The following is a 54,723-nucleotide window of genomic DNA, read 5'->3' on the forward strand; positions in this document are numbered from 1 at the left end:
AAAAGGTCGATCGCTGTGTGAGTCAGGATGCGGGAAGGTCTTCACTGCATCAGTAATCACACCAATCTGGTTAAACGGCAAACTAAGTGGTGGTAAAGACTGACATCGGCATTATTACTATCGCTATGTACGATAACCTCGCCGTCCGGTTTTCGACGCCAAACGGCCATCATCAGAGCGTCCAACGCAAGTTCGCGAGAAAGAGTGGGCTTCATCGACCAGCCAACCACGTTACGGGCGAAGAGATCGATAACCACCGCCAGATACAGCCAGCCCTGCCAGGTGCGGAGTAGAGTAAGAGGCAGGGCGTAGTCGGACTATTTCCCTGCCTCTCCTCCCCGAACCGGACGTGCACCTTTCAGCGCATCCGGCTCTCCATTTAAATGCTGGCGAACGCCATTGCCACTTCTGTAAAGCGCGATGTATACGTGTTTCTGGTCTCCGTCCTCAGATAGGGATTACCTTCGGGTAGCCGCCAGCGGAACAGCTTCTTGCCTTGCCCCACCAACCGGTACAGTATTTCGCCGCTGAGCTTGCCGTGATTGGTTTTACCAAATAAAACCCACGTTTTGCTCTGACCCGGTTTCGGTGATTTACACCACCACCTCATCAGGGAAGCGATACCTGTACGGTATTTGCGGGCCAGCCAGTGAGCCAGCTTCCAGAACACGACACGGTCGATATAACTGAAGACTTTGGCCTTAAAATCAACGAACTGATAGAACATGGCCCAGCCTTTCAGTTTTCGGTTGAGTTGTTCAGCCATATCGACTTTGCTTTCACTGTAGTTGCCTGATAACAGTGCTGTCAGCGATGCGGCGAAGTTTCTGGCTTTCTCCTGCGGGATCGTTGAGACCACTCGCATCTCGCCATAACGACTGCGTTTGCGAATGATCCTGTGCCCCAGAAAGATAAAGCCGTCATTAACATGGGTGATTTTAGTCTTATCCATGTTCAGCCTGAGTTTCAGACTGCCTTCGAGCACACCCCGACACTCCTCCCTGATGGCTTCCGCCTGTGCTTTGGTGCCTTTGACGATGAGGACAAAATCATCGGCATAGCGGCAGTACGCCACCGCGGGTTTCCACTGCCAGTTTTCTCTGACCGCCGTACTTCGGCCCCGTTGGATACTGTTATTCCAGTACCACCGATCTTTTCTGGCTTTCCCGCTCAGGTAGCGCTCATGCAGGTATTGATCGAACTCATTCAGCATGATGTTCGATAATAGCGGCGATATAACACCGCCCTGTGGTACACCTTCACTGGCCGCCCGAAAGAGACCGACATCGATATGTCCCGCCTTGATGGTTTTCCACAGCAGAGTCATGAAACGTGCGTCACTGATCCTGCGGCGTACAGCCTTCATCAGCAGTCGATGATGTACGGTGTCGAAGTAACTGGACAGGTCGCCTTCAATCACCCAGCGTCCCCGGGTTTCACCACAGTCTGTGAGCTGTAATTTCACCGTGCGGATCGCGTGGTGGACACTGCGCTCAGGCCGGAAGCCATATGAGAGCGTATGAAAATCACTCTCCCATATCGGCTCCATCGCCATCAGCATGGCCCGCTGAACAATACGATCCCGCAACGCGGGGATACCCAGTGGTCGCAGTTTGCCGTTGCTTTTAGGGATGTAAACCCGTCTGGCGGGCAAGGGCTGGTAGTGGCCTGAGAGTAATTCATCCCTGAGGATTTGCAGCTCAACAGCCAGTCTGGCCTGTAGCATTGTTTTGTTCACGCCATCAACGCCGGGGGTATGGGCCCCCTTTGATGAAAGCGTGATCCGCGCCGCTTCAGCCAGCCATTCTGGTTGTGTTATCAGACGCAGCAGCCGTTGAATCCGTAGGGACGGATCGGTGGCTGCCCATGTGGCAAGCTTGCGTTGCATTTCGCTGATTATCAAAGGTCTTCACCTCGTTAGGTCAGTTAATTCACGTCGCAAACACATTCAAACTGCTTCCCTTCGCCATGTAATGGGCTTTCCCCATCGCGGACTACTACGGAAGCTCCGCCAGCCAGCGCGTCATCGGAGCCATGCCCCCTTAACATCCGTCGCTGACCTTCCCCGGTTTACCTGCCTGGACTCAGGCATACTGAGGAGGCTGCCCGTCGCACTCTTTATCCTTGCTTGCCGCAAGTTGGCAGAAGTCAGCAACGCAAGCGTGATAGACGCTGCTGCCCCGGTGTTTCGCATACATGTCAAAACACCTTCGACCGGCAGTGCTTACGTATCACTGCCAGTTCCTCCTGCACGGCCTGTCAGATCACGTAGGCCGTGGTGACGTTTTCAACCCACAGAGGCGGATTAACGGGTTCATGTTCTTCAGCCTTTCAGTACTTAACCTTGAGGATCATCTCGGCTTAGTGATCTCGCCTCAATCCCCGTTGTCAGCGGGTTACATCACCCTGCGGGCATGCCGCAGGTCACTGCCGCTCAGGTTCTCCACCGTCACACCCGGTGGGATTGTTGGGTTTCTCATCGTGAGTTACCGGTTCAATATTCCAGACAGACTCGCGGTTCATTTAAGCATCCATGCCCGCCCTGAACTCCGGGCACACTATAAGTAATATCGGTGACCCAGACCTGATTGGCCCGGACAACGGTAAACTGCCGCTGCACACGATTAGGCGCAACCACTGAAGGTCTGCCAGCGATACGACGCGGAGCTTTATAGCCACGCACGGCTTTAATCCGGTTCAGTTGCATAATACGGCCCACCCGGTTTTTACCGCAGGTTTCCCCGATTTCGTTCAGGTCGCCATGAACCCGGCGGTAACCGTATACGCCTCCGCTCAGTGAATAGGAGTCACGGATGAGCGTCAGCAGACGCTGGTTATCTTTATCACGCGCGGAGACCGGGTTATGCAGCCACGCATAAAACCCGGCCCGGGCAATGCACAGCACCCGACACATCGTCATGACACCCCATACAGTGCGGTGCTCATTGATAAAGCGGTACTTCAGTCGGGCTCCCTTGCAAAGTACCGCGCGGCCTTTTTCAGAATGTCCCGTTCTTCCTCAGTGCGCTTCAGTTGGGCCCTGAGTTTCAGGATCTCGCTTTTCGCTTCCAGTAAATCACGGGCATGCTGCTCGCTGTTATCGGGTTTAATAGCCCGCAACCACTTATAGAGACTGTGTGCTGAAACGCCCAGCCGGTCAGAAACTTCGGCGACGGAATAACCGCGTTACGTTATCTGACGGACGGCTTCTTCCTTAAATTCAGGTGTAAATCGTAGTGTGCCCATACGCTCCTCCTATGCTCAAACTATAGGGCAGGATCGTCTACCGGGGCGAGGTCAGTCCACATTCGCTATGTCATATCATGATGAATGGCGGAAATATACTTGTTCTTAAAGAAATTTTAGGTCATGCTGATATCAAAATGACTATGATTTACTCGCATTTTTATCCTAAACACTTAGAAGATGCTGTTACAACAAACCCCTTAAAATTTATTTAAAAGAAATCTAAAAATGGAAAAAGATAGTAAATTCTATAAAGAAAAAAGAATTGAGGAAGTATTGAACAATCTTCTTGAGAAAATAATTAAAAACCCCGACATTAACCCCCCAATTAAATCCAAAAAGGATTTCATTAGTGATTTCAATGAAAGATGCTCCAAACTAAATGAATGCATACAAAAATTTTCCGATGATGCAAAAAATAAAGCAATTGGATTCGAGAAGCTTATTGAAAAATCCAAGGAAATACAAACATGTATAAACCAAACATTAAATAATTACTTAGCTGGGGATATCAAAAGTGCCTATGACACCTTTGACAACACCTTCTCAAACCAATCAATAATTAGCCACCTACACAGAATTTGCGTCCCATTAAACCAATTGAGTGACAAAAAAACCCCTTTATTCCGAGTGAGAAAATCTGATCAACCATTAAAAGAAAGAGATGATATTTTTCATATTCCATTTTCTAAAAGGCACTTAGTTAATGCTCAACGTTACTCGGTTGCAGGTCTACCATGCCTATATCTAGGAACATCTTTGTATGTTTGTTGGTTGGAGATGAACAAACCAGATTTTGACAAACTTTATATATCATCATTCAAAGCAAAGGACGTCAGTTCTAAAATACTAAATTTAGCTTCTAAGTACATGATTTTGCCAAAAAAGGAAAATAATGATGAGAATACAATAGTAGATACAAACAGAACCATAGCCTCTTATCTTATTTTTTGGCCATTGATTATTGCTTGTAATTATATTCGTCAAAACCCTGACTCATCTTTCATTCAGGAATACATAATACCCAACATTTTAATGCAGTGGATCGGTAGAAAAACCAGTTCTTCAATTATAGGGGTGGCATATTTTTCGACGAAGATGCCCAATACACGCTCTAGTTTAAGATCAGTCAACATTGTACTACCGCCTAAAGTCACTTATGACCAAACAATAAAATTTAAATACTGCCCTAAGTTATCAAATCTATTCAATTTTACAAACCCTCTTTCTTGGCAAGTACTTAAAACTTTAGAATATCCGGACCCAGCAATAAAAAATGTTGAACAAGCTAGTGCTAAAACCTTCTTAAGTAGTATAACTAAAAACAATAAAATTAAAGAGATAGATGATGATCTTGTTGTTCTTTATCCATTGACAGATTTCTACAAATTAGAAATTTGTATAAACGATCTTTTTGACCATCAGACTATTAATAACGACACTACGGATGGCGACAAACTGGCGGCAGAGCCTTAAAAAGGTGTAAAACAAGTAAATAAAAGATAATATCAACCTACTGATTTGGAATACAACTGCATGATTTTGTTATAATATAAATGGTATGTAGTAATTTCGGACGGGGGTTCAAATCCCCCCAGCTCCACCAAATACGTCGCCAGTGAACCAGATAGACCCGGCGATAATAGCGAAAAAGCCCACAACTTCGGTTGCGGGCTTTTTTGTTTTTGTCGTATTCAGGAGGAACCCCCTTGGCCCGTGCTCCCCCGGGCCAATGCAGGCTAGTGATCCAGATAAAGATAATGCAGCCAACTGGTCATGCGCAGCAGCACTTTGCGCATCACGGAAACGTGCTCGAAGTGCCCGGTATAGACCGCCGCCTGAGCGCTCACGCCGTCGGGCAAGTGAACCAGATCCGGGTTGGCCGCCAGGTCAATCATCACGTACACCCCTTCCCGGCCCGGCGTGGCGCTCAGGCCCTGCAGTGCGCCGCTGGCCTGGTAGCTGCCGTCCGGTATCGCCGGCAACACTCGGCTTACGGTGCCGCCGTAAACCTGCCCCGGCAAGCCGTTGAACACCACCTCGGCCTGGTCCCCCTGCGCCAAACGCAGGATGGCGTTCTGGCGGAACACCGCCACCACCTGGCGCTTTTGCTGCGGGATAAAGATCATCACCGGTTTGAACGGCAGGCGAACCGCCGCCGTGCCCGGCCGCGCCAGCACCTGCGTGACATACCCGTCGCTCGGCGCACGCACCACCGTTTGTTCCAGGTTGTAGCGCGCTTCGGCAATCTGCGATTTCAGGCTGGCTATCGTGGCGTCTTCGCCGTCATAGCGCCCGGACAACCGCGCCTGTTCCTGTTGGAACTGAGCTTTCGCCGCCTGCAGCGCCGCGGATTGCGCCTGGTACTGCTGCTGCGCATGGCTGACGTCCTGCTCCGAGAACGGGTTGACCGGCATCGCCGCCCCTTTCGCATAGCGCTGGTAGTCCTTACGGGCACGCTCATACTCTGCGTTCGCCCGTTGCACGTTGGCGGCGGACTCGCTGAGCGCCGCCCGGCGCGTTCTGATCTCCGCCTCGGCCCCGGCCAGTTCTGCCTCCAGCCTGGTGAGCCGCGCACGGTAGCGGCTGTCGTCAAGACGGAACAGCACCTCGCCTTTGCGCAGCAACACGTTGGTTTTCTCCGTTACCTCAACGATCATGCCCGAGACCTGCGGCACCATCGGCACCGACACGGCGATCTTCTGCGCCCGATCGCTGTACGGATGGTTGTAGTTCATCGTCAGAATCAACGCGCCGACGATAACGATCCCGCCAAGCACGGCGGTCGGCACGGTCCATTTGTTGACCGGAATGCGAAACAGTTTAAATACGCCGTAGCTCAGCGCCACGTAGCTGAGAATAATGAGCAAATCCATAGGCTACGCTCAACTTGCCGTGGGGCCGGGAACCGACGTCGGCTTTTCCTGCAGGCGTTGCAATTCGGCTTCGAGCAGCGCGATGCGCGCCTGCAGGTCCGTTGAAGGTTCTGCCTTCTCACTCATGCCCCAGCCGCGTTCCGGCCGATAGAGCGTTGCCCAGATCCACAGCAGCGGCCAAATGGCGTGCAGCGTAAACAGGCTGACCCAACCGGCAACGTGAATCGCATCTTGATGGGGGTGCCGGCGTTTTTTGGCCAGCAAATAGGGAATGTCATGAATAATAATGACGCCGTAGAATAAAATCAGAAATACCGCAATCAGTACGCCTAAAGCGAAATAGTTAAGAAACATGTAAATTCCTGGCTGAGAATAACGGAAATAAACGAGGTTTATAGCGTGTTATATTGTCTGATATCGTTGGCGATGGTATCGATGGCATTCTTCACGTCGGTGACTTTAAGCTGCGCTTTCTCGTTATTGAGATTTTCCCCCGAAGCCTTGCGCACCACTTTAATGACCGGCTGATTAGTCGCCGCATCGATAAACTCGCCTTCCATATAGACCGCACTCTCCATGGTGCGGTGCCCGGTCACGCTTTGCGTCGCGGCAATCAGCAGGGTGATCGGCAAGACTTCATAGATTTGCAGCCCCTTCTTCTGCGTGTCTATCGCCGTGATGGCGCCGCGGAAAATCAGGGTATGCTCGCGCGGCATGTCCACCAGCGTAAAGTGGGTGCCCATCGCCTGCTTAAACTGCTGGTTGGTATAGTTCAGAATATTGTCGAGTGCGCGCTGGCTCACCATCTCGCTCGGTTTCGGCCGCGGGAAATAGATCATCGGTTGATAAACCAAATATTGATAACGGGAAAAATCGACGTTCTTATCTTTCCAATATAAAACGTCTTTGCCGGACGCGGATTGACCTTTATTGATATCGTTATAATTGGTCAGAAAGGTCGAGTATTTTTCTTTTTCGGTCACGGCGGAAGAACACGCGGCCAGTAATAACAGCGCAGGCAAAATAACCGCTCTTGTCACTTTCATTGACGGATTTCTCTTTATTTTGGTGGATAGCAAATAATCAAATCGAATGATACCCACCCGTCCGCGATAAGTCATATGACAATGCCGCCAAAGGTGTATATCATTTTTGATATACAAACTCACAAGAGCCGGCCAGTGAAAGAGAAAGACTTCCGCATTGAAGAACTCAGGATTGTCCGCATCATTGCCGAAACGGCTAGCGTCAGCAAAGCGGCGCAGCGGTTGGATATGCCGCAGTCTAACGTGTCGCGCGCCCTCACCGCGCTGGAACGGCGGCTTGGCTTGGAACTGTTCCTGCGCGGCCCGCGTACCCTGGCGCTGACTGAATTCGGCGAGCAATTCTTGCGGCGCGCCTCGCAGTTGCTGGACGAACACAGCGATCTGCTTGATATGTCCGGCACCTATAAACGCAGCCTGAACGGCATGGTCACGCTCGGCGCGCCGATCGGCATCCACGCTTTCCTGGCCCGTTATTTACTGCCGCCGCTGCTGCACGCTGCACCGGCGCTGACTGTCGATCTGGTGACCCGCAATCCCGATGAACGCGAGAAAAAGTACGGCGCAGTGTTCGACAGCGACTGCGATTTGCTGATCAGCTTTTTCCAGCCGCAAAACGAAAGCCTGATCGCCAGGCCCTTCACCCGTTTTCGCGTCGGGCTGTTCGCCGCACCGGATTACATCGCCCGCTCGCCGCTGACAGCGCTGGATGAACTGCCGCAGCATCGCTGCATTACCTTGCGCATGCTGGGCGGCATTCGCAATACCTGGAGCGGCTACAGTGCGCAGGGGGAGTTGGTGCAGGTCGAGATCGGCGGCGCCAGCGTTTGCGATAACATTCTGCCGGCGATCGAGCTGGCCAAACAGGGCCTGGGCATCGTCTACGCCCCGTACTATTCCGTCACCGCCGAGCTGGATGCCGGCACACTGCTACCCTGCCTGGCGCGCGAGCGCGGCATCGATATGCAGGCCTACCTGATCTACCGCCGGCGCGGCGTGTTGCCGCACCGCGTGCAGGTGACGATGGACAGCATCATGGAGAGCGTTAAGCTGCACGCGCACCGCCTGATGTAACAAGAAAAACCCCGCCGCAGCGGGGTTGAATGCTTTGCGTCGGCGAAAAATGCCTCAACGCCCCTCTTTCTCCCCCAGGAAGAAATACCAAAGCGGAATGGAAAGCAGCAGGGTGAACACCAGCGTATACAGCAGTACCATCAGGCTCTGCATGATCACCATCTGGGCGCTCCAGGCGCCGATCGGCAGTTGGAATTGCTCAACGGTGCCGCCGAGGATCGCTCGCCCCATCACGCAGCCGACCGCCACCGCCACCGTCGCCACCGCCGCGCGGAACTTGCGCACCTCGGCGCGGCGGGCGGCCGCTTCCGGCGTTTCGTCCCGGTGGCTTTGCCGTTGGCCGCGCCAGCGCCACACGTCCACCAGCAGCAACGCCGCGAGGCTCACGCCCATCACCGGCAGGCAATAACCCAGTACGGCTGCCACCAGCAGCGTGCCGGCGCGCGCCGGCAGGGAAAGCGCCAGCCAGGCGGCAACCAGCGTATGCACCGGATGCTGCGCTCCCGCCGCCGGGCGGCGGATCCACCACATGCGGTAACCCAGCGCGATCATCAAGCACAGCCCAAGGCCGAACGCCGCCAGCAGCAGCTGATTCGGCACACCGAACAGAATGCCCATGTGGGCGTCGATGCCCCAGCGGGTCAGCTTGGCGATCAGCGGGAAGGTGTCGAACCGCACCTGGTCGACGACGGCGAAGCTTTGCGGCGCGATGGCAACCGCGTCCACCTGCGTTGGCCAGCTGCGATCCACTTCGGTTACCGTCCAGGCTTTGCCCTCGCCTTTCGGCTGGCGCAGCTCGACCTTGGCGGCGTCTATTCCAGCGGCGCGCGCAGCGTGCAGCGCCCGATCCCAGTCGCCGTTCAGCGCATTGCTCTGCGCGGCAGGGCCCATCTTCATGCCCGGCATCATCCCGCGGTGCTCGGCGTGCGGATCGGCCGGCGTCTGCGGCGTATCGGCCTGCAGGCTGGTGTTGACCTGCGGCGTCAGCCAGCCCAGGTTGGCCCGCAGCGCGTCGATGTTGCCGCCGGCCCACTGCGACCAGGTCAGCCCGGTAGCCGAGAAGAACAGCAGCCCGGCCAGCAGCGCTACACCCAGCGTGATATGCCAATGGCGGCTGGCGGCGAAGCCCCCTTTCGCCCTTTTCAGCTTGCGTTTCGGCCGCGTCGCCAGCCACAGCGCCACGCCGCCCAGCGCGGCCACCCACAGCCAGGAGGCCGCCAGTTCGCTGTAGTTGCGCCCCAGATCGCCGAGCAGCAGGCTGCTGTGCAACTTATCCAGCCAGGTGCGCAGCGGCAGCACGCCGGAGGTGCCGTACACCGTCATATCACCCTTGATCGCCAGAGTGTAAGGGTCGACAAACAGCGCGCGCGACTCGGAAGCGCCCAGATCGGCGCCCGCGAACTGTACGCGCGTGGTGTCCATTGCGCCGGGCGCCGGGCGCACGGCGTAAATGCGCGCCTCGTCACCCGCCGCGCGGCGGGCGGCGGCGATCTGGTCAGCCAGCGATCTCGCCTGCCCGTGCGGTTCGGTGAAAAGCGCATCGCGATACAGCGCCTCTTCAAGCTGCGGGGTCAACACATACAGCGTGCCGGTCAATGCAGCGACCAGAATAAAAGGAGCGACCAGCAGGCCGATATAAAAATGCAGCCGTCTGATCAGGTTCAGCATCGCGCCACGCGGCGATGCGGCAGGTGGAGTTTTGGTTATTGAAGACATGGCCTTTCTCGTTTTTCAAACTGTGCGCGCAGGCAAACCGTCCGCAGCGATACGGACGGCGTTACCCATGATCAAGCAATAGGGAAAAACGGTTGGCCGGGCGGCCCGCGCGGGCTCGGCCGCAGAACAAGGCGCCGAATGGGCGGAGAAACGATACGCGGCGCGCAAGGCAGGCGCGCGATGCGCGCCATCAACCACAGCAGCGGGACGAATGTCCACAGCAGCAGCGGCACGTGGATCAGCAGCTCGCAATAGCCGCAGAAAATCATTTCCGCAGGATCCATGCCGTGGTGGCCGGCATGCTCGGCGGCGGGCATCGTCATCGCGTGCATGTTGTGCGGCATAGCGGCGTCCGTCTGCGCCATGCCGCCCATCATCGGGTGGTGCATCAGCGATTTCGACACCACCGGCGCCACAAACAGCAACAGCACCGCCATAATGGCGATGCAGGCGGTAAAGCGTTGCTGTAGCTGGCGTGGCACTCTCATCGCAGCGGCGAATTAACCCGGTCGGTGGCGAACAAGCGGCCAGTGTAACCCGCGATGCGCGATGAGGTGAAAGAAAAGTCAGGTTTGTCTTACGCACACCCGGCGGCGGCGATCACAGCACCCGCGAATAGACCCGCGTGGCCTCCCCCCACGGGTGATACCCGAGCCCGTGATAAACGAAGCCGCTGCGCTCGTAGTAGCCTTCCAGATCGGTGCACAGGTGCAGCTGCGGGAAGCCCAGCCGGCGGGTTTCCGCCGCCACATGCTCAATCAGTTTGGCGCCGTGGCCCCGGCCGCGCTGCGCTTCCTCTACATAGAGCGCACACAGCCAGGGATACAACTCCCCACGGCTGATAAAGTCGTTGGTGATAAGCCCCGCGCAGCCGAGGATCTGGTCATTTTCCATCAGCAGGTACCACTGCGGCAGCGGGTTGGCGGCGCCGAGGCTGCGGTTGATGGCGTCTTCATACATCATCAGCGTCTCTGCCGTGGCCCAGTGCCGCTGAAAATACGCAATGGCGCGCGGCGCCAGCTCGGGCGCTTGCCGCACCGAAATCATGTCCATCGTCATTCCTGTTATCCATGTTGTCAGCGTAGAATTATGCAGCAATATGCACGGTATGGCAGCGGCATTCCGCCGCCGTCATTCACTAAGGAGTCATCATGACGCAAAACATCTATGACAATCAGGCCTTTTTCGACGGCTATGCGCAGCTCAGCCGCTCGCAGCACGGCCTGGACGGCGCGCCGGAATGGCCCGCCATCCGCCGCATCCTGCCGGATTTGCAGGGCAAAAGCGTGGTCGATCTCGGCTGCGGCTACGGCTGGTTCTGCCGCAGCGCGCGCGAACAGGGCGCAGCCAGCGTGCTGGGGCTGGACGTCTCGGAAAAAATGCTGGCCAAAGCGCGGGAGATGACCGCCGACGCGGGCATCGCGTATCGTCGGCAGGATTTGGCGCAGCTTCAGCTGCCGCCGGAAAGTTACGATCTGGTCTACAGCTCGCTGACGCTGCACTACCTCGAGGATCTGGCCGCGCTGTTCGCCACGGTTTACGCCGCGCTGAAACCCGGCGGGCAGTTCATCTTCACCGCCGAGCACCCGATCTACACCGCCCCGGCGCAGCAGGGCTGGCTGACCGACGGCAACGGGCAGAAATCCTGGCCGGTGAACGGCTACCAGCAAGAAGGCCGGCGCGTTTCCAACTGGCTGGCGGAAGGCGTCATCAAACAGCACCGCACGCTCGGCAGCTATATCAACCCGCTGGCGCAGCAAGGATTTATCATCCAGCATTTGAACGAATGGGGCCCCAGCGCGCAGCAAATCGCCGCTAACCCGGCGCTGGACGAAGAGCAGGAACGCCCGATGATCTTCATTCTCGCCGCCCGCAAACCCGCCTGATTGATCCGCAGTAAACCGTTCACATCACCACAGTTGGGGAGGCCGCCTCCCCCCAACGGCTATTATGCCGGCAGCGCCGCCCCGTGCGCCGCGAAGTGCGTCAGCGCCTCGCCTTCCATGCGATAGCGCACCCACTCGCCCTGCGGCTGCGCGCCGATGCTGAGGTAGAAATCGATGGCCGGTTGGTTCCAGTCCAGCACGCTCCACTCCAGGCGGCCGCACTGCCGTTCGCACGCCAGCTGGGCGATGTGCCGCAGCAGCTTTTTACCGGCGCCCGCGCCGCGATGCTTCGGCGCCACGTACAGGTCTTCCAGATAGATGCCGTTTTTACCCAGCCAGGTGGAGTAACTCATAAAGAACACCGCATAACCCGCCGGCTCGCCGTTTACCGTACAAATCAGCGCTTCGGAACAGGCGCCCGGCCCAAACAGGCTGCGTTCGATATCTTCCACGCTGGCCAGCACCTGCTCGCGCGCCTTTTCGTACACCGCCAGCTCGATAATCATATCCAGAATCAGTTTGGCGTCGCTTTTTTGCGCCGGGTAAATCTCAATGGTCATGGCAAATCCTGAGTGTGTTGATGGCTGTGCTTGCCAGCATATCGCGCCTCAAATACTGTATGAACTGCATTTTCATCAACAGGTAATGAATATCATGCATCTGGATTTGAAACGCCTCGATCTCAACCTGCTGCTGGTGTTCGAAGCAGTGTATCGGCTGCGGTCTGTAACGCGCGCCGCGGCGGAGCTGGCTCTCAGCGCGTCGGCGCTGAGCCACGCGCTGATCCGGCTGCGCAAGGCGCTGGCGGACGAGCTGTTTTACCGGGTCGGCAACGACATGCACCCGACGGTATATGCCGACAGCCTGGCCCCGACCGTCAGCGAAAGTCTGGCGTTGCTGGCCAAAGGGCTACATCCGCGCCCGCGCTTCGTTCCCGCCGAAAGCCGGGAGAGCTTCACCTTCGCCATTACCGATTACACCGCCTTCGCGGTATTTCCCGCGCTGATGGCGCAGATGCAGCGCCTGGCGCCGGGGCTGTCGTTCCAGCTGCGCTATTCCGAGCGCAAAGTGGCGCTGAACGATCTGCTGGCGGGGCGCATCGACTTCGCGCTGGGCTTTACCGAAACCGACGGCGAAAGCTACCCGGAGATCGACGAAGTGAGCTGGCTGGAGGATGAGTATGTGGCGATTTGTTCACCCGCCTTCAGCGTCAAATACGGCGAACTGACGCTGGAAAACTACCTGCGGGCGCGCCATCTGGTGGTGACGCCGTGGAACGAACAGCGCGGCGTCATTGACTATCAGCTCGATAAGCTGGGGCTGCAGCGCGATATCGCCATCCGCACGCCTTCGCTGCTGGGAGCGCCGTTCATCGTCGCCGACAGCGAACTGGTGATGAGCATGCCGCGCTACGCCGCGCAAAAATTGCGGCAGGCGGCGGCGCTGGCTATCCATCCCCTGCCGTTTCCGGTGCCACCGTATCAGATCAAAATCTACCTGCACCGCAAAAACGGCCGGCCGGAGGCCTGCCGCTGGTTGCGGCAACAGCTGCAGGCGCTGGCGGCGCTATAGCGCGGGTTCGCCGATCGGCAGATACCCCTGCCACAGCGGCCGGGCCGGTTTGCCATGCGGGTTGGCCCGCAGATGCACATGGTAGCCCTGCAGCGCCTGCAGCAGCAGGCAGTCGTCCACCTCGGCCAGGTCATCCTTGTGCTGCTGCGCTCTGTCCGTCAGCAGCACCCGTTTGGCTTTGTCCTTCGCCTCGTCGGCAGAGCGCGCCACAAACAGGCCGAACTGGTGCAATTCCGCCAGCTCATCGCTGCGGTAGCCGCCCACGTTGACGAAAAACAGCTTCTCTTCACCGGCGAACGGCGCAGGCTCCAGGCTCACGTCGTAACCGTCCGCCCAGTCGATGCGCGCATAGCCGTCGACATGCACCTTGCGCTTATCGCCGAACCACTTTTCACGCAGCAGCGGATACGCCTCTTCCGGCCGATCCGCCGCCGCGAACTGCACGTCGTGCAGCTCAATATTGGCGCCCGGCGCCGTACCGCCCACATAAAACATCAATAATCCCGGCATGTTAGTCTGCTCTCCTTGGTGATAATCGCTATATAAAATAATACATAGCGAAACATCTACCAACGGCGGCGCCATTCTGTGTTATCAATAGGTGAGGTTTAATCTGTTGTGGAGGAACGCATGGCATTCAATATCGGTGATTTTGTTCAACGCACCACCGGCGGCCCAAAGATGACCGTGGTGGCGATCGACGGCGAAACCCTGGTTTGCAGCTGGAATGAACTGGGCAAAGAGCAGCGCACGGAGGTGCAGGCCAGCGACGTGGCGCTGTACCACGAAGACGGCGATTTCGGCGTCTGCTGAACGCTCGGGGCGCGCCGCGCCCCGTTATCGCGTCAGGCGCGAATGTCCTGATAGGCCGGCGTGGTATCGAACTCGTGTTTGGCGAACGGGCACAGCGGAATGATTTTACGCTGCTCCGCGCGCATTTTCTCCACCACCAGCGCCACCAGCTTTTTACCGACGCCCTGCCCCTTCAATGACTCATCCACCCAGGTGTGATCGATAATGGTCAGCTTGTCGCCGCTCGGCACGAAAGAGATCTCGGCGATCAGCTTGCCTTGTTCATCATTGATATAAAAACGCTTCTCGTCTGCCAGTATTTTATGAGCCATATTATTTCTCCCTATATTTCAGTGCGCCGCTGGGGCAGGTGTCGATGACGCGTTTCACTTCGGCCGGCTCGGCATTGTCCGGCATAATCCACGGGCGGCGGTTCAGGGTAAAAATAGCCGCGTTGCCACGCACGCAGTTGGCGGAATGGCGGCAAACTGCACGGTTAAAATAAACGTCAATCTTATCACCGGAATAACGGCGGTAACCGGCGGCGGTCAATTTCTCGTCCATCTTGGCCTCACATTGCCTGTTTTATTGTTTTTGCTCCGGGTTCAAGTATAGGCAATGCCGCCGGCTTCACCACGCGTCTCGCACACCGAAAAAAGTGGCGCAACCGCCCGTCGCCGCTAGAAAAAAACGTAAATTGTTCTAATCTTTATTCAGTAAGACAACATAATTCCGACAGTGGCTAAGGAGTTCGAAATGGGTGATAGCTCAAAAGACGGCGTCATTCTGCTGTCCCGCATATTACTGATGATTCTGTTTATCATTTTCGGCTGGATGAAATTGGTCAACTTCGGTGCGACCGTCACGGCGATGGAAGGCTATGGCACACCGATGCCTTATTTGGCGGCGATCGTTGCCGTGCTGGTGGAGTTTATTTTCGGCATCGCGCTTATTCTCGGTCTGTTTACTCGCCCTATCGCGGTCATTTTCGCCCTGTATGTTTTGGGCACCGCGTTTATCGGCCATCCGTTCTGGAAAATGACCGGCATGGAAATGATGGGCAACGAAATCAACTTCTTTAAAAACATCAGCATCATTGGCGGCTTGCTGTTGCTGGCGGTGACCGGCGCCGGCCGTTATTCGCTGGACTATAAAATATTTAATAAATAATTCATCGATGGCCGGCGACTCTCGCCGGCCATTTTATTTCCGCTATCCTTTCAACGGCTGCGCTTGGCGTGGCGCTCAAAGTTTTCCGCCCTGGCCTGCGCCGATTTTCGCAGCGTGACGTAGCAGGCGCCCTCGCCGCCGTCGCGCGGTAAGGCGCGGCAAAACGCCTGTACCTGTTCAAACTGCGCCAGCCATTTGGCGACGTAACTGCGCACGATATTCGGATGGCTTTCGTTCTGCCGCCCGCGGCCGTGCACGATCAGCAACGAACGCAGGTTTTGCGCCTCCGCCTGCAAGATGAAGCGAAACAGCGCCTGCCGGCTGGCCTCGACCGGCTGGCGCAACAGGTTCAGCGACGCCTGCGGCGGGTAACGCCCGTTGCGCAGCTTGTCCAGCACGCCCTGCTGAATGCCTTCCCCTTTGAACTCCAGCGGCTGTTCACAGGGGATCACCTCGAGGAAATCGGTGCTGAGGAAGTTTTCCTGCCGCAGCCGCTGCGCTTCGCGCCGCGCGCTTTTGTCCAGCGTCTCCTGCGGCTTGAGGTACAGCGTCTGCCGCCCGCTCGCCAGCGGCACCACGTCCGCCATCGCCTGTTCAAAAAAGTCTTTTTCCTGCTCGCTCATCTTCCACCTCTCTTGAACGGCAGCCTTTACGGCCGGGAATGGAGTCGATTGTAAGACGCCTTGCCACGGTTGCAAGCCGGGAATTGTCAGCGGCATTTGTCTCATTTGTCGTCAACGGGTGAGCTTGCGAACAGTTTTCGCTATACTGCTAAGCCATCATTGAGTGCCGCAAAGGATCGAGCCCATGACAATGCGCGAGCTGGAAATCCAGTTTCAAAATGCGATGAATGAGTTGCAGAGCAGCTTCGAACGGCAACACCGCGAATGGCAGCAGAGCTACCAGGCGCTGCAGCAACTGCTGGAAGAAGCCAAACAGCGCGAAGCCGCGCTGCGGGCGCAGAATGAACAACTGGCGCGCAAACTGAGCACCGCCAGTTCGGTGCCGGAGCAGCATGCGCTGGTGAAGCAGATCAAAATGCTCGGCGCCCATCTGGATGCGCTGGCCAAAGACGCGGCCACCTTCAATCACCACCTGCGCCAACAGGGCGCGGTCGGTAATTTCAGCGGCGAACAGCATTGATAGCGGGCGCTGTCGCACAGCGCCTCCCGCCCCTCTTCTGGCGTATTGAGAGTGTAATAAAGCCTAAATGACCTGGATCATCCTCGCCGCCCTGATCGTCGTATTTATCATCGGTTACCGCATCCTGACGTCCGACACCCGCAAAGCCATCGATTCGCTGGCCCATCTGCTGAGGGTCAAGCCGATGCTGATCGAATCGATGATCCAGGAGATGGGCGGCCGCCAAAGCCAGACCTTTATCCGCATGCTGAACAACGGCTACACCGAAGAGATGCACCAGGCGGCTTACCTGCTGTTCATCTACCTGACGTTCATCAAACAGGCGGACGACGAGCAGATTGCCCTGTGGCGCGACGTGCTGCTGCGCGCCGGCCTGTCGCCGGAGCTGCACGCCGAGCACACCGAAGCGGCGCTGTTTTACTTCGCCGAGCTGGATATCGATGCGTTTGAACTGGCGCAGTTCCGCCGCGCCTACAATGAGCGTTTCAACCGCGAAGCGTTGGCCCACGGCTGATCGCGTCCCCCGGGCGGGGGACCGATTACAGGAACATGCTGTAGAGGTAGCGCGACAGCGCTTCGCGCGAGCTGAAGCCGTGTGCGATGCCGTAACGCTGGTTCGGGGCGTCGCTGCTTAAATCCAGGGGAAACTCCAGATACTGCTCGCTGGTGCGCACCGGAGAGGTCGGCGTGGCGAAATGCACGCTTCTCTCTTTCAGCGCCGGGTGGATCACCAATGCGGTTCTGCCCATCCGCGCTTCGCGATTCACATACACGTAGTGTGTACCCTTGCGGTAGCCATAGGCCTGGTCGGTGACATAATCACGCTCAAAGCCGGTATTCTCCAACACTTTAGCCACTTCATCCGGCCGTAAATACATCGATTCCTCCTCTCATTCTGGACCGCTGAGCGACCTTACCGTAATCATTCACCGAAACAATGATTTTCTGGGGAGGAATCCGGGTTTCAGACTATTCCTGAATGGCTCGGCTGCGCTGCAGCAGACGCAGGGTGAGCAGCACCCCGAGCGCCACCAGCAGCGCCGCCGCCAGATAGATCGACGGCACGCCCGCTTGCCCAATCAGCAGCCCGGCCAGCGGCCCGGTGATGCCCAGCGCCAGATCGAGGAATGCCGAATAGGTGCCGAGCGCCGTGCCCTGGTTCTGCGGCGGCACCTGTTTCACCGCCTCGACGCCCAGCGCCGGGAACACCAGCGAGAAACCGGCGCCGGCCAGCAACGCGCCGGTTTGCACCATCCAGGGTTCGCCGGCCTGCCAGATCAACAGCAACCCGACGATCTCGACCAGAAACGACGCCAGCGTCACCTTCAGACCGCCGTGGCGGTTGATGACGTTGCTGAAGATCAGGCGGATGCCGACGAAGGCGCAGCTGAACAGCGTCAGCGAAAACGCCGCGCCGCTCCAACCTTTGTCGGCGTAGTAAAGGGTGATGAACGTGGCGATCACGCCAAAGCCGACGGTGCCCATCGCCAGCCCGAGGCCATAGGCCCAGATGCGGCCGAACACCGCGCGGAAAGCGATGCGCTGCCCGGCGGCGATCGAAACGTCCGGCTTGCCGCTCGCCAACAGCAGCGCCACCGCGACCGCCAGCACGATCAGCGCCGCCACCCCGGCCAATCCCCACTGCTGATTCAGGTACACGCCGAGCGGCGCCCCGGCCGCCATCGCCCCGTAGGTGGCGACGCCGTTCCAGGAAATCACCCGCGCGGTGTGCATCGCTCCGACCCGGCCGATACCCCACAGCGTGGAACCGGTGCTGGCGAAGCTTTCGCCGACGCCGAGAAACACCCGCCCCACGCACAGCAACAGCAGGCTGAGCCACGGGTAACCGTCAACGCCGAACGCCAGCGCATAAAACAGGCCGCTGGCGCCGCAGCACGCCAGGCCGAACAGCACCACCTTTTTCGGCCCCAGCTGATCGGCATAGCGCCCGGCGTGCGGGCGGCTGAACAGCGTGGCGAAGTACTGCGCGCTGATGATGAGGCCCGCCAGCACCGAATTGTAACCCAGGTGGTCATGCACAAATCCCGGCAGCACCGCCAGCGGCAGGCCGATGGTCAGGTAGCAGACGAAGGTGAACATCACCACGGACAGAATGCGTCGGTTCAGCTGGAGGTTATTTTCTGCGGTCATCGAAGGTGGCTCGCATCGGACGGGGTAGACAGAGATTGCCAGCATACCCCGATGGGATCTGATGATAAATGAGAGAGTTATAACGAATTATTATTTCGCTAACGGTTGGCCGCCACCCGCGCGCGTAGAAAATCGATAAACGCCCGCACCTTTTCCGGCACGTGGCGGGTATTCGGGTAGAGCGCGTAGATGCTCTGCTCGGGGAAACGGTGATCCGGCAGCAACCGCTGCAGCCGGCCGGCGTCGATTTCGGGCTGCGCCAGCCACGCCGGCAGCAGCGCCACCCCGGCGCCATGCAGGGCGAATGCCAGCAATGCCGCGGCGCTGTCGCCGGTGAGCGTCGCGGCGTCCGCCACCTTGAACAGCACCGCTTCGCGCTGCGGCGTGGCCACCTGCCAGCTGAGCGGCGAACTGAGCCGGCTGTGGGCGATCCACTGCGCCTGCGCCAGATCCGTCAGCGAATGAATCGGCCGCTCGGCCAGGTAACCCGGCGACGCCACCGGAAAAATGGCGAAACTGTCGATCAGCGCCGCGCGGTGGCTGGAATCCGCCAGCTGGCCCAGGCGGATCGCCACGTCAAAGCGCTCCGAGATCAGATCGGCATGATAAGAAGAAGACACATGCTGGATGCGCAGCCGCGGATGCTGCCGCGAAAAAGCCGCCAGCGCCGGCACCACCACCAGCGCGCCGTACTCCGGCGTACTGGTGATGCGCAGCACGCCGCTCAACCCGTGGTGATCGCGGCGCACGTCGTCCAGCACGTTTTCCGCCTCCTGCAGCAGCTGCAGGCTGCGCTGGTAAAAGCGTTCGCCGGCGTCGGTCAGCGACAGCCGCCGGGTGCTGCGCGCCAGCAGTGACACCCCCAGCTCGTTCTCCAGCTGCTTGACGTTAAAGCTCACCACCGCCTTGGTTTGCCCCAGCGCCGCCGCCGCCGCGGTAAAGCTGCCCGCTTCCACTACCGCCGCGAAGATCGCCAGGCGCTGCAAATTCAGCATTTCGCCGCCCTTATTGTCAAAATCATTTTGACAGTGTAATCGCCCGCCGCCGATTTATCCGCACTTTTCCCCCCGATACACTGCTCGCCTTCAACCGGAGGCATCATGTCTTATCGCAGCAAAGTGGCAATCGTCTATCTGCTCGGCTTTTTCGTCGATCTGATCAATATGTTTATCGCCAACGTCGCCTACCCCGCCATCGGCCAGGCGATGCGGGCGTCGGTCAGCCAACTGGCGTGGGTCAGCAACGGCTATATTCTCGGCCTGACGCTGGTGATCCCGCTCAGCGCCTGGCTGGCGCAGCGCATCGGTGGGCGGCGGGTGTTCCTGCTGTCGCTGGCGCTGTTCATGCTGGCCACCTTCGGCGCCGGCAACGCCGACAGCATCGGCGCGCTGATCGGCTGGCGCACCCTGCAGGGCATGGGCGGCGGCTTGCTGATCCCCATCGGCCAAACGCTGACCTACCAGCTGTACCGCAGCCATGAACGCGCCGGGCTGTCGGCGGCCATCATGTTGGTTGGGTTGCTGGCGCCGGCGCTGTCACCGGCGCTGGGCGGCTGGCTCGTCGATCGGCTGGACTGGCGCTGGGTGTTTTTCGCCAACCTGCCGCTGGCGGCCCTGGCCCTGGCGCTGGCGGCGCGGTGGCTGCGCGCGGAAACGTCGGCGACAGCGGTACGTAAACCGCTCGACGGCAAAGGGCTGCTGAGCGCCTGCGCGGCGTTGACGCTGCTGCTGCTCGGCCTGACCCGGCTGAGCGAGGCCGGCCATCAGGCTTCCGGCGCGGCGCTGCTGGCCGCCGGCCTGCTGGTGCTGGCGTACTATCTGCGCCATAGCCTGCGCACCCCGCAACCGTTGCTGAACCTGCGGCTGGTCGGCGATCCGCTGCTGCGCAACGCCATGGCGGTTTATTTGTGCATTCCCGGCCTGTTCATCGGCGTCAGCCTGGTGGCGATGCTGTATCTGCAAAACCAGCTGGGGATGCCCGCCGCACAGGTCGGCGGCCTGATGCTGCCCTGGGCGCTGGCGTCGTTCCTGGCCATCACGCTGACCGGCAAAACCTTTAACCGCCTCGGCCCGCGGCCGCTGCTGATCGCCGGCTGCCTGTTGCAAGGCGCCGGCATGCTGACGCTGGCGCAGATCGATCAGGCCGGGCAACACGCGTGGCAGATCGCCGCCTTCGCCCTGATGGGATTTGGCGGCAGCCTGTGCAGCAGCACCGCGCAGAGCAACGCGTTCCTGCAGATCCCCGACGCTCAGCTGGCGGACGCCAGCGCGCTGTGGAACATCAACCGCCAGCTCAGTTTTTGCCTCGGCGTGGCGCTGCTCAGCCTGCTGCTGAATCTGCTGCTAACCGTGTTGCCGCCCGCGGCGGCCTACCGAACCTGCTTTATTCTGGCGGGCGCCAGCGTATTTATCCCGCTGCTGCTGTGCCTGCGCCTCGCCAACCGCGCCATCGTGCGCCAACTCAACGCTCAACAGGATGCTTTATGAACCCGTATTTTACCGAAGTGATCGACGCCCACATCGCCATTGAACGCTGGTTGGGCAAAGGGGCTGGAGAAGAGCAGGCGCTGCTGGCGCGCTTTACGCCGGATTTCAGCATGATCGCGCTGAACGGCGCTCCGCTGGATTTCACCGCGCTGTGCGCCTTTTTCCGCGCGCATCGCGCCGCCAAACCGGGATTGGAAATCGTGATAGAAGAGATGAAGCTGGTGGACGAATGGCCGACGGGCGCGGTAGTCAGCTACCGGGAAAAGCAGAGCCTGCCGGGGCAAAGCGCCACGCTGCGCTATTCCACGGTGGTCTTTGAACGTCAGCCCAACGCGCTCGGCTGGCGGCATTTGCACGAAACCGCCGCGGCGCAATAATTACAAAAAGCTGCCGGCCAAAAACAGTTCCCAACCGACGATCGCTCCGCACAGGGTTACCGCGCTGAAAATGACTTCAAACAGATAGCGATTGATCATCGTTCGTCGCCTCAAAAGAAAACACCCGGAAGAACCGGGTGTCTGGAGTACGGGCTGGAGAGTGCGGAACCTTTCGGTTCCGCAAACATCACTTAATTAAGCTTTTTTACCGGCTTTTTTGTGGTGTTTTTTAGCGGCCTGAGCTTTCTGCACTGGCGCTTTTTTGTGGTGTTTTTTAGCTGCCTGGGCTTTCTGAGCCGGCGCTTTTTTGTGGTGCTTTTTAGCGGCCTGCGCTTTCTGGGCTGGCGCTTTTTTGTGGTGCTTGGCTTTCTTGTGGTGCGTTGCTTTAGCCGGCGCTTTTTCAGCAGCCGCCGCTGGCGCAGCGGTAGTGGTGGTCGCAGCTGGCGCGGTGGTGGTAGCCGGAGCAGTAGCTGCAGTATCAGCAGCGAAAGCAACAGAAGACAGACCCATAGTGGCAGCAACGATCAGCGCTAATACTTTTTTCATCTTTACATCCTCAGAGTGTTGTTTCGGTAAGCTCCGGTGGAGCCGTTGAAACAGATACTAGTGGAATCAAACTGCCGCTTCCGTGAGTGATTGGTTTCGCCGAGTAACCAAATGTACAAAGCCCAGGCGCCGGCAAACACCTGCGTGACGGCGGCTTTTTTTCCGTGATCGGCCACGCAAATCGCGCCATGGTCTACACTTAAGAGACATGTGTCGAAATGGAGAGCTGAATGTTTAAGAAAGCGGAAAGAACAGAACGCGATATCGATCAGGACGTCACTCTGTTGGCCGATACGCTGGATGAAGTGTTGCGCGAGTCCGGTGACAAGACCAAAGAGGAACTGAAAGAGCTGCACAGCAAGGCGAAAGGCGTGCTGCGCGACGCGCGAGCGCGGTTCAATGGCTCCACCAGTCTGACACAGCATGCGCGCGATGCGGTTGATCAAGCCGATAGCTATGTGCGTGACAAACCTTGGCAGGGCGTAGGGATCGGTGCCGCCGTCGGCATCGTGCTCGGCGTGCTGCTGGCCCGGCGTTAACACCCCTGCAGTCATAAAGATAAAACAGATGTGCGTCTGGCCCGCGGAAATCGCGGGCCGTTTAATTTAGGCGTTTGAACAGCTGCGCCAGCCCCTGCACCGCCCGTTCCGTCTCCTCTTGCCGAGTGAAATTGGCAAACCCCAGCAGTAACCCCTGCCCCGCCGGATGATCGATTCGCCAGTCCGACAACGCCTGCGCCGCCAACCCCAGTTGCCAGGCTTGCGCCGCCAACGGCGTATCCGCCACCCCGTCACGTAGCCGGGCCAACAGCTGAATGCCGCCCTGCTGCGGCACCACCCTCAGCCACGCCCCCAGCTGCCGCTCCAACGCCTGCGTCAGCCACTCGCGCCGCTGGCGGTACAACGGCCGCATGCGTTTCAGGTGGCGGTAGAAATGCCCTTGCCGGATAAAATCCGCCACGCTGGCCTGCAGCAGCGGCGGGCAACCGCAGCCACGCAGCCGACTGCTGCGCGCGAATGTCTCCGTCAGACCGACGGGCACCACCAGATAAGCCATCCGCAGCGCCGGGAACAGCGTTTTGCTGAAGGTGCCGGCGTACAGCACCCGCCCCTGAACATCGAGGCTCTTCAGCGGCGGCAGTGGCCGCCCGTGATAGCGAAACTCGCTGTCGTAGTCATCTTCCAGGATCCAGGCCCCGCGCTGCTGCGCCCAGTCGAGCAGCGCCATCCGCCGCGCCAGGCTGAGCGAGACGCCGAGCGGGCTTTGATGGGTCGGCGTCACCACCGCCAGCCGCGCCTCAGGCGCCGTCAGCATACCGGCGGCCACGTCCATGCCTTGTTCATCCACCGGCACGGCGAGCGGCCTGACGCCGGCGGCCCGCAGCAGCGGGCGCGTGACCGGATAGCCGGGATCTTCTATCCATACTGCGTCGCCGGCGTGCAACAGCGTCTCCACCACCCAGTCCAACAGCGCCGGATAACCGGCGCAGAGGAAAATTTGCTCCGGCCGACAGCTGATGCCTCGCGACAAATGCAGATAATGGGCGATCGCCTCACGCAGCTCAGGCAGGCCGCCGGCCGGCGGCAGCGCCAGGGAAGCCACCGTGGAAGCGCGCAGCCGGCGGGCGACAATGCGCTGCCACAGCGCCCGCGGAAACGCATCCAGCGCCGGCACGCCCAGCTGGAAAGGCTGCAGCATGCCCTGCGGCTGCAGCGGATCCGGCGCTATCGCCGCCAGCGGCGGCGCGGCGGATACCGCGCCCGGCGGCACGTGCGGCAGCTGCGGTGAAACATAGGTGCCCGCCTGCCCGCGGCTCTGCAAGAAACCTTCGGCAATAAGTTGCGCGTAGGCGCTTTCCACCGTGGCGCGCGCCACGCCCAGATCGCTCGCCAACCCGCGCACCGAGGGCAACCGGCTGCCCGCCGCCAGGCTGCCCTGGGCGATGGCGTCTTTAATCCGCAGGTAAATCTGCCGGTACAGCGGTTCGGCGAGCCGGCTGTCCAGCCGCAGCGAAGTCAGGAAAGATGGCATTATGGCCCGGTTAAATAATCATTTTATGGCCCTATAGCATAGACCATAAGGCCGCTAAAGTAGCGCCATGATTTCGTTACTACCGATTGAGGTTGACCATGATTAAGCAACGTTTGAACTATGCCGAATTGGCGCCCGCCCCGTACAAAAATATGGTGAGCGCGCTGATGGCGCTGGAGAAAGGCGCCCTGGACAAGGCGACCATCGAGTTGATGTTTATGCGCGTTTCGCAGATCAACGGCTGCGCCTACTGCCTGGATATGCACGGCAAAGCGCTGCGCGAAAGCGGCTTCAGCCATGCCAAGCTGGATACGCTGGCGGGCTGGCGCGTCAGCCATGAGTTCAACGAGCGCGAGCGCGCCGCGCTGGAATGGGCCGAGTCGGTGACGCTGATCGCCGCCACCGGCGCGCCGGACAGCGCTTTCGAGGCGCTGAAGGCGCACTTCAGCGATACCGAGATCGCCGATCTGACCTTCGCCATCAGCATCATGAACGCCTTCAACCGGCTGGCCGTCAGCATGCGCCAGTAATGCATTCTCTTCCCCCCTCTGCACTGAGAGGGGGAATTTCTCACCCGCAAAAATTTTTTCCCTCGCCTTTTCCAGCCCCGGCGCGGTCTGCGCCTTCATCCTTACAAAACACCATATATGGCGTGGTTGATAAAATAAACATCAACATATAGTATTTTATAGGTCAGCCGCAGGGAATGTCGTTCGGTTGATAACGCCGTCAGAAACGCCAGGAACAATGCTCCGTTATCTGACTTGTCCGCCTTTCCTTCAGTCTAAAGGTAAATGCGAATCATGAGCATTATTATTTACAGTAAGCCGGACTGTGTCCAGTGCAACGCCACCTATCGCGCATTTGATAAACAGGGGATTGATTATCAGGTGGTCGATCTCACCCTGGATCAGCAGGCGCTGAACCACGTTAAATCCTTAGGTTATCAGCAAGTTCCGGTAATTATCGCCGGAGACGATCACTGGTCCGGATTCCGGCCGGACAAGATCGGCGCGCTGGCGCTCACCTGCTGAGGCCCGCCGATGAATCCGCTGGTTTATTTCTCCAGCAGCTCGGAGAACACCCATCGGTTCGTTGAGAAACTGGGCCTGCCGGCGATCCGCATTCCGATCGCCGGCGCCCGCAGCAAGCTGCTGATGGAACACCCCTTTATCTTGATCGTACCCAGCTATGGCGGCGGCAGCGCCGTCGGCGCGGTGCCGATCCAGGTGATCCGCTTTCTCAACGTTCCGCAAAACCGTTCATACCTGCGCGGCGTCATCGCCGCCGGGAACACCAACTTCGGCGCGGCGTACGGCATCGCCGGCGACATCATCGCCAAAAAATGCCAGGTGCCTTTTTTATACCGCTTTGAGCTGCTCGGCACTACGCAAGACGTTGAAAACGTTAGACAGGGAGTAACCGCATTTTGGCAACGACAGAACTGACCAGGCCCGAAACGGGCGCGCTGGATTACCATTCGCTCAACGCGATGCTCAATCTTTACGATGCGGAAGGCCGGATCCAGTTCGATAAAGATCGGCTGGCGGCGCGGCACTACTTCCTGCAGCACGTCAACCAAAACACCGTGTTTTTCCACAACCTGGAGGAAAAGCTGCGCTATCTGGTGGAGGAAGGCTACTACGAGCCGCAGGTGCTGGCGCAGTACGAATTCCCGTTTATCAAGCAGCTGTTTCAGCAGGCCTACGCCAAAAAATTCCGCTTCGAGACCTTCCTCGGCGCCTTCAAGTACTACACCAGCTATACGCTCAAAACCTTCGACGGCAAGCGCTATCTGGAACGCTACGAAGACCGGGTGTGCATGGTGGCGCTGACGCTGGCGGCGGGCGACACCGCCCTGGCGCAGGATCTGGTGGAGGAGATGATTTCGGGCCGCTTCCAGCCGGCCACCCCGACTTTCCTCAACTGCGGCAAACGCCAGCGCGGTGAGCTGGTCTCCTGCTTCCTGCTGCGCATCGAAGACAATATGGAATCGATCGGCCGGGCGGTGAACTCCGCGCTGCAGCTGTCGAAACGCGGCGGCGGCGTGGCCTTCATGCTGAGCAATATTCGCGAGGTGGGCGCGCCGATCAAGCGCATCGAGAATCAGTCCTCCGGCGTCATTCCGATCATGAAAATGCTCGAAGACGCCTTCTCCTACGCCAACCAGCTCGGCGCGCGCCAGGGGGCCGGCGCGGTGTATCTCAACGCCCACCACCCGGACATTCTGCGTTTTCTCGACACCAAGCGCGAAAACGCCGACGAGAAGATCCGCATCAAAACGCTGTCGCTGGGGGTGGTGATCCCGGATATCACCTTCGAGCTGGCGAAGAACAACGAAGAGATGTACCTGTTTTCGCCCTACGACGTCGAACGGGTGTATGGCGTGCCGTTTTCGGAGATTGCCGTCAGCGAGAAGTACCGCGAGATGGTGGACGACAAGCGCATCCGCAAGTCGCGCATCAACGCGCGCGAGTTCTTCCAGGTGCTGGCGGAGATCCAGTTCGAATCCGGCTACCCCTATGTGATGTTCGAGGACACGGTTAACCGGGAGAACCCGATCGCCGGGCGGATCAACATGAGCAACCTGTGTTCGGAGATCCTGCAGGTCAACCGCGCCAGCACGTATCACGAGGATCTGAGCTACGATCGCATCGGCAAGGACATCTCCTGCAACCTCGGCTCGCTGAACATCGCCAAAACCATGGACGCGCCAGACTTCGGCAAGGCGATCGAGACCGCGATCCGCGCGCTGACCGCGGTGGCCGACATGAGCGATATCCGCTCGGTGCCGTCGATCGCCGAAGGCAACCGCAGCGCCCGCGCCATCGGTTTGGGCCAGATGAATCTGCACGGCTACCTGGCGCGCGAACGCATCTTCTACGGCTCGGAAGAAGGCATCGACTTCACCAACCTCTATTTCTATACCGTGGCCTATCACGCCATCCGCGCCTCTAACCGGCTGGCGATCGAGCGCGGCGGCGCCTTCGACGGCTTTGAGCATTCCCGCTATGCCAGCGGCGAGTACTTCGATAAGTACACCGAGCGCGACTGGCTGCCGCAGACCGAGCGGGTGCGCGAGCTGTTCGCCGCCGCCGGCATCGCCATTCCGAACCGCGACGACTGGCGCGCGCTGCGCCAGTCGGTGATACTGCACGGACTGTACAATCAGAACCTGCAGGCGGTGCCGCCGACCGGTTCCATCTCGTACATCAATAACGCCACCTCCAGCATCCACCCGATCGTTTCGCGCATCGAGATCCGCAAGGAAGGCAAGATCGGTCGCGTTTACTACCCGGCGCCCTACATGACCAACGACAACCTGGCGTATTACCAGGATGCCTATGAGATTGGCCCGGAAAAGATCATCGATACCTACGCCGCCGCCACGCAACACGTCGATCAGGGGCTGTCGCTGACGCTGTTCTTCCGCGATACCGCCACCACCCGCGATATCAACCGCGCGCAGATCTACGCCTGGCGCAAAGGCATCAAGACCATTTACTACATCCGCCTGCGCCAGATGGCGCTGGAAGGCACCGAAGTGCAGGGCTGCGTGTCCTGCGCGCTGTGAGGCAACTTATGACGACCGTAACATCGGCGCCGCTGGTGCGCGCCATCAACTGGAACATCATCGAAGACGACAAGGATCTGGAGGTGTGGAACCGTCTGACCTCCAACTTCTGGCTGCCGGAGAAGGTGCCGCTGTCCAACGATATCCCCTCCTGGGCCACGCTGACGCCGAAGGAGCAGCAGCTGACCATTCGGGTATTCACCGGGCTGACGCTGCTGGACACCATCCAGAACACCGTCGGCGCGCCGGCCCTGATCGCCGATGCGCTGACGCCGCACGAAGAGGCGGTGTACTCCAACATCAGCTTTATGGAGGCGGTGCACGCCCGCTCGTACAGCTCAATCTTCTCCACCCTGTGCCAAACGCCGGACGTGGACGACGCCTACCGCTGGAGCGAGGAAAACCGCGCGCTGCAGAAGAAGGCCGGCATCATTCTGGCGCACTATCGCAGCGACGATCCGCTGCTGAAGAAGGTTGCCAGCGTGTTCCTCGAGTCGTTCCTGTTCTATTCGGGCTTTTACCTGCCGATGTACTGGTCAAGCCGCGCCAAGCTGACCAACACCGCCGATCTGATCCGCCTGATCATCCGCGACGAGGCGGTGCATGGCTACTATATCGGCTATAAATTCCAGAAAGGGCTGGAGAAAGTGGACGCCGCACGGCGCCGGCAGGTGAAAAACTTTGCCTTCGATCTGCTGCAGGATCTGTACGACAACGAGGTGCGCTACACCGAGGAGCTGTACGACGGCGTCGGCTGGACGGAAGACGTGAAAACCTTCCTGCACTACAACGCCAACAAGGCGTTGATGAACCTCGGGTATGAGGCGCTGTTCCCGCCGGCGATGGCGGAGGTCAACCCGGCTATCCTGTCGGCATTGTCGCCAAACGCCGATGAAAACCACGACTTCTTCTCCGGTTCCGGTTCGTCTTACGTCATCGGCAAGGCGGTCAACACCGAGGATGAGGACTGGGATTTCTGAGGACTGGCTGGCCGTATCAGGAAAAGGCTTTCGCGGGAGTGCGAGGTGTCGTGCTCCCGCGACTATGTGTTTTGCTTGAAGGCCGCACGCAGCTCAAGCCGCCGCCAGATGGCGCGTTTCTCCGCGTCGCCGGCGGTCGGCCAGGCAGCGATCTCCGCCCGCGTGCGCCGACATCCCCGGCACTGCTGGGTTTCGTCGTCGATGCGGCACAGGCTGACGCAGGGCGATCTTACGCCGTGCTGGGATTGCTGATTGTCGCCCGCCATAAACCGCCCTTGATGTGATGTGTGCCGCCACAGGATACCCGATCCGGCGGCGGCGCGTCGTCAATCAGATGATGCCGCCGTTGGCGCGCAGGGTTTGGCCGTTGATCCAGCCGCCGTCGGCGCCGGCCAGGAAGGCCACCGCCGCAGCGATATCGTCCGGCGTGCCCAGCCGCTCCAGCGGCGCCATCTTCGCCAGCCGATCGATAAGCTCCGGCGTTTTGCCATCGAGGAACAAACCGGTGGCGGTCGGCCCCGGCGCGACGGCGTTTACCGTGATATTGCGGCCGCGCAGCTCTTTCGCCAGCACGCTGGTCAACGCCTCGATCGCCGCCTTGCTGGCGGCATACATGCCGTACCCCGGCTGCAGCAGCCCCACCACGCTGGAGGAGAAGTTGATGATACGGCCATTGTCACGCAGGCGCTTCGCCGCTTCACGCATCGTGTTGAAGCTGCCTTTCAGGTTGATGTCGATCAGGCGATCCGCGTCTTCATCGCGCATGTCCGCCACCGGCGCCAACGCAATTACCCCCGCGTTATTGACCAGCACGTCGATGCCGCCAAATGCCTGTTCGGCGCTGTCGAACAGCCGGGCGACCGCGGCCGCATCGCTGACGTCGGCTTTGGCGCCGAGCGCGCGGCCGCCGCGCTGTTCTATCTTGCGCACCAGCTCATCGGCCGGCGCCGGGTTGCCTGAATAGTTAATGATGACGGTAAAGCCGTCGGCGGCCAGACGCTCGGCGATGGCGGCGCCGATGCCGCGCGATGCGCCGGTGACGATAGCGACGGGGGGAGTTTTCTGGTTCATCGGAGATCCTTAAAGAAAACGACGAGGGTAACGTTAATCATGCACTCTTTATCGCGGCGAATAAGCCCCGATTCTCTGGCATCATCATCCCAAATTATCGAACAATGCGTCTGGACTCGTTCGATGGCCGCCCAACGGGCGGCCATCCGCGTTACAGCGCGCCGTAATTCAGCGGCACCCAGCCGTACCCTTCTCCCTGGCGGTTCAGGTAGCCCAACCCTGGGAACGACAGGTGCGCGCCGCCCACCAGCTCGTTCTGCCGCGCGCTGTCGCTGAACACCCGCAGCCGTTGAGCGACTGCCGCCTTGGCGTCGCTGTCAAAGCTGATAGCCACCTTCGGATGCGGCATCTGCACCGCCGCCACGTGGATCAGATCCCCCAGCAACAGCAGCTTTTGCCCTGGCTGGTCACCTGATAGACACTGTGGCCCGGCGTATGGCCGTGAGCGGCAAAGGCGGCGATGCCCGGCGAAAGCTCACCGTCGCCGTTGAACGGTTTAAAGTGCCCCGCCGCCTGGTAAGGCTTGATCGCCGCCATAGCCTTTTCGAAATTGCCTTTGTTCTGCGCCTTGGCCTGTTTCAGTTTGTCCGCGCTCAGCCAGAAGTCCGCATCCTGGCTGGCGGCGCGCACCACCGCATTGGGGAATACCGCCTTGCCGTCGTGCGTCAGGCCGCCGAGGTGATCCGGGTGCATATGAGTCAGGTAGATCTCATCCACCTGCTCAGGCTGATAGCCCGCCGCGCGCAGATTATCCACCAGCTTGCCCAGGCCGTCGCCCAGCAGCTGGCCGGCGCCGCTGTCGATCATCACCAGCTTGTCGCCGGTATTGATCAGATAGGCATTGACCGAGGTGACCACCGGCAGGCTTTGATGCCGCTCGGCCAACCCGGCGGCGATCTGCTGCGGCGTGGTGCTCAGCAGCAGTTTGTCCGCCGGCAGGCGAATGACGCCGTCGGACAACGCGGTCACTTCAAAACTGCCCAGCATGATGCGGTAAACTCCCGGCGTCGGGGTTTTGGCCTGCGGCGCGGCGGCGCCGGCCTGTAATGACATAACGGCCAGCGCCGCGCCCAGCAGACAACGTTTCCAGAACATGATGACTCCTTGCGAGAATTGAACAGCGCTAAGTATTGACGCAAAAATCCCGATGCGCCTGTTTAATAAATGCCTTTAATAAATAAATATATAAATAATATATTTATTATGAATAGTTTTGTTTGCCGACTCACACAACCCCAATCAATATTTTCTCGCTCGCCACTTGGTTATTTTTCTTACTCCCTAAACCAAGAGTGAGGAAATATCATGAACTATCAATTCGAAAATCTGGTCTTTGAAGGCGGCGGCGTAAAAGGCATCGCCTATGGCGGTGCGCTGGAATTGCTGGAAGCTAAAGGCATCATGCCACAGATCAAGCAAACCTCCGGCGCCTCGGCGGGCGCTATCGCCGCGCTGCTGGTCGGCTTGGGCTGCAGCTCGGCGGACGTCACCAAAATTCTGTCGGCGATGGATTTTAAAAAATTCCTCGATTATAACGGCGGCTTTTTCGGTACGCTCCACGATGCCTATCGCCTGTTCAATCAATACGGCATCGCGCCCGGCGATTATTTCTATCAATGGTCGCGCGATATTATCAAGCAATATACCGGCAAGCCGGATATTACCTTCGAGCAGTTCGAAGCGATGAAAGCGGCGAAAGGGTTCAAATCGATTTACTTTATCGGCGCCAACCTCAACAGCGGCCAGCGCGAGGTCTATTCGCATCGCACTACGCCGCGCATGAAAGTGGCGGACGGCCTGCGCATTTCGATGTCATTCCCATTCGCCTTCGTGGCGAAGAACAACACCCTGGGCGACCTGTGCATCGACGGCGGCATGATCGACAACTACCCGGTGCGGCTGTTCGACTATGACTTCTCCGCCACGCCGCCTTACATCGACGCTTCAAGCCAGCGCATCAACACCCGCACGCTGGGCCTTCGCCTGGACTCCGCCGGCGAAATCGCCCAGGCAGCCGGGCAGGCAGGTCCGCGCACGCAGGTCAACAACCTGTTTGATTTCACCCTGGCGGTGGCCAACGTGATGCTGGACATCCAAACCAAGGTGCACCTGGACAGCGACGACTGGAAACGCACCGTGTATGTCGACACGCTTGACGTCGGCACGCTGGAGTTCGGCATCAGCGAGGAGAAGAAACGCGCGCTGATCGAATCCGGCCGCCGCGGCGTAGAGCGCTACTTCGCCTGGTACGACGCCGCCATGAAACAGGCGGCATAACCCCCATCCACCCCGCCCGCGCGTACGGCCGGCGCGCGGGCAAAAAAATCCCCGCGGGGGCGGGGAAAGGCAAAGTAACGCTAAGGATTTATAGGAGTTATACGAAGAACTTGGCCAACACCAGCAGCGACAGCGAGACGTTGATAGCGCCCCCGATTCGGGTGGCGATCTGCGCGAACGGCATCAGCGACATGCGGTTGCCGGCGGTGAGGATCGCGACGTCGCCGGTGCCGCCCTGCCCGCTCTGGCAACAGGAGACAATCGCCACATCGATAGGATGCATGCCGATTTTCTTGCCGACGAAGAAACCGGTCGCCACCAGCGCGCTGACGGTCGTGACGATCACGATCAGATTCTGTACGGTGAACGCGTCCACCAGCTCCTGCCACGGCGTGATGGCCACCCCGACCGCGAACAGGATCGGATAGGTCACGGCGGTGCGGAAGAATTTGTACACCACCTGCGAGCCTTCCTGAATGCGCGGTGACACCCCGTGCGCCAGCTTCACCGCCACGGCGGCGAACAGCATGCCCACCGGCGCCGGCAGGCCGATCAGACGGTGCAGCAACATGCCCACCATATACAGCAGGATGGCCAGCAGCGCGCCGCAGGCGATGGTGCTGACATCCACCTTGCCGCTGATTTTTTCCACCGCGTTCATGTCGCTGTCGCCCTGCTTGCTCGGCATCAGGCTGCCTTCGCCGGTCAGATGCGGATAACGCTTGCCCAACTGGTTGAGCAGGCCGGCGATGACGATGGCGGTCAGGCTGCCGAGCATCACGATCGGCAGAATGCGCCCCAACGCCACGCCCTGCTCCATGTGCAGGATCGCCGCGTAGCCCATCGACAGCGGGATCGCCCCTTCACCCACGCCGCCGGCCATGATCGGCAGGATCAGGAAGAAGAAGATCTGGAACGGCTCCAGGCCCAGCGCCATGCCGACGCCCATCCCCACCAGCATGCCGACGATCTCGCCGCACAGCATCGGAATGAAGATGCGCAGAAAGCCCTGGATCAGCACCTGGCGGTTCATGCTCATGATGCTGCCGACGATGATGCAGCAGATGTAGAGATAAAGAATGTTGGTCGATTTGTAGAACTTGGTGGTCGACTCCACCACCACGTCCGGCAGCAGGCCGTAGTGCACCAGTGCGGAAGGAATGAAGGTGGCGCAGATCGCCGCCGCGCCCATTTTGCCGATCAGCGGCAGGCGCTTGCCGAATTCGCCGCAGGCGAAACCGAAGAACGCCAGGGTAGCCACCATCACCACGATATCGCTCGGCAATTTGCCTTCCAGGCAGTCGAGCAGAATCAATACGCCGGCCAGAATAAAGAACGGTAACGGAATAATCCCTACTTTATAATTGTCCAGTATCCGCCACCATTTCTCACGCAGAGGAATATCGGCGGCCTTGTCTTTGGCTACGAGGTAAGAATCATCTGTTGTGCTCATAATCTGGCCTCTTATTAGTTTGTTCAGCCATCATAGAGAAGCGCACGGATTATCTGCTGTGATTATGTTCAAAGTTAAAAAGGGTTTTTAATGGTGGTTATGGTTTCTATGGGGTTAATTAAGATTATGTAAAAACCGGCGTGGTTTTAATGGTGTTAATGCCGTTTTTATTTTAAAGCTTATCAACTTTATCGCAGACGAACAATTCTCGTCCGGTTCACTTTAATCCCGTGTGAGCGATCACAAGTTGATCGGGCGCAATATTACAGACCCCGCTTCTCGTGATAGGGTAAGGCTTCAGGATCTCTTTACGGTGAAGCTCCGCCATGCGGCTCAAACTCTCATTTCAAATCAAGCTGTTTCTGTGCCTGGTGGCCTTCTCCTGCCTGCTGCTGACCTGCATCGGCGCCTACACCTATTACCAGCTGGATGCGCAGCTGCACCGCGATCTCGGCGCCCGCGCGCAGGTGCAGGCGCGGGAAATCGCCCTCATTCCTTCGCTGGTCGATGCGGTGGAAAACAACGACGCCGCCCGAATCACTGCGCTGATGAAAAAAATCCGCGCCAGCAGCGACGCCAGTTATATCGTCATCGGCGATAATCACGCCCGCCATCTTTATCATTCCGAATATGAAGGCCGTCTGGGCACGCCGATGATCGGCGGCGATAATAAAGAGGTGCTGGAAGGGAAAAGCATTATTTCCATTCGCAAGGGCGGCATCGGCGTTTCATTGCGCAGCAAGGCGCCGATCCTGGATGAAAATAATCGCGTGATCGGCATCGTTTCCGTCGGCTATTTGAAATCGCACATCGATAATTTAAATGCCAGGACGCTGACGCAAATTATCGGCTCCATCGTCCTGCTGCTGATCGCCCTGTTCGTCTTTTCCTGGCTGCTGTCGAAAAACCTCAAGCGCCAGATGTTCTGGCTGGAGCCGAAAGAGATCGCGCTGCTGGTGCGCCAGCAAAAAGCGCTGCTGGAAGCCATCTATGAAGGGGTGATCGCCATCGATCCAGAGCTGCGGATCATCACCATCAACCATGCGGCGCGCGAGCTATTGGATCTGCACCAGCCCGCCGCCGGCTTGCTGGGCCGGCCGATCGGCGACGTCATTCAGGCGCAGCCGAACTTCTTCGCCGCCGCGCAGCTGGGCCAGGATACGCACGATGAGGTGTGCCGCTTCAATCACGTGCGGGTGATCGCCAGCCGAGTGCGCATCATGCAGGAGCAGGAGCTGCAAGGCTGGGTTATCAGCTTCCGCGACAAGAACGACATCAATACCCTGAGCAGCCAGCTCAGCCAGGTGAAACGCTATGCCGACAACCTGCGCATCATGCGCCACGAACAGCTGAACTGGACCGCCACGCTGGCCGGGCTGCTGCATATGCAGCGCTACGACGAGGCCATCCGCTACGTGGAGGCCCAGTCGGAGGGCGCGCAGGAGATCCTCGATTTCATCTCGCAGCGCTTCAGTTCGGCGGCGCTGTGCGGCCTGCTGCTGGGCAAATATTCCAGCGCCAGAGAAAAAGGCATCGAGCTGCGCTTCGATCCGGCCTGCCAGCTGCGGCAGATCCCGGCGGCGCTGAATGAGACCGAACTGATGTCGATCGTCGGCAACCTGCTGGATAATGCGGTGGAGGCGACGCTGCACTGCCCGGCCCCGCACGACGCGATCGAGCTTTATATCAGCGACGGCAGCGACGAGCTGGTGATCGAGGTGGCGGATCGCGGCACCGGCATCGCCGAGGAGATTCGTGATACGCTGTTTGAACAGGGCGTCACCACCAAAGCGGATAAAAGCGACCACGGCATCGGCCTGCATCTGGTCGCCAGCCACGTGGCGCAGGCGCACGGCAGCATAGAAGTGTCGGACAACGAGCCGCACGGCGCGATATTCTCTATATTTATCCCTAAATAAAACCCATAACCCGATTTTTTGAGCACCCGATTATGTCACACCAAGCACTGGACGTTCTGATCGTGGAAGACGAGCCGCAACTGGCGACGCTGCACGCGGAGTTCATCGAGAAAAATTTCAACCTGCGGGTGGTGGCTTACGCCGCCACGCTGGCCGAAGCGCGTGCCAAAGCCAATGCGCATCAGCCGCGGCTGATCCTGCTGGATAACTTTCTGCCGGACGGCCAGGGCATCGAGCTGATGGAAGAGCCGGCGGTGAAGAACCCCGCCTGTTCGGTGATCTTCATCACCGCCGCCAGCGACATGCACACCTGCAGCCAGGCGATCCGCAACGGCGCCTTCGACTACATCATCAAGCCGGTATCCTACAAGCGGCTGCGCAATTCGCTCGAACGCTTCATGCAGTTCGTGCAAACCCAGCGCACCTTCAAGATCATCGATCAGGACAACGTCGATGCGCTGTACAACCTGCAGTCGAAGCAGTTCTCCAGCGAGCCAAGCGCCAAAGGCATCGAAACCAATACCCTCGAGCTGGTGCAGGCGCTGTTTATCGCCCAGCCGGCGGTGGCGCATGCGGTGGAAGACGTGGTGGAGCAGGTCGGCATCAGCAAGACTACCGCCCGCCGTTATCTGGAATATTGCGTCGCCACCCAGTTCGTGCGGGTGGAGATGCTGTACGGCAATATCGGCCACCCGCGGCGGCTGTATCGCAAGGCCTGAGGCTGCCATCTGGCTGTCATATTACGGCGATAACATAGCGCCCGACGATATCCCCCTCGATATCGGCACCTGTCGTTAAAACTGATGAAATACTGATGACTTTTACCCGGCCTCTGGTCGGGTTTTTTATTATCCGAAACGGCAGACGCAGAAGCGAAATATCCCATTGCTTCACGCCGCGTTATTTCCCTAAAAACCAAACCATTATGGCGAATAGCGGCCGTCAATTTCGAGTCATGGGCAAAATTACCATAACTAATTAAAACCTTGATGTAAACCACTAATATCCCATTTAAATGACATTGAGGGTTGTCTCAGATATTCACTGTGTTAGGGTAAAAAGCTCTTTTATTTTGCTAAGGACAGCCCATAACGCGTTAATTAAACCAGAGGAAACAGCAAATTGCATGGCAATTAAACTCGAAGTAAAGAACCTGTATAAGATATTTGGCGAACACCCGGAACGTGCATTCAAACTGCTGGATAAAGGTCTGACAAAAGATCGGCTATTTGAAAAAACCGGCTTATCGCTCGGCGTAAAAGACGCCACTCTGGCCATTGAAGAAGGCGAGATATTTGTCATCATGGGGCTTTCCGGTTCCGGCAAGTCCACCCTGGTACGCCTTCTCAATCGTCTGATAGAACCCACCCGCGGCCAGGTGCTGATCGACGGTGAGGACATAGCCAAAATATCCGACGCCGCGCTGCGTACCGTGCGGCGAAATAAGATCAGCATGGTATTTCAGTCATTCGCGCTGATGCCGCACATGAATGTCATTAATAACACCGCATTCGGTATGGAATTAGCCGGCATACCGCTGCAGGAACGCCAGGAAAAAGCGCTGGACGCCCTGCGCCAGGTCGGGCTGGAGAATTATGCGCTGTCTTATCCGGATGAATTATCCGGCGGCATGCGCCAGCGCGTGGGATTAGCCCGCGCCCTGGCCAATAACCCGGATATATTATTGATGGACGAAGCCTTCTCGGCGCTCGATCCGTTAATTCGTACCGAAATGCAGGATGAGCTGGTGAAATTACAGGCCCAGCATCAGCGCACCATCGTGTTTATTTCCCACGATCTGGATGAAGCGATGCGCATCGGCGATCGCATCGCCATCATGCAGGGCGGTGAGGTGATCCAGGTCGGCACACCGGACGAGATCCTGAACAACCCGGCCAACGACTATGTGCGCACCTTCTTCCGCGGCGTGGACATCAGTCACGTATTCAGCGCCAAGGATATCGCCCAACGGCGCCCGGTGACGCTGATCCGCAAAACCCCCGGCTTTGGCCCCCGATCGGCGCTGCAGCTGCTGCGCGATGAGGACCGTGATTATGGTTATGTTGTTGAACGCGGAAAGAAATTTATCGGCGTAGTGTCGATAGAGTCGCTGAAAAAGGCGCTGTCCGCCAATCAAACGCTGGACGATGCCCTGCTCGAGGCCCCTGCCGCCGTGCCAGCCGACACGCCGCTCAGCGATCTGATTTCCCTGGTCGCCCAGGCGCCGTGCGCGGTGCCGGTAGTGTGCGAAGAACATAACTATCTCGGCATCATCTCCAAGGCCATGCTGCTGCAGGCGTTGGACAAGGAGGGCTCCGCCAATGAGTGATACTACGCAAACCCAAGATCCCTGGGCTACCGCACCGGCCGATACCGGCGCCGCACCCGCAAACGATGCCGCCGCCAACGCCGGCGACGCCTGGTCCAGCGCGCCGCCGCCGGCCACCCATGACGCCGCCGCGTCAGGTGCCGATTGGCTCAGCAGCGCCCCGGCGCAGCCGGAACACTTCAGCCTGCTCGATCCGTTCCACAAGGCCTGGGTGCCGTTCGATACCTGGGTCACGCAGGGCATCGACTGGCTGGTGCTGCACTTCCGCCCGCTGTTCCAGGGCATCCGCGTGCCGGTCGACATGATCCTGAGCGGCTTCCAGCAACTGCTGCTGGGCATGCCGGCGCCGATCGCCATTCTGGTGTTCTCGCTGCTCGCCTGGCAGGTCTCGGGCCTCGGCATGGGCGCCGCGACGCTGCTCTCCCTGGTCGCCATCGGCGCCATCGGCGCCTGGTCGCAGGCGATGGTCACGCTGGCGCTGGTGCTGACCGCACTGTTCTTCTGCATCCTTATCGGCCTGCCGCTCGGCATCTGGCTGGCGCGCAGCAAGCACGCCGCCAAGGTGATTAGACCGCTGCTCGACGCGATGCAGACCACCCCGGCCTTCGTCTATCTGGTGCCGATCGTCATGCTGTTCGGCATCGGCAACGTGCCGGGCGTGGTAGTGACCATTATCTTCGCGCTGCCGCCGATCGTGCGCCTGACCATTCTCGGCATCAAGCAGGTGCCGGAAGATCTGATCGAGGCCGCCGAGTCCTTCGGCGCCAGCCCGCGCCAGCTGCTGTTCAAGGTGCAGCTGCCGCTGGCGATGCCGACCATCATGGCCGGCGTGAACCAGACGCTGATGTTGGCGCTGTCGATGGTGGTCATCGCCTCAATGATCGCCGTCGGCGGGCTGGGCCAGATGGTGCTGCGCGGCATCGGCCGGCTGGACATGGGCCTGGCCGCCGTCGGCGGGGTCGGCATCGTGATCCTGGCGATCATTCTCGATCGCCTCACCCAATCGCTGGGGCGCGATCGCCGCAGCAAAGGCATCGGCCGCTGGTATCGCCGCGGCCCCATCGGGCTGCTGACTCGCCCGTTCATCAAACAAGCCTGACGCTTTTCCCGCCGGCGGCTGCGGCCCCGGCGGGCTATGACACCACCACATCGAAAAAAGGGGAAACACTATGCGCACTACGGGCATCTGGGCTCTCGCCCTGACGACGCTGATTGGCTCACAGAGCGTGAGCGCGGCAGATTTACCCGGCAAGGGGATCGCGGTACAGCCGGTGCAAAGCACCATTTCCGAAGAGACCTTCCAGACGCTGCTGGTCAGCAAGGCGCTGGAAAAACTGGGTTACGACGTGAAAGAACCGCGTGAAGTGGATTACAACGTCGCCTACACCTCGATCGCCTCCGGCGACGCGACCTTTATCGCGGTCAACTGGGATCCGCTGCACGCCGATCAGTACAAGGCCGCCGGCGGCGACGCCAAGTTCTACCGCGAAGGCGTCTACGTCAACGGCGCCGCGCAGGGCTACCTGATCGACAAGAAGACCGCCGAGCAATATCACATCACCAACGTCGAGCAGCTCAAGGATCCCAAGATCGCCAAGCTGTTCGACACCAACGGCGACGGCAAGGCCGATCTGACCGGCTGCACCCCGGGCTGGGGCTGCGAAGCGGTGATCAACCACCACATCAAGGCCTACGGCCTGAGCAACACCGTCGAGCACAACCAGGGCAACTACGCGGCGATGATCGCCGACACCATCACCCGTTACAAAGAGGGCAAACCGGTGCTGTATTACACCTGGACGCCGTACTGGGTCAGCGATGTGATGGTGCCGGGGCGCGACGTGGTCTGGCTGCAGGTGCCGTTCTCCTCTCTGCCGGGCGAGCAGAAGAACGTCGACACCAAGCTGCCTAACGGCGCCAACTACGGCTTCCCGGTCAACACCATGCGCATCGCCGCCAACAAGCAGTGGGCCGAAGCCAATCCGGCGGCCGCCAAGCTGTTCGCCATCATGAAGCTGCCGATCGCCGACATCAACGCGCAAAACCTGCGTATGCATGAAGGCCAGGCTTCGGAAGCCGACATCCAGAACCACGTCAACGGCTGGATCAAGGCGCACCAGGCGACCTTCGACGGCTGGGTGAAAACCGCCGCCGAGGCGGCGAAGCCGTAACCGCTCGGGGGCGCCGCATCCGCCGCCCCCTACCCCGCCATATCGATGCCGCTGAACTGTAAAAAACGTGCGACGGCGTTTGACAAGGGCTGCGGCCAGATGCAATACACTTGGCGTCGCGGCCCGTCTTCAATCGGAATTGACACCAGCGTGCTTAGTCGTTGCGCGGTCGAGATCGGTACGATGCCCGCCGCCAATCCGCGCCGCACCAGATTCTCCAACCATTCGATATGATCGATTTCAAAACTGACGTGCCGGCGGATGCCCGCCGCCTGGAAGGCGCGATCGGTTTGGCGCCGCGCGCCGGTGCCGCTGTAGAAATCCACCAGCGGCACTTCCGCCAGCGCCTGCAGATTCACCCGCTCGCGGTTGGCCAGCGGATGCTGCGGCGCCACCAACGCCACCAGCGGCTCATCGGTCAACTGCCGGTGCGACATCGGCAGCAAATCGACGTCGCCGGGCCAGATGCCGACGAACGCCATATCGCACTTCTGCTGACGCACGTCCTCCAGCAGGGCTTCGCTCATGCCGACGTACAGGCGGATGTTCACCGCCGGATAGTGGCGATGAAACTTGTCGAGCTTTTCGGTCAGATCAATCGCGTTTATGGTTGAAATGGTGCCGATGGTCAAGGTGCCGGACACCGCATCCCCGGCGGCGGTCACCTCTTCCACCAGCGCCTGCTGTGCCGCCAGCAGCCGCTGCGCCGAGGGAATGAAAGCCTGGCCGGCGGGGGTCAATCGCACCCGACGCGAGGTGCGCTCAAACAGCGTACAGCCCAGCTCTTCTTCCAGTTTGGCGATCTGGTGGCTGAGCGCCGACTGCACCGTATGGCAGCGCTGCGCCGCCCGGGTGAAGCTCTGTTCCTCCGCCACCGCCAGCGCATAGCGGATCTGTTTCAGGTTCATGGCATCTATCTTGAAATGAGATAAATCAAATGAAAATTATACATTGGTTTCCGCAGACGCATTGCCGGATACTGCGCGCTATCTTCTTCCCGTGATGAAAAAATCATGAACCAACAAAACGTCCACCCGGGCCTCAGCCCGGCGCTGACCGTGCTGATCGCCATCGCTACCGGCCTGGCGGTCGCCAGCAACTATTACGCGCAGCCGCTGCTGGAAACCATCGCCACCGGCTTCAATCTGTCGGTCAACCAGGCCGGCTTTATCGTCACCGCCGCGCAGCTCGGTTACGCCACCGGCCTGCTGCTGCTGGTGCCGCTCGGCGATATGTTCGAGCGCCGCGGGCTGATCGTTTTCATGACGCTGCTGGCCGCCGGGGGTATGCTGATCACCGCCACCTCCGCCACGCTGCCGATGATGATCCTCGGCACCGCGCTCACCGGGCTGTTCTCTGTGGTGGCGCAGATCCTGGTGCCGCTGGCCGCCACGCTGGCTCACCCGGAAAAGCGCGGCAAGACCGTCGGCATCATCATGAGCGGCCTGCTGCTCGGCATCCTGCTGGCGCGCACCGTCGCGGGCGCACTGGCGTCGTTCGGCGGCTGGCGCACCATCTACTGGGTCGCCAGCGTGCTGATGATCCTGATGGCGCTGATCCTGTGGCGCGCGCTGCCGCGCTATAAGCAGCACTCCGGGCTGAACTACCCGCAGCTGCTGGCCTCGATCTTCAGCCTGTTCTGCCGCACGCCGCTGCTGCGCACCCGCGCCATCCTCGGCGCCCTGTCGTTCGCCAACTTCAGCGTGCTCTGGACCTCCATGGCCTTTCTGCTCGCCGCGCCGCCGTTCAACTACTCCGAGGGGGTGATCGGGCTGTTCGGCCTGGTGGGCGCCGCCGGGGCGCTGGCCGCTTCACGCGCCGGGCATCTGGCGGACAAGGGCAAGGCCGGGCTGACCACCACCGTCGGCCTGGTGTTGTTGCTGCTGTCCTGGATACCCATCGCGTTGGCTAAACAATCGCTGTGGGCGCTGATCGCCGGCATCCTGATCCTCGATCTGGCGGTGCAGGCAGTACACGTCACCAACCAGAGCGTGATGTACCGCATCATGCCGGACGCGCGCAACCGCCTGACCGCCGGCTACATGACCAGCTACTTTATCGGCGGCGCCCTCGGTTCACTGCTCTCCGCCTCGGCGTATCAGCATGCCGGCTGGTACGGCGTGGCCGCCGCCGGCGGGGTGTTATGCCTGCTCAACCTGCTGACTTGGTGGCTCGGCAAGCACCACGATCCGCAGGGGCCGGCGACAATCTGATTATCGTGCAAATAGTAACTTGAGAAATTTATTAGCGGTGCAGGGTATAAACATTACTTACTCTCTGGTAATGTTCTGGCCATAAACTATTGAAGTCCTATCTACCCTGCGACCCACAACCATGCAAAGCCAAGCTGCAGACAGCCTCAATCCGCCCGCCGTCAGCGCCACCTTCGCCAACGGCGTCGTCGACAGTTTGCCGATCGTCATCGGGTATGTCCCGGTGGCGTTCGCCTTCGGCCTCAGCGCCGTCAAACTGGGCTTTTCCCCGCTGGAAAGCATTTTCTTCTCCTGCATCATCTACGCCGGCGCCAGCCAGTTCGTGATCACCGCCCTGCTGAGCGCCGGAATGTCGCTGTGGGTCTCCGCGTTGACGGTGATGGCGATGGACGTGCGCCACCTGCTGTACGGCCCGGCGCTGCGTCACCGCATCGTCTCGCGCATGTCCCCCGGAAAAACGGCGATGTGGGCCTTTGGCCTGACCGATGAAGTTTTCGCCGCCGCGACCGCCAGGCTGATGCGCAATAACCGCAGCTGGAGCGAAAACTGGATGCTGGGCATCGCGCTCTGTTCCTGGCTCTCCTGGGTCGCCGGCACCGCGCTCGGCGCGCTGTTCGGCAACGGCCCGCTGGAGCAGTTCCCGGTGATCGAAGCCTCGCTGGCCTTCATGCTGCCGGCGCTGTTTCTCAGCTTCCTGCTGGCCGCCTTCCGCCGCCCGCAGAGCCTGACTATCGCCGCCGCGCTGGCCGGCGCGCTGCTCGGCGTGGTGCTGTTCTCCATTCCGGTCGCCATTTTGGCCGGCATCGGCGCCGGTTGCGTCGCCGCCCTGTTCCAGCCAGCCCCTGCGGAGGCCCCCCATGAACACTGATGTGCTGGCGATCGGTCTGGTGGTGGGCTGCGCCAATTACCTGTTCCGTTATCTGCCGCTGCGGCTGGCGCCGGCGCGCGCCCAGCCCGGCCTCAAACGCGGTAAAGCCGCCCTGCTGCTCGACAGCATCGGCATCGCCTCGATCTGCGCCCTGCTGGTGGTCTCCAGCACGCCGGTGGTGATGCGCGAACCGGACAAGCTGCTGCCGACGTTGGTGGGGTTCGCCGCGCTGGCGCTGTGCTTCTACCGCAGCAAAAGCATCATTCTGTCGACGCTGCTCGGCGCGACGGCCTTTGGCGTCACATTAAAGCTGTTAATGCTTTTCGGTCCGGGCTGACGCCGCTCCGATCGTTTGGCTTCACTTTGGCGTTTTCAGGCGCCACATCTTTACAAACACTGACAAATGACACGAATTGCTAAATTATCCGCACGGCTGAACATTTACATTATTAGTCACCGTCGTTACTATCTCGAACGAAATTAATGAGGCCCTAAATTATGGAAAGCTCGTTTGCCCCCATAGAACAAATGCTGAATTTCCGCGCCACGCGGCAGAAAGATTTCCCTTATCAGGAAATCCTGCTGACCCGCCTGTGCATGCACATGCAAGGCAAGCTGCTGGAAAACCGCAATAAGATGCTCAAGGCGCAGGGGATTAACGAAACACTGTTTATGGCGCTGATTACCCTGGATGCGCAGGAGAGCCACAGCATCCAACCTTCTGAGCTAAGCTCTGCCTTGGGCTCCTCGCGCACCAATGCGACCCGCATCGCCGATGAGCTGGAGAAACGCGGCTGGATCGAGCGCCGGGAAAGCGACAACGATCGCCGCTGCCTGCATCTGCATCTGACACCGCAGGGGGAAGAGTTTCTCAGTCAACTGCTGCCGCCGCAGCACCAATGTCTGCATTTCCTGTGGTCCACGTTGACCGACGATGAGCAAAAACAGCTGGAACAGCTGACGCGCAAATTGCTGGCACGTCTGGATCAAATGGAAATCACAGAACAGTTACCCTAATTCACAATTTCTGTTCAGGTACCTATTATGCGATCCCCATTTAACTGGAGATTCACCCCGCTGTTCGCCGTGTTGCTGCTAGCCGGGTGTGCTTCGACCGATAATATTGCCCCGCAATCCACGCTGATGGATCCGCAGAGCCTGCAGTTGGCTCAGCCGAAAGTCAGTTCGCTGGCCGTCAGCCCGCAGTGGTGGCGCGCCCTCAAGGATCCGCAGTTGGATACCCTGATGACGCAAACGCTGCAAAGCTCGCCGACCCTGCGGCAGGCCGCCGCCCGCGTGCGCGAAGCGCAAAGCGTGGTGGGCGAAGCCAGCGCCGCCAACGGGCCGAACCTGGATCTGAACGCCAGCACCCAGCGCCAGCGCGTGCCGCAAAACGTCAATATGGGGTTGGGGTATCCGCATAAGCCGATCTATTCAAGCTCCAACTCGCTGGGGTTGAACCTGGCGTACGAGTTCGACTGGTGGGGCAAATACCGCAACCAGGTGAACGCCGCCAAAGCGCAGGTCAACGCCGCGCGCGCCGAGCAGGAACAGGCGGCGCTGACGCTGACCAGCTCGGTGGCGTCCGCCTACTATCAGCTGCAGAGCAATCTGGCGCTCGAGAAGCTGCTGCAACAGGAAGTGAACAACAATGAGCGCCTGACCGCGCTGCGCCAACAGCGCTATCAGGCCGGCCTGACCGGCGTCGACGTGCCGCAACAAACCCAGGCGCAGTCCGACGTCGCCAAGCAGCAGATCCTGCAGCTGCAGTCGCAGATCGAGCAGCTCCGGCACCAGCTCGCCGCGCTGGCGGGCCAGGGGCCGAACGCCATGCAGCACCTGCGTCAGGTGCCTTTGCCCGCAGACAACCTGATGGCGCCGCAGGGCGAGCTGACGGCGGATCTGCTGGGCAAACGCCCGGACATCGCCGCGCAACGCCAGCTGGTGGAGTCTTACAGCCAGCGCGTCAGCGCCGCACGTAAAGAGTTTTACCCCAGCCTGACCATTTCAGCCTTCGCCGGCCTGATGACCACCAATACCAGTGGCACCAGCCCGAATCTGTTTGAAGCGGCCAGCCAGGCCTGGAACGTGATGCCGGCGATTTCGCTGCCGATCTTCCACGCCGGGGCGCTGCGCAGCAAGCTGGGCGAGGAATCCGCGCTGTATGACGAAGCGGTGGAATCCTACAACCAAACCATCCTGAATGCGGTACAGGAAACCGCCGACGCCATCACCATCCAGCAGAGTTCTGCGCAACAGCAGCTGCAGGCGGCGTCCGCGGCCCAGTCGATGCAACAGGTGTATCAGGTCGCCAACGCCCGTTACCAGGCAGGGATTATCGGGCGCGACGATCTGTTGACCAGCCAGACGCAGCTATTGCAGCAGCAACAGGCGGAGTTGAATGCCAGCAGCAACTTACTGCAGGCGAAGATAGGACTGATCCGTGCGCTGGGCGGTGGCTATCAGGCCCCGGCCGCAGCGGATTCGAAAGCATAATAATATAAGGCTTGGAGAACACCATGAGCGCAAGCGCGGAAATCCAAAACCCGCAGCAGCCGAGCGGCAAAAAGAAGCAGCGTAAATTTTGGCTGCTGTTGCTGACGGTTATTTTCATTGTTATAGGGGTGGCTTACTTAGTGTATTGGTTCCTGGTGCTGCGTCATCACCAGGAAACCGACGACGCCTACGTCTCCGGCAACCAGGTGCAGATCATGGCCCAGGTGTCCGGCAGCGTGAACAGCGTCAATTTCGACAACACCGACTACGTCAAGCAGGGCGACGTGCTGCTGACGCTCGATCCGACCGATGCCGAGCAGGCGTTTGAACGCGCCAAGACCGGCCTGGCCAACAGCGTGCGTCAGACCCACCAGTTGATCATCAACAGCAAGCAATATCAGGCCAACATCGCCCTGCGCAAGACCGATCTGAGCAAGGCCGAGAACGATCTGAAGCGCCGCGTGGTGCTGGGCAGCGTTGACGCCATCGGCCGCGAAGAGCTGCAACACGCTCGCGATGCGGTCGACAGCGCCAAGGCCGCGCTGGAAGTGGCGGTGCAGCAATACAACGCCAACCAGGCGATGGTGCTGAATACCCCGCTGGAACAGCAGCCGGCGATCCAACAGGCCGCCGCGCAAATGCGCGACGCCTGGCTGGCGCTGCAGCGTACCAAAGTGATCAGCCCCATTACCGGCTATGTCTCGCGCCGCAGCGTGCAGGTCGGCGCGCAGATCGCCGCCGGTTCGCCGCTGATGGCGGTGGTGCCGGCCGATCACATTTGGGTTGACGCCAACTTCAAGGAAACCCAGATCGCCAACATGCGCATCGGCCAGCCGGCGACGGTGGTCAGTGACGTCTACGGCGACGACGTGGTGTATCAGGGCAAAGTGGCCGGTATCGACATGGGCACCGGCAGCGCCTTCTCGCTGCTGCCGGCCCAGAACGCCACCGGCAACTGGATCAAAGTGGTGCAACGTCTGCCGGTGCGTATTGAGCTCGACGCCAAGCAGGTGGCCGACCATCCGCTGCGCATCGGTCTTTCTACGCTGGTGACCGTCGACACCGCCAACCTGGACGGCCGCGTGCTGGCCGACGTGGTGCGCGACAAACCGCTGTACCAGAGCGACGCGCTGGCCTTGAACCTGGCGCCGGTTAATCAGCTGATCGCCGACGTGATCCATGCGAACGCCGGCTAAGCGCGCGGGAGGCCATCTTGCCACAGAAACCGCTTGAAGGCGCCCAGCTCGCCTGGATGACGGTCGCGCTCGCCATGGCGACCTTCATGCAGGTGCTGGACTCCACCATCGCCAACGTGGCGATCCCCACCATTGCCGGTAACCTCGGGTCTTCCAACTCGCAGGGCACCTGGGTGATCACCTCGTTCGGCGTGGCGAACGCCATCTCGATCCCGATCACCGGCTGGCTGGCGAAGCGCATCGGCGAAGTGCGGCTGTTCCTCTGGTCCACCGCGCTGTTCGTCCTCGCCTCCTGGCTGTGCGGCATCTCCAACAGCCTCGGCATGCTGATCTTCTTCCGCGTGATCCAGGGCGTGGTGGCCGGGCCGCTGATCCCGCTGTCGCAGAGCCTGTTGCTGAACAACTACCCGCCCGCCAAGCGGGCGATGGCCCTGGCGCTTTGGTCGATGACCGTTATCGTCGCGCCGATCTTCGGGCCGATCCTCGGCGGTTACATCAGCGACAACTACCATTGGGGCTGGATCTTCTTCATCAACATCCCGATCGGCGCCTTCGTGATCGTGGCGGCGATGGCGACGCTGAAGGGGCGAGAAACCAAAACCGAGATCAAACCGATCGACACCGTCGGCCTGGTGCTGCTGATCGTCGGCATCGGTTCGCTGCAGGTGATGCTCGATCAGGGCAAGGAGCTGGACTGGTTCAACTCGACCGAGATCATCACCCTGACCGTCGTGGCGGTGGTGGCGTTGCTGTTCCTGGTGGTGTGGGAGCTGACGGACGACCATCCGGTGGTGGATCTGTCGCTGTTCAAGTCGCGCAACTTCACCATCGGCTGCCTGTGCATCAGCCTGGCCTACATGCTGTACTTCGGCGCCATCGTGCTGTTGCCGCAGCTGCTGCAAGAGGTATACGGTTATACCGCCACCTGGGCGGGGCTGGCGTCGGCGCCGGTCGGGCTGATCCCGGTGCTGCTGTCGCCGATCATCGGTAAGTTCGGCAACCGGCTCGACATGCGCAAGCTGGTGACCTTCAGCTTCATCATGTATGCCGTGTGCTTCTACTGGCGCGCCTATACGTTTGAACCGGGCATGGACTTCGGCGCGTCCGCCTGGCCGCAGTTCGTTCAGGGCTTCGCCATCGCCTGCTTCTTCATGCCGTTGACCACCATCACGCTGTCCGGCCTGCCGCCGGAACGCATGGCGGCGGCGTCGAGCCTGTCGAACTTCACGCGGACGCTGGCGGGTTCGATCGGCACCTCGATCACCACCACCCTGTGGACGCAGCGCGAATCGCAGCACCATTCGCAGCTGACGGAGTTCGTCAACCCGTACAACCCGCAGTCGCAGGAGATGTACCGGCAGCTGGAGCAGCTCGGCATGAGCAAGCAGCAGGCGTCGGCCTACATCGCCAACGAGATCACCGCGCAAGGCCTGATCATCTCCGCCAACGAGATCTTCTGGCTGTCGGCCGGGGTATTCCTGGTGCTGCTGGCGCTGGTGTGGGTGGCGAAACCGCCGTTCAGCTCCGGCGGCGGTGGGGGCGGCGGCGCTCACTAAGCTTCAATAAACGAAACGGGCGCCCTGGGGCGCCCGTTTTTTATCCGACGTAGAACAGATTACGCCTGATTCTGACGCCACCAGTCCGCCAGCAGAATGCCGGTCGCCACGGAAACGTTCAGGCTTTCCACCTTGCCGGTGCCGCCGATCGAGACGTTCATGTCGCCCTGCTGCCAGGCGCTGTCGCTCAGACCGTCACGTTCCTGGCCCAGCACCAGCACCATCTTGGCCGGCAGCTTGGCCTGCGCCAGCGCGGTGCCTTTATGGCTGGAGGTGGTAACGATGGTGTAACCCGCCTTGCGGAAGGTATCCAGCACCGACAGGAAATCGTCGGCGTTGATCGCCTTGATGTGCTCAGCGCCGCCTTCTGCGGTACGCACCGCCGCGCCGGACTCCAGCAGCGCCGGATCCTGCAGCAGCACGCCGTTGACGCCGAAATGGGCGCACGAACGAACGATGGCGCCCAGGTTATGCGGGTTGCCTACTTCTTCCAGCGCCAGCACGCAGTCGGTCGCCGGGGCGGTTTTCAGGTAGGTCTGCGCGTCCAGCCCCTGACGTTTTTTGATCAGGAAGCACACGCCGCCGTGGTGCTCGGTGCCGGAAGCCTTGGCCAGCTCTTCCTCATCCACCACGTGGTAAGCCTTGCGGTTGGCCGCCATCCAGCGCAGCGCTTCGCGGAAGCGCGGGGTGACCGACTGCACGAACCAGGCGCGCACGATCGCTTCCGGGCGGCTGGCGAACAGCGCCTGACAGGCGTTTTCACCGTAAACGCGGGTTTCTTCCGCGCGCTGGCGGCGCAGCTGTTCCGGATCGATAAAGCTTTTGCCGCTGATACCGCCGTGATCGAACGCCGGTTCTTCATTCGGCGCGCGCGAAACGGTTCTCCACGGCGACTCGTTGCCGCCGCGATCTTCAGAGCGCGCCGGACGGCGAGGACGATCGCTTTCACTGCGGCGGGAGTCGGCGCCGCGGCGATCGTTGCCGCCGCGCGCCTTGTCTTGACCGGTGCGGCCCGAGCGCGCACCGTCAGCCGGACGGCCTTTGCCGGCCGGACGTTTATTCTTGTTGCGGTCGTCGCCGTTGTCGTCGTCACTGCGGACGTACATCACTTTGACTTTACCGTTCTTGCCACTAAATGAATCGTTCATTGTCTTCTCCACCAACGCGCAGGGCGCGAAGATTACCTGATGTTGGTGCACGAAGCCACCAACTTGCGCTAAAAGCTCCCAACTATCACATCCATTGAACAAACCTCATTGTTCATGCGCCGGGTTTTGCTGATAATTGTCAGCATTAAAGAAACATCTCCGCAACGGCGTTGCGGGGATCATGCTTTCTCTGTACCCGAGGTCAACATGAATACAGTTTGTGCAGCTTGCAATGCCACCAACCGCGTGCCGGAAGAGCGTCTGGCGGACAACGCGAAATGCGGCCGCTGCGGCCATGAGCTCTTCGACGGTGAAGTGATCAACGCCACCGCCGCCACGCTGGACCAGTTGCTGCAGGACGATCTGCCGGTCGTGGTCGATTTCTGGGCGCCGTGGTGCGGCCCGTGCCGCAGCTTTGCGCCGATCTTTGAAGACGTGGCCGAAGAGCGCGCCGGCAAAGTGCGCTTCGTGAAAGTGAACACCGAAGCCGAGCCGGAGCTGAGCGCCCGTTTCCGCATCCGCAGCATCCCGACCATCATGGTGTTCCGTCAGGGCAAAATGGTCGATATGCTCAACGGCGCGATGCCGAAAGCGCCGTTTGACAACTGGCTCAACGAGTTAGTGTGATTCGGCAAGTATAGGCCGTATCCCGCCATCGCGCGCGAACGTGCCCCGATCGAGCCCGCCCCTCCCGGCGGGCTTTTTTCTGCGTTACAATGGCGGTTTTTCCCCAGGATCGTTATGACCGACAACGCCGTACTTCGCCTGCGCCAATTCCGTTTAGACCGCGCCACCCGCCCTTTTCTGGCGCGCGGTTGCCGGGTGGCGCGTTGTCAGGGTTGCCTGCTACCGCATAAAAACTGCCTGTGCGACACCATTCGCCCGCAGCAGGCCGGCAGCCGTTTCTGCCTGATCATGTTCGGCGCCGAGCCGCTCAAGCCCAGCAACACCGGCCGCCTGATCGCCGATATCCTGCCGGACACCCAGGCGTTTCTCTGGTCACGCACCGAGATCGATCCGGCCCTGCTGGCGGCCATCAACGATCCGGCGCGGCAGCCTTATGTGGTGTTCCCCGCTTCCTACGCCGACGCCGAACGGCCGGTGTTCAGCGAGCTGCCCGCCGGCGGCAAACCGCCGCTGTTCATCATGCTGGACGGCACCTGGGCGGAAGCGCGCAAAATGTTCCGTAAAAGCCCGTACCTCAATCAATTCCCGGTGTTTTCCCTCAACGTCGACGCGGCATCGAACTACCAGCTGCGCGAAGCCAGCCGCGCCGAGCAACACTGCACGGCGGAAGTGGCCGCCGCCCTGCTGCAACAGGCGGGCGATCTGCCGGCCGCCGACGGTTTGAATCAGCATTTCCGCTATTTCCGTCAACAGTATCTGGCGGGTAAACCGACCCGCCCGGAGGCACCGGTCACAGCAATATAGCCAGAAAGCGCCTAAAATCAGGCGTAACGTTGCCAAAAGGAGCCGTGCATGAGCCAGCGAGGGTTAGAAGCGCTACTACGTCCCAAATCGATCGCCGTGCTGGGCGCGTCGCAGCAGCCCGGCCGCGCCGGCAACCTGATGATGAGCAATCTGCTGGCCGGCGGTTTCGGCGGGCCCATCTTGCCGGTCACGCCGCGCTACAAGGCGGTATGCGGCGTGATGGCCTACCCCGACGTCGCCAGCCTGCCGCTGACGCCAGATCTGGCGATCATCTGCACCCACGCCAAACGCAATCTGGCGCTGATTGAAGCGCTGGGCCAACGCGGCTGCAAAACCGCCATCGTGCTCTCTTCGCCGCCGGAACAGTTCGCCGAGCTGAAGGCCTGCGCGCAGCGCTATGCCATGCGGCTGTTGGGCCCCAACAGTCTGGGGCTGCTGGCGCCGTGGCAGGGCATCAACGCCAGCTTCTCGCCGGTGCCGATCCAAAAGGGCAAACTGGCGTTTATCTCGCAGTCCGCCGCCGTGGCCAACACCATTCTCGACTGGGCGCAGCAGCGCGAAGTCGGTTTCTCCTACTTCATCGCGCTGGGCGACAGCCTGGACATCGACGTCGACGACCTGCTCGACTTTTTGGCGCGCGACAGCAAGACCAGCGCCATCCTGCTGTATCTGGAAAACATCAGCGACGCACGGCGCTTTCTCTCCGCCTCGCGCAGCGCCTCACGCAACAAGCCCATTCTGGTGATCAAAAGCGGCCGCAGCCAACAGGCGCAGCTGCTGCTCAACAGCCAGCTGGGGCTGGACGCCGCCTATGACGCCGCCATCCAGCGCGCCGGCCTGCTGCGCGTGCAGGATACCCATGAGCTGTTCTCGGCGGTGGAAACCCTCAGCCATATGCATCCGCTGCGCGGCGAGCGGCTGATGATCGTCAGCAACGGGGCGGCGCCGGCGGCGATGGCGCTGGACGAACTGCTCGGACGCAACGGCAAGCTGGCCACGCTGAGCGATGAGAGCCTTGCAAAATTGAGCGACGCGCTGCCGGATTTCATCCGCGCCGGCAATCCGCTCGACCTGCGCGATGACGCCACGCCGCAGCGCTTCCTGGCGGCAATCGAAGCGCTGCTCGACAGCCACGACTATGACGCGCTGCTGTTGATCCACGCGCCGAGCGCGGCGGCGCCAGGCACCGCCACGGCGGAACGGCTGATCGACGCGCTGCATCGCCATGCGCGCGGCAAGCGCATCACGTTGCTGACCAACTGGTGCGGCGAATACTCTTCGCAAGAGGCGCGCCGGCTGTTTACCGAGGCCGCCATTCCCACCTACCGCACCCCGGAAGGCGCGGTGACCGCCTTTATGCATATGGTGGAATATCGCCGCAACCAGAAGCAGCTGAAAGAGACGCCGGCGCTGCCGATCGGCCTGACCGCCAACACCGCCGACGCCCACCGCCTTATCCATCAGGCGCTGGCCGAAGGCGCCACCCAGCTGGATACCCACGAGGTGCAATCCATCCTGCAGGCCTATGACCTGAGCACCCTGCCGACCTGGATTGCCGAAGACAGCGCCGAAGCGGTACACATCGCCGAACAGATCGGCTACCCGGTGGCGCTGAAGCTGCGTTCGCCGGATATCCCGCACAAATCGGAAGTTCAGGGCGTCATGCTCTACCTGCGCACCGCGACCGAAGTGCAGCGCGCGGCGGAGGCGATCCTCGACCGCGTAAAGCGCACCTACCCTCAGGCGCGCATTCACGGCCTGCTGGTGCAGAGCATGGCTAACCGCGCCGGCGCCCAGGAGCTGCGCATCGCGGTGGAGCAGGATGCGATTTTCGGCCCGCTGATCATGCTGGGCGAAGGCGGCGTGGAATGGCGCCAGGAAAATCAGGTGGCGGTCGCGCTGCCGCCGCTGAACATGGCGCTGGCGCGTTATCTGGTGCTGCAGGCGGTGAAAGGCGGCAAGATCCGCGGGCGCAGCGCGCTGCGGCCTTTGGATATCCCCGGGCTGAGCCGCCTGCTGGTGCAGGTCTCCAACCTGATCCTCGACTGCCCGGAGATCGCCCGGCTGGATATTCACCCGGTGCTGGCCTCCGGCAGCGAATTCACCCTGCTGGACGTTTCGATGCAGCTCGCGCCGTTCAGCGGCGATCCGCAGGCGCGGCTGGCGATTCGCCCTTATCCGCATGAGCTGGAAGAAACCATCGCGTTGAAAGACGGCAGCCAATGCCTGTTCCGCCCGATCCTGCCGGAAGACGAGCCGGCGCTGAAGCATTTTATCGATCGGGTGACCAAGGAAGACCTCTATTATCGCTACTTCAGCGAGATCAACGAGTTTACCCATGACGATTTGGCCAACATGACGCAGATCGACTACGATCGAGAAATGGCCTTTGTGGCGGTGCGCGCAGACGAGATCATCGGCGTGACCCGCGCGCTGTCCGATCCGGACAACACCGACGCCGAATTCGCCGTGCTGGTGCGTTCCGACCTGAAAGGCCTGGGCCTGGGCCGCCAGCTGCTGGAGAAAATGATCGCCTATGCGCGCGCCCATGGCCTGACCCGTCTGAGCGGCATCACCATGCCGAATAACCGCGGCATGATCGCGTTGGCGCAGCGGCTGGGCTTTGGCATTGAGGTGCAGCTTGAGGACGGCATCGTCAATCTGACGCTGCCGCTGCAGGCCGCCGACGCGCAGTGACCTGCGTCGCAATGCGCTACGAATCCACCACTTAACGCCAAAACATACGCACAATCGAGGCAACTAATGGTATTATCGCCCGATTATTCGGTTTAATGTTTTTATGCCTGTGGCGTTCCGGCCATCAATCATGAGAGAAGAAACGCACTGTGATGTTGTCAAAATTTAAACGTAGCAAACATCAACAACACCTTGCACAACTGCCCAAACTCCCCCAGACGGTTGCTGATGTTCGTACGTTGTACGCGCCGTCCGATTTTCGCACCACGCTGCTGGACGCCATCGCCAACGCTACCCAACGCATCTATCTGGTGGCCCTGTATCTGGAGCATGACGACGCCGGGCGCGAGATCCTCAACGCGCTGTATCAAGCCAAGCAGCGGCGGCCCGAGCTGGAAATCTGCGTGCTGGTCGACTGGCACCGCGCACAGCGCGGCCGCATCGGCGCCGCTGCCGCCAATACCAACGCCGACTGGTACTGCGCCATGGCCGGCCAACATCCCGAGCAGTCGGTGCCTATCTACGGCGTGCCGGTCAATACCCGCGAAGCGTTGGGCGTACTGCACCTGAAGGGCTTTGTGGTCGACGATACCGTGATCTACAGCGGCGCCAGCATCAACGACGTTTATCTGCATCAGCATGAGAAATACCGTTACGATCGCTACCAGCTGATCACCAACGAGGTGTTGGCCGATACCCTGATCGATTACATCAAGCAGCATCTGCTCACCGCCGGCGCCGTACAGCGCCTCGATCGCAGCGATCGGCCGAAAAGCCCGGAGATCAAAAACGAGACCCGCCTGTTCCGTTTCGCCCTGCGCCTTGCCGGCTATCACTTCCGCGGCAAGGCCGGCAACGATGAGTTGGCGGTGACGCCGCTGGTTGGGCTTGGCAAGCAAAGCGTGCTGAATAAAACCATTCATCACCTGATGTCGTGCGCCGACCAGAAACTGACGCTGTGCACCCCTTATTTCAACCTGCCGGCGCTGCTGGTGCGCAATATCATTTATCTGCTGCGCCAGGGCAAACAGGTGGAGATCATCGTCGGCGACAAGACCGCCAACGACTTCTATATTCCGGAAGACCAGCCGTTCAAAATCATCGGCGCGCTGCCCTACCTGTACGAGATCAACCTGCGCCGTTTTCTGAGCCGCTTGCAGCGCTATATCGACACCGGGCAGCTGATCGTGCGTCTGTGGAAGGATGGCGATAACAGCTATCATCTGAAAGGCATG

Annotated in this window: 55 protein-coding genes and 4 pseudogenes (1 of these 59 only partly in view); 34 read left to right on the forward strand and 25 right to left on the reverse strand. The window is 60.0% G+C overall.

Features of this window, described 5'->3' with window-relative positions:
- Nucleotides 1-62: 62 nt before the first annotated feature.
- The 3 genes and pseudogenes from ACJ8IM_RS24470 to ACJ8IM_RS24480 all read right to left on the reverse strand — a co-directional run.
- Nucleotides 63-299: pseudogene (locus tag ACJ8IM_RS24470) on the reverse strand (DDE-type integrase/transposase/recombinase); the annotation flags it as partial.
- An 80-nt stretch (nucleotides 300-379) separates the two neighbouring features.
- The gene (gene ltrA, locus ACJ8IM_RS24475) at nucleotides 380-1,888 is read right to left on the reverse strand and encodes a group II intron reverse transcriptase/maturase (RefSeq protein ID WP_001189111.1); all 1,509 of its coding nucleotides are present in this window, start codon (nucleotides 1,886-1,888) and stop codon (nucleotides 380-382) included.
- A gap of 672 nt (nucleotides 1,889-2,560) precedes the next feature.
- Nucleotides 2,561-3,246: pseudogene (locus ACJ8IM_RS24480) on the reverse strand (IS3 family transposase); the annotation flags it as partial.
- Between the two features lie 71 nt (nucleotides 3,247-3,317).
- Here ACJ8IM_RS24480 and ACJ8IM_RS24485 point away from each other — a divergent pair.
- Nucleotides 3,318-3,461, forward strand: a pseudogene (locus tag ACJ8IM_RS24485) (site-specific integrase); the annotation flags it as partial.
- Between the two features lie 13 nt (nucleotides 3,462-3,474).
- Nucleotides 3,475-4,722, forward strand: a complete 1,248-nt coding sequence (locus ACJ8IM_RS24490; protein ID WP_072008422.1) for a hypothetical protein — start codon at nucleotides 3,475-3,477, stop codon at nucleotides 4,720-4,722.
- 263 nt (nucleotides 4,723-4,985) lie between these two features.
- On the opposite strand, the gene ACJ8IM_RS24495 is transcribed toward ACJ8IM_RS24490, so the two are convergent.
- From ACJ8IM_RS24495 to ACJ8IM_RS24505, 3 genes are read right to left on the reverse strand one after another with little or no spacing between them, the layout of a single operon-like run.
- Complete coding sequence (locus ACJ8IM_RS24495) at nucleotides 4,986-6,122, reverse strand: HlyD family secretion protein (protein WP_101455625.1); 1,137 nt, start codon at nucleotides 6,120-6,122, stop codon at nucleotides 4,986-4,988.
- A gap of 9 nt (nucleotides 6,123-6,131) precedes the next feature.
- Nucleotides 6,132-6,476: a DUF3302 domain-containing protein gene (locus ACJ8IM_RS24500; RefSeq protein WP_101455626.1), complete on the reverse strand. Its 345-nt coding sequence runs from the start codon at nucleotides 6,474-6,476 to the stop codon at nucleotides 6,132-6,134.
- Nucleotides 6,477-6,514: 38 nt separating this feature from the next.
- The gene (locus ACJ8IM_RS24505; RefSeq protein WP_041036393.1) at nucleotides 6,515-7,168 is read right to left on the reverse strand and encodes a DUF3313 domain-containing protein; all 654 of its coding nucleotides are present in this window, start codon (nucleotides 7,166-7,168) and stop codon (nucleotides 6,515-6,517) included.
- 135 nt (nucleotides 7,169-7,303) lie between these two features.
- Here ACJ8IM_RS24505 and ACJ8IM_RS24510 point away from each other — a divergent pair, with 135 nt between their 5' ends.
- The gene (locus tag ACJ8IM_RS24510) at nucleotides 7,304-8,239 is read left to right on the forward strand and encodes a LysR family transcriptional regulator (protein ID WP_101455627.1); all 936 of its coding nucleotides are present in this window, start codon (nucleotides 7,304-7,306) and stop codon (nucleotides 8,237-8,239) included.
- Between the two features lie 54 nt (nucleotides 8,240-8,293).
- On the opposite strand, the gene ACJ8IM_RS24515 is transcribed toward ACJ8IM_RS24510, so the two are convergent.
- The 3 genes from ACJ8IM_RS24515 to ACJ8IM_RS24525 form a co-directional block, all read right to left on the reverse strand.
- Nucleotides 8,294-9,955: a DUF2534 family protein gene (locus ACJ8IM_RS24515; RefSeq protein ID WP_172448747.1), complete on the reverse strand. Its 1,662-nt coding sequence runs from the start codon at nucleotides 9,953-9,955 to the stop codon at nucleotides 8,294-8,296.
- A gap of 71 nt (nucleotides 9,956-10,026) precedes the next feature.
- On the reverse strand, nucleotides 10,027-10,443 hold the full coding sequence (locus ACJ8IM_RS24520) for a DUF2946 domain-containing protein (RefSeq protein WP_202394190.1): 417 nt from the start codon (nucleotides 10,441-10,443) through the stop codon (nucleotides 10,027-10,029).
- A gap of 112 nt (nucleotides 10,444-10,555) precedes the next feature.
- Nucleotides 10,556-11,008 carry a GNAT family N-acetyltransferase gene (locus ACJ8IM_RS24525; RefSeq protein ID WP_101455629.1) on the reverse strand — a complete coding sequence of 151 codons (453 nt, stop codon included), beginning with the start codon at nucleotides 11,006-11,008 and terminating at the stop codon, nucleotides 10,556-10,558.
- 98 nt (nucleotides 11,009-11,106) lie between these two features.
- Between ACJ8IM_RS24525 and ACJ8IM_RS24530 the strand changes: the two genes are divergently transcribed.
- A complete protein-coding gene (locus ACJ8IM_RS24530; RefSeq protein ID WP_101455630.1) occupies nucleotides 11,107-11,841 on the forward strand; it encodes a class I SAM-dependent methyltransferase in 735 nt (244 codons plus the stop codon).
- A 62-nt stretch (nucleotides 11,842-11,903) separates the two neighbouring features.
- Here the strand turns inward: ACJ8IM_RS24530 and ACJ8IM_RS24535 are convergent, their stop codons facing one another.
- Nucleotides 11,904-12,401, reverse strand: a complete 498-nt coding sequence (locus ACJ8IM_RS24535) for a GNAT family N-acetyltransferase (RefSeq protein WP_033649791.1) — start codon at nucleotides 12,399-12,401, stop codon at nucleotides 11,904-11,906.
- A gap of 85 nt (nucleotides 12,402-12,486) precedes the next feature.
- Between ACJ8IM_RS24535 and ACJ8IM_RS24540 the strand changes: the two genes are divergently transcribed.
- Nucleotides 12,487-13,413, forward strand: coding sequence for a LysR substrate-binding domain-containing protein (locus ACJ8IM_RS24540; RefSeq protein ID WP_033635666.1), 927 nt, complete (start codon nucleotides 12,487-12,489; stop codon nucleotides 13,411-13,413).
- On the opposite strand, the gene ACJ8IM_RS24545 is transcribed toward ACJ8IM_RS24540, so the two are convergent.
- Nucleotides 13,408-13,923, reverse strand: coding sequence for a DUF1543 domain-containing protein (locus ACJ8IM_RS24545; protein WP_033654323.1), 516 nt, complete (start codon nucleotides 13,921-13,923; stop codon nucleotides 13,408-13,410). The genes ACJ8IM_RS24540 and ACJ8IM_RS24545 overlap by 6 nt on opposite strands.
- A gap of 120 nt (nucleotides 13,924-14,043) precedes the next feature.
- Between ACJ8IM_RS24545 and ACJ8IM_RS24550 the strand changes: the two genes are divergently transcribed.
- Nucleotides 14,044-14,226 (forward strand): YodC family protein, encoded by a 183-nt coding sequence (locus ACJ8IM_RS24550; RefSeq protein ID WP_025303973.1) that lies wholly within the window; start codon nucleotides 14,044-14,046, stop codon nucleotides 14,224-14,226.
- A gap of 32 nt (nucleotides 14,227-14,258) precedes the next feature.
- Here ACJ8IM_RS24550 and ACJ8IM_RS24555 read toward each other — a convergent pair whose 3' ends face one another.
- Together ACJ8IM_RS24555 and ACJ8IM_RS24560 are read right to left on the reverse strand one after the other, a co-directional pair.
- Nucleotides 14,259-14,537 (reverse strand): GNAT family N-acetyltransferase, encoded by a 279-nt coding sequence (locus ACJ8IM_RS24555; protein WP_033654325.1) that lies wholly within the window; start codon nucleotides 14,535-14,537, stop codon nucleotides 14,259-14,261.
- 1 nt (nucleotide 14,538) lies between these two features.
- Nucleotides 14,539-14,769: a (4Fe-4S)-binding protein gene (locus tag ACJ8IM_RS24560; protein ID WP_033654326.1), complete on the reverse strand. Its 231-nt coding sequence runs from the start codon at nucleotides 14,767-14,769 to the stop codon at nucleotides 14,539-14,541.
- Nucleotides 14,770-14,961: 192 nt separating this feature from the next.
- Here ACJ8IM_RS24560 and ACJ8IM_RS24565 point away from each other — a divergent pair, with 192 nt between their 5' ends.
- A complete protein-coding gene (locus ACJ8IM_RS24565; protein ID WP_033635670.1) occupies nucleotides 14,962-15,375 on the forward strand; it encodes a DoxX family protein in 414 nt (137 codons plus the stop codon).
- 50 nt (nucleotides 15,376-15,425) lie between these two features.
- Here ACJ8IM_RS24565 and smrA read toward each other — a convergent pair whose 3' ends face one another.
- Nucleotides 15,426-15,998 carry a DNA endonuclease SmrA gene (gene smrA, locus ACJ8IM_RS24570; protein WP_033654327.1) on the reverse strand — a complete coding sequence of 191 codons (573 nt, stop codon included), beginning with the start codon at nucleotides 15,996-15,998 and terminating at the stop codon, nucleotides 15,426-15,428.
- 184 nt (nucleotides 15,999-16,182) lie between these two features.
- Between smrA and ACJ8IM_RS24575 the strand changes: the two genes are divergently transcribed.
- Together ACJ8IM_RS24575 and ACJ8IM_RS24580 are read left to right on the forward strand one after the other, a co-directional pair.
- Nucleotides 16,183-16,518, forward strand: a complete 336-nt coding sequence (locus tag ACJ8IM_RS24575; RefSeq protein ID WP_033635672.1) for an MbeD/MobD family mobilization/exclusion protein — start codon at nucleotides 16,183-16,185, stop codon at nucleotides 16,516-16,518.
- Between the two features lie 67 nt (nucleotides 16,519-16,585).
- Nucleotides 16,586-17,032, forward strand: coding sequence for a DUF1198 family protein (locus tag ACJ8IM_RS24580; RefSeq protein WP_025303978.1), 447 nt, complete (start codon nucleotides 16,586-16,588; stop codon nucleotides 17,030-17,032).
- A 25-nt stretch (nucleotides 17,033-17,057) separates the two neighbouring features.
- Here the strand turns inward: ACJ8IM_RS24580 and ACJ8IM_RS24585 are convergent, their stop codons facing one another.
- The 3 genes from ACJ8IM_RS24585 to ACJ8IM_RS24595 all read right to left on the reverse strand — a co-directional run bounded on the left by ACJ8IM_RS24585 (nucleotide 17,058) and on the right by ACJ8IM_RS24595 (nucleotide 19,664).
- Nucleotides 17,058-17,396, reverse strand: coding sequence for a DUF2002 family protein (locus tag ACJ8IM_RS24585; RefSeq protein WP_016929830.1), 339 nt, complete (start codon nucleotides 17,394-17,396; stop codon nucleotides 17,058-17,060).
- 91 nt (nucleotides 17,397-17,487) lie between these two features.
- On the reverse strand, nucleotides 17,488-18,669 hold the full coding sequence (locus ACJ8IM_RS24590) for an MFS transporter (RefSeq protein WP_033635673.1): 1,182 nt from the start codon (nucleotides 18,667-18,669) through the stop codon (nucleotides 17,488-17,490).
- Nucleotides 18,670-18,767: 98 nt separating this feature from the next.
- Nucleotides 18,768-19,664 (reverse strand): LysR family transcriptional regulator, encoded by an 897-nt coding sequence (locus ACJ8IM_RS24595; RefSeq protein WP_101455631.1) that lies wholly within the window; start codon nucleotides 19,662-19,664, stop codon nucleotides 18,768-18,770.
- A 105-nt stretch (nucleotides 19,665-19,769) separates the two neighbouring features.
- Here ACJ8IM_RS24595 and ACJ8IM_RS24600 point away from each other — a divergent pair, with 105 nt between their 5' ends.
- Entirely contained in the window at nucleotides 19,770-21,155 is a 1,386-nt protein-coding gene (locus ACJ8IM_RS24600; RefSeq protein WP_033654329.1) for an MFS transporter, read from the forward strand.
- Nucleotides 21,152-21,532, forward strand: coding sequence for a DUF4440 domain-containing protein (locus tag ACJ8IM_RS24605; RefSeq protein WP_033654330.1), 381 nt, complete (start codon nucleotides 21,152-21,154; stop codon nucleotides 21,530-21,532). The genes ACJ8IM_RS24600 and ACJ8IM_RS24605 overlap by 4 nt, the downstream gene beginning before the upstream one ends.
- 195 nt (nucleotides 21,533-21,727) lie before the next feature.
- On the opposite strand, the gene asr is transcribed toward ACJ8IM_RS24605, so the two are convergent.
- Complete coding sequence (asr, locus tag ACJ8IM_RS24610) at nucleotides 21,728-22,078, reverse strand: acid resistance repetitive basic protein Asr (RefSeq protein WP_004928953.1); 351 nt, start codon at nucleotides 22,076-22,078, stop codon at nucleotides 21,728-21,730.
- A gap of 230 nt (nucleotides 22,079-22,308) precedes the next feature.
- Here asr and ACJ8IM_RS24615 point away from each other — a divergent pair, with 230 nt between their 5' ends.
- Nucleotides 22,309-22,617, forward strand: a complete 309-nt coding sequence (locus tag ACJ8IM_RS24615) for a DUF883 family protein (protein WP_004928950.1) — start codon at nucleotides 22,309-22,311, stop codon at nucleotides 22,615-22,617.
- A 61-nt stretch (nucleotides 22,618-22,678) separates the two neighbouring features.
- On the opposite strand, the gene pdxR is transcribed toward ACJ8IM_RS24615, so the two are convergent.
- Nucleotides 22,679-24,112, reverse strand: coding sequence for a MocR-like pyridoxine biosynthesis transcription factor PdxR (pdxR, locus tag ACJ8IM_RS24620; RefSeq protein WP_033654331.1), 1,434 nt, complete (start codon nucleotides 24,110-24,112; stop codon nucleotides 22,679-22,681).
- Nucleotides 24,113-24,207: 95 nt separating this feature from the next.
- Here pdxR and ACJ8IM_RS24625 point away from each other — a divergent pair, with 95 nt between their 5' ends.
- From ACJ8IM_RS24625 to nrdF, 5 genes are all read left to right on the forward strand, one after another.
- Nucleotides 24,208-24,639, forward strand: coding sequence for a carboxymuconolactone decarboxylase family protein (locus tag ACJ8IM_RS24625; RefSeq protein ID WP_033654332.1), 432 nt, complete (start codon nucleotides 24,208-24,210; stop codon nucleotides 24,637-24,639).
- Nucleotides 24,640-24,912: 273 nt separating this feature from the next.
- The gene (nrdH, locus tag ACJ8IM_RS24630; RefSeq protein ID WP_033654333.1) at nucleotides 24,913-25,143 is read left to right on the forward strand and encodes a glutaredoxin-like protein NrdH; all 231 of its coding nucleotides are present in this window, start codon (nucleotides 24,913-24,915) and stop codon (nucleotides 25,141-25,143) included.
- 9 nt (nucleotides 25,144-25,152) lie between these two features.
- Nucleotides 25,153-25,557 carry a class Ib ribonucleoside-diphosphate reductase assembly flavoprotein NrdI gene (gene nrdI, locus ACJ8IM_RS24635; RefSeq protein ID WP_033649781.1) on the forward strand — a complete coding sequence of 135 codons (405 nt, stop codon included), beginning with the start codon at nucleotides 25,153-25,155 and terminating at the stop codon, nucleotides 25,555-25,557.
- Nucleotides 25,539-27,683: a class 1b ribonucleoside-diphosphate reductase subunit alpha gene (nrdE, locus tag ACJ8IM_RS24640; protein ID WP_072008423.1), complete on the forward strand. Its 2,145-nt coding sequence runs from the start codon at nucleotides 25,539-25,541 to the stop codon at nucleotides 27,681-27,683. The genes nrdI and nrdE overlap by 19 nt, the downstream gene beginning before the upstream one ends.
- Before the next feature lie 8 nt (nucleotides 27,684-27,691).
- Complete coding sequence (gene nrdF, locus ACJ8IM_RS24645) at nucleotides 27,692-28,663, forward strand: class 1b ribonucleoside-diphosphate reductase subunit beta (RefSeq protein WP_033635683.1); 972 nt, start codon at nucleotides 27,692-27,694, stop codon at nucleotides 28,661-28,663.
- 62 nt (nucleotides 28,664-28,725) lie between these two features.
- Here the strand turns inward: nrdF and ACJ8IM_RS24650 are convergent, their stop codons facing one another.
- From ACJ8IM_RS24650 to ACJ8IM_RS24660, 3 genes and pseudogenes are all read right to left on the reverse strand, one after another.
- Complete coding sequence (locus ACJ8IM_RS24650; RefSeq protein ID WP_033654334.1) at nucleotides 28,726-28,929, reverse strand: DUF1289 domain-containing protein; 204 nt, start codon at nucleotides 28,927-28,929, stop codon at nucleotides 28,726-28,728.
- A gap of 64 nt (nucleotides 28,930-28,993) precedes the next feature.
- Nucleotides 28,994-29,734: an SDR family oxidoreductase gene (locus ACJ8IM_RS24655; RefSeq protein ID WP_033654335.1), complete on the reverse strand. Its 741-nt coding sequence runs from the start codon at nucleotides 29,732-29,734 to the stop codon at nucleotides 28,994-28,996.
- 151 nt (nucleotides 29,735-29,885) lie between these two features.
- Nucleotides 29,886-30,829, reverse strand: a pseudogene (locus ACJ8IM_RS24660) (MBL fold metallo-hydrolase).
- Between the two features lie 210 nt (nucleotides 30,830-31,039).
- On the opposite strand from ACJ8IM_RS24660, the gene ACJ8IM_RS24665 reads away from it, so the two are divergent.
- Nucleotides 31,040-32,011 carry a patatin-like phospholipase family protein gene (locus tag ACJ8IM_RS24665; RefSeq protein ID WP_033649775.1) on the forward strand — a complete coding sequence of 324 codons (972 nt, stop codon included), beginning with the start codon at nucleotides 31,040-31,042 and terminating at the stop codon, nucleotides 32,009-32,011.
- Nucleotides 32,012-32,108: 97 nt separating this feature from the next.
- Here ACJ8IM_RS24665 and ACJ8IM_RS24670 read toward each other — a convergent pair whose 3' ends face one another.
- A complete protein-coding gene (locus ACJ8IM_RS24670) occupies nucleotides 32,109-33,464 on the reverse strand; it encodes a 2-hydroxycarboxylate transporter family protein (protein ID WP_033635692.1) in 1,356 nt (451 codons plus the stop codon).
- 326 nt (nucleotides 33,465-33,790) lie between these two features.
- Between ACJ8IM_RS24670 and ACJ8IM_RS24675 the strand changes: the two genes are divergently transcribed.
- From ACJ8IM_RS24675 to proX, 5 genes are all read left to right on the forward strand, one after another.
- Entirely contained in the window at nucleotides 33,791-35,383 is a 1,593-nt protein-coding gene (locus ACJ8IM_RS24675) for an ATP-binding protein (protein WP_033654336.1), read from the forward strand.
- 32 nt (nucleotides 35,384-35,415) lie between these two features.
- Nucleotides 35,416-36,102 (forward strand): response regulator, encoded by a 687-nt coding sequence (locus tag ACJ8IM_RS24680; protein WP_033635694.1) that lies wholly within the window; start codon nucleotides 35,416-35,418, stop codon nucleotides 36,100-36,102.
- 407 nt (nucleotides 36,103-36,509) lie between these two features.
- Nucleotides 36,510-37,712: a glycine betaine/L-proline ABC transporter ATP-binding protein ProV gene (proV, locus tag ACJ8IM_RS24685; protein ID WP_033649772.1), complete on the forward strand. Its 1,203-nt coding sequence runs from the start codon at nucleotides 36,510-36,512 to the stop codon at nucleotides 37,710-37,712.
- Nucleotides 37,705-38,811 carry a glycine betaine/L-proline ABC transporter permease ProW gene (gene proW / locus ACJ8IM_RS24690; RefSeq protein ID WP_033649771.1) on the forward strand — a complete coding sequence of 369 codons (1,107 nt, stop codon included), beginning with the start codon at nucleotides 37,705-37,707 and terminating at the stop codon, nucleotides 38,809-38,811. Before proV ends, proW begins: the two co-directional genes overlap by 8 nt.
- A 70-nt stretch (nucleotides 38,812-38,881) precedes the next feature.
- A complete protein-coding gene (proX, locus tag ACJ8IM_RS24695; protein ID WP_033635697.1) occupies nucleotides 38,882-39,883 on the forward strand; it encodes a glycine betaine/L-proline ABC transporter substrate-binding protein ProX in 1,002 nt (333 codons plus the stop codon).
- A gap of 29 nt (nucleotides 39,884-39,912) precedes the next feature.
- On the opposite strand, the gene ACJ8IM_RS24700 is transcribed toward proX, so the two are convergent.
- The gene (locus ACJ8IM_RS24700) at nucleotides 39,913-40,791 is read right to left on the reverse strand and encodes a LysR family transcriptional regulator (protein WP_033654338.1); all 879 of its coding nucleotides are present in this window, start codon (nucleotides 40,789-40,791) and stop codon (nucleotides 39,913-39,915) included.
- A gap of 105 nt (nucleotides 40,792-40,896) precedes the next feature.
- Here ACJ8IM_RS24700 and ACJ8IM_RS24705 point away from each other — a divergent pair, with 105 nt between their 5' ends.
- The 7 genes from ACJ8IM_RS24705 (at nucleotide 40,897) to emrB (ending at nucleotide 48,212) form a co-directional block, all read left to right on the forward strand.
- On the forward strand, nucleotides 40,897-42,096 hold the full coding sequence (locus ACJ8IM_RS24705; RefSeq protein WP_033635700.1) for an MFS transporter: 1,200 nt from the start codon (nucleotides 40,897-40,899) through the stop codon (nucleotides 42,094-42,096).
- A gap of 121 nt (nucleotides 42,097-42,217) precedes the next feature.
- Nucleotides 42,218-42,964, forward strand: coding sequence for an AzlC family ABC transporter permease (locus ACJ8IM_RS24710; RefSeq protein ID WP_033649769.1), 747 nt, complete (start codon nucleotides 42,218-42,220; stop codon nucleotides 42,962-42,964).
- Nucleotides 42,954-43,301 (forward strand): L-valine transporter subunit YgaH, encoded by a 348-nt coding sequence (gene ygaH, locus ACJ8IM_RS24715; RefSeq protein ID WP_033649768.1) that lies wholly within the window; start codon nucleotides 42,954-42,956, stop codon nucleotides 43,299-43,301. The genes ACJ8IM_RS24710 and ygaH overlap by 11 nt, the downstream gene beginning before the upstream one ends.
- Nucleotides 43,302-43,462: 161 nt before the next feature.
- The gene (gene mprA / locus ACJ8IM_RS24720) at nucleotides 43,463-43,981 is read left to right on the forward strand and encodes a transcriptional repressor MprA (RefSeq protein WP_004928879.1); all 519 of its coding nucleotides are present in this window, start codon (nucleotides 43,463-43,465) and stop codon (nucleotides 43,979-43,981) included.
- 27 nt (nucleotides 43,982-44,008) lie between these two features.
- The gene (locus ACJ8IM_RS24725; protein WP_033635706.1) at nucleotides 44,009-45,460 is read left to right on the forward strand and encodes an efflux transporter outer membrane subunit; all 1,452 of its coding nucleotides are present in this window, start codon (nucleotides 44,009-44,011) and stop codon (nucleotides 45,458-45,460) included.
- Nucleotides 45,461-45,483: 23 nt separating this feature from the next.
- The gene (emrA, locus tag ACJ8IM_RS24730) at nucleotides 45,484-46,656 is read left to right on the forward strand and encodes a multidrug efflux MFS transporter periplasmic adaptor subunit EmrA (protein ID WP_033649764.1); all 1,173 of its coding nucleotides are present in this window, start codon (nucleotides 45,484-45,486) and stop codon (nucleotides 46,654-46,656) included.
- A gap of 17 nt (nucleotides 46,657-46,673) precedes the next feature.
- Nucleotides 46,674-48,212 (forward strand): multidrug efflux MFS transporter permease subunit EmrB, encoded by a 1,539-nt coding sequence (gene emrB, locus ACJ8IM_RS24735; RefSeq protein WP_033654339.1) that lies wholly within the window; start codon nucleotides 46,674-46,676, stop codon nucleotides 48,210-48,212.
- Between the two features lie 59 nt (nucleotides 48,213-48,271).
- On the opposite strand, the gene ACJ8IM_RS24740 is transcribed toward emrB, so the two are convergent.
- A complete protein-coding gene (locus ACJ8IM_RS24740; protein WP_004928870.1) occupies nucleotides 48,272-49,360 on the reverse strand; it encodes a tRNA/rRNA methyltransferase in 1,089 nt (362 codons plus the stop codon).
- Nucleotides 49,361-49,567: 207 nt separating this feature from the next.
- Here ACJ8IM_RS24740 and trxC point away from each other — a divergent pair, with 207 nt between their 5' ends.
- The 4 genes from trxC to pssA form a co-directional block, all read left to right on the forward strand.
- Entirely contained in the window at nucleotides 49,568-49,987 is a 420-nt protein-coding gene (gene trxC / locus ACJ8IM_RS24745; RefSeq protein WP_004928868.1) for a thioredoxin TrxC, read from the forward strand.
- 114 nt (nucleotides 49,988-50,101) lie between these two features.
- Entirely contained in the window at nucleotides 50,102-50,791 is a 690-nt protein-coding gene (locus ACJ8IM_RS24750; protein ID WP_033654340.1) for a tRNA-uridine aminocarboxypropyltransferase, read from the forward strand.
- 48 nt (nucleotides 50,792-50,839) lie between these two features.
- Nucleotides 50,840-53,488: a bifunctional acetate--CoA ligase family protein/GNAT family N-acetyltransferase gene (locus ACJ8IM_RS24755; RefSeq protein ID WP_033654341.1), complete on the forward strand. Its 2,649-nt coding sequence runs from the start codon at nucleotides 50,840-50,842 to the stop codon at nucleotides 53,486-53,488.
- A 152-nt stretch (nucleotides 53,489-53,640) separates the two neighbouring features.
- On the forward strand, nucleotides 53,641-54,723 hold the 5' portion of the coding sequence (gene pssA, locus ACJ8IM_RS24760; protein ID WP_033654342.1) for a CDP-diacylglycerol--serine O-phosphatidyltransferase. The gene runs 273 nt beyond the window's last position; 1,083 of the gene's 1,356 nt are visible here — the first part of the coding sequence; the start codon lies at nucleotides 53,641-53,643; its stop codon lies beyond the right edge, outside the window.

This window comes from Serratia sp. CY33525, assembly GCF_052169115.1.
GTDB classification, from domain to species: domain Bacteria; phylum Pseudomonadota; class Gammaproteobacteria; order Enterobacterales; family Enterobacteriaceae; genus Serratia; species Serratia sarumanii.

Coding starts and splice junctions, on each gene's coding strand:
- ACJ8IM_RS24500 (WP_101455626.1), bottom strand. CDS start 6,476: ATGTTTCTTAACTATTTCGCTTTAGGCGTACTGATTGCGGTATTTCTG.
- ACJ8IM_RS24595 (WP_101455631.1), bottom strand. CDS start 19,664: ATGCTGAATTTGCAGCGCCTGGCGATCTTCGCGGCGGTAGTGGAAGCG.
- ACJ8IM_RS24700 (WP_033654338.1), bottom strand. CDS start 40,791: ATGAACCTGAAACAGATCCGCTATGCGCTGGCGGTGGCGGAGGAACAG.
- ACJ8IM_RS24565 (WP_033635670.1), top strand. CDS start 14,962: ATGGGTGATAGCTCAAAAGACGGCGTCATTCTGCTGTCCCGCATATTA.
- nrdH (WP_033654333.1), top strand. CDS start 24,913: ATGAGCATTATTATTTACAGTAAGCCGGACTGTGTCCAGTGCAACGCC.
- ACJ8IM_RS24540 (WP_033635666.1), top strand. CDS start 12,487: ATGAATATCATGCATCTGGATTTGAAACGCCTCGATCTCAACCTGCTG.
- ACJ8IM_RS24575 (WP_033635672.1), top strand. CDS start 16,183: ATGACAATGCGCGAGCTGGAAATCCAGTTTCAAAATGCGATGAATGAG.
- ACJ8IM_RS24670 (WP_033635692.1), bottom strand. CDS start 33,464: ATGAGCACAACAGATGATTCTTACCTCGTAGCCAAAGACAAGGCCGCC.
- proX (WP_033635697.1), top strand. CDS start 38,882: ATGCGCACTACGGGCATCTGGGCTCTCGCCCTGACGACGCTGATTGGC.
- emrA (WP_033649764.1), top strand. CDS start 45,484: ATGAGCGCAAGCGCGGAAATCCAAAACCCGCAGCAGCCGAGCGGCAAA.
- proW (WP_033649771.1), top strand. CDS start 37,705: ATGAGTGATACTACGCAAACCCAAGATCCCTGGGCTACCGCACCGGCC.
- ACJ8IM_RS24525 (WP_101455629.1), bottom strand. CDS start 11,008: ATGGACATGATTTCGGTGCGGCAAGCGCCCGAGCTGGCGCCGCGCGCC.
- ACJ8IM_RS24505 (WP_041036393.1), bottom strand. CDS start 7,168: ATGAAAGTGACAAGAGCGGTTATTTTGCCTGCGCTGTTATTACTGGCC.
- ACJ8IM_RS24600 (WP_033654329.1), top strand. CDS start 19,770: ATGTCTTATCGCAGCAAAGTGGCAATCGTCTATCTGCTCGGCTTTTTC.
- ACJ8IM_RS24535 (WP_033649791.1), bottom strand. CDS start 12,401: ATGACCATTGAGATTTACCCGGCGCAAAAAAGCGACGCCAAACTGATT.
- ltrA (WP_001189111.1), bottom strand. CDS start 1,888: ATGCAACGCAAGCTTGCCACATGGGCAGCCACCGATCCGTCCCTACGG.
- ACJ8IM_RS24755 (WP_033654341.1), top strand. CDS start 50,840: ATGAGCCAGCGAGGGTTAGAAGCGCTACTACGTCCCAAATCGATCGCC.
- asr (WP_004928953.1), bottom strand. CDS start 22,078: ATGAAAAAAGTATTAGCGCTGATCGTTGCTGCCACTATGGGTCTGTCT.
- ACJ8IM_RS24675 (WP_033654336.1), top strand. CDS start 33,791: ATGCGGCTCAAACTCTCATTTCAAATCAAGCTGTTTCTGTGCCTGGTG.
- nrdF (WP_033635683.1), top strand. CDS start 27,692: ATGACGACCGTAACATCGGCGCCGCTGGTGCGCGCCATCAACTGGAAC.
- ACJ8IM_RS24590 (WP_033635673.1), bottom strand. CDS start 18,669: ATGACCGCAGAAAATAACCTCCAGCTGAACCGACGCATTCTGTCCGTG.
- mprA (WP_004928879.1), top strand. CDS start 43,463: ATGGAAAGCTCGTTTGCCCCCATAGAACAAATGCTGAATTTCCGCGCC.
- ACJ8IM_RS24580 (WP_025303978.1), top strand. CDS start 16,586: ATGACCTGGATCATCCTCGCCGCCCTGATCGTCGTATTTATCATCGGT.
- ACJ8IM_RS24725 (WP_033635706.1), top strand. CDS start 44,009: ATGCGATCCCCATTTAACTGGAGATTCACCCCGCTGTTCGCCGTGTTG.
- smrA (WP_033654327.1), bottom strand. CDS start 15,998: ATGAGCGAGCAGGAAAAAGACTTTTTTGAACAGGCGATGGCGGACGTG.
- ACJ8IM_RS24520 (WP_202394190.1), bottom strand. CDS start 10,443: ATGAGAGTGCCACGCCAGCTACAGCAACGCTTTACCGCCTGCATCGCC.
- trxC (WP_004928868.1), top strand. CDS start 49,568: ATGAATACAGTTTGTGCAGCTTGCAATGCCACCAACCGCGTGCCGGAA.
- ACJ8IM_RS24750 (WP_033654340.1), top strand. CDS start 50,102: ATGACCGACAACGCCGTACTTCGCCTGCGCCAATTCCGTTTAGACCGC.
- ACJ8IM_RS24530 (WP_101455630.1), top strand. CDS start 11,107: ATGACGCAAAACATCTATGACAATCAGGCCTTTTTCGACGGCTATGCG.
- ACJ8IM_RS24605 (WP_033654330.1), top strand. CDS start 21,152: ATGAACCCGTATTTTACCGAAGTGATCGACGCCCACATCGCCATTGAA.
- ACJ8IM_RS24650 (WP_033654334.1), bottom strand. CDS start 28,929: ATGGCGGGCGACAATCAGCAATCCCAGCACGGCGTAAGATCGCCCTGC.
- ACJ8IM_RS24710 (WP_033649769.1), top strand. CDS start 42,218: ATGCAAAGCCAAGCTGCAGACAGCCTCAATCCGCCCGCCGTCAGCGCC.
- ACJ8IM_RS24555 (WP_033654325.1), bottom strand. CDS start 14,537: ATGGCTCATAAAATACTGGCAGACGAGAAGCGTTTTTATATCAATGAT.
- ACJ8IM_RS24705 (WP_033635700.1), top strand. CDS start 40,897: ATGAACCAACAAAACGTCCACCCGGGCCTCAGCCCGGCGCTGACCGTG.
- ACJ8IM_RS24625 (WP_033654332.1), top strand. CDS start 24,208: ATGATTAAGCAACGTTTGAACTATGCCGAATTGGCGCCCGCCCCGTAC.
- ACJ8IM_RS24515 (WP_172448747.1), bottom strand. CDS start 9,955: ATGTCTTCAATAACCAAAACTCCACCTGCCGCATCGCCGCGTGGCGCG.
- ACJ8IM_RS24665 (WP_033649775.1), top strand. CDS start 31,040: ATGAACTATCAATTCGAAAATCTGGTCTTTGAAGGCGGCGGCGTAAAA.
- ACJ8IM_RS24490 (WP_072008422.1), top strand. CDS start 3,475: ATGGAAAAAGATAGTAAATTCTATAAAGAAAAAAGAATTGAGGAAGTA.
- ACJ8IM_RS24545 (WP_033654323.1), bottom strand. CDS start 13,923: ATGCCGGGATTATTGATGTTTTATGTGGGCGGTACGGCGCCGGGCGCC.
- ACJ8IM_RS24655 (WP_033654335.1), bottom strand. CDS start 29,734: ATGAACCAGAAAACTCCCCCCGTCGCTATCGTCACCGGCGCATCGCGC.
- ACJ8IM_RS24560 (WP_033654326.1), bottom strand. CDS start 14,769: ATGGACGAGAAATTGACCGCCGCCGGTTACCGCCGTTATTCCGGTGAT.
- ACJ8IM_RS24680 (WP_033635694.1), top strand. CDS start 35,416: ATGTCACACCAAGCACTGGACGTTCTGATCGTGGAAGACGAGCCGCAA.
- ACJ8IM_RS24495 (WP_101455625.1), bottom strand. CDS start 6,122: ATGGATTTGCTCATTATTCTCAGCTACGTGGCGCTGAGCTACGGCGTA.
- ACJ8IM_RS24740 (WP_004928870.1), bottom strand. CDS start 49,360: ATGAACGATTCATTTAGTGGCAAGAACGGTAAAGTCAAAGTGATGTAC.
- nrdI (WP_033649781.1), top strand. CDS start 25,153: ATGAATCCGCTGGTTTATTTCTCCAGCAGCTCGGAGAACACCCATCGG.
- ACJ8IM_RS24615 (WP_004928950.1), top strand. CDS start 22,309: ATGTTTAAGAAAGCGGAAAGAACAGAACGCGATATCGATCAGGACGTC.
- ACJ8IM_RS24550 (WP_025303973.1), top strand. CDS start 14,044: ATGGCATTCAATATCGGTGATTTTGTTCAACGCACCACCGGCGGCCCA.
- proV (WP_033649772.1), top strand. CDS start 36,510: ATGGCAATTAAACTCGAAGTAAAGAACCTGTATAAGATATTTGGCGAA.
- ygaH (WP_033649768.1), top strand. CDS start 42,954: ATGAACACTGATGTGCTGGCGATCGGTCTGGTGGTGGGCTGCGCCAAT.
- ACJ8IM_RS24585 (WP_016929830.1), bottom strand. CDS start 17,396: ATGTATTTACGGCCGGATGAAGTGGCTAAAGTGTTGGAGAATACCGGC.